Consider the following 56,784-nt stretch of genomic DNA (forward strand, 5'->3'; position numbering starts at 1 on the left):
CGGGTGGTGACAAGCGGGCCATTGCTAGGTTTCGCGCTCAGCCGCTGCCGGCGTTGGCTGGGGGAACGGTAGAGGCTCTGGTCAAGGACGGCAAAGCAGCAACTCTCGACCATACGGCTCTGGGCCGCTTTGCGCGAGGCTTGCTGGAATCGCCATCGCTCTCACGATCCCCGCTGGTTGCTCAGGCCCACTTCGGGAGGGGGTTGTGATCCTCGGGGCTCAAGTTGAAGTCTTCGAGCCACGCGGCAGGTCGCTACGCGACCGGCTGTCTTGGAGCTAAGGCATGGCCATCCGAGCAGGAACTCGTGCGCTCTTTTTTCTGGCGATCGCCCTTTCAAGCGGACTCGGCTTGGGGCGGATAACCTTTGTCGGCCCCGATGTCGCCGGGCTGTCGGCTATAGGTGTGGCATTGGTTCTGATGGGAGTGTACGGACGTCTTGCCGCATCCAGGCCCGCTGACAGGCCCAGGCCCGGGGCAATTCCACACTCAGACTGGCCTATTCACCTCGCATCGGTGGCGACCGACCGTTTCGAAGTCTTTTCCGATCGACCGGAAGGCTATGTTGGTTACACCGACTACACCGCCATGAGTGTGGATGTGAATGACGACCTCGTGGCGCGTGAGCCGCGGGAACAATATGCCCTGCTGGGTTTCGGGAATGGCTTTCTCACAGGAATTCGGAGCAAACTTGTCGATGGTGAAAGCCGCGGTCAGGTCCGGTTCCATGTCGTCAATGCCTCCAGCAAGGACAAGGAGGCGATTGGTTGGCTGGCCTATCTCCAACAATCAGGTACGGACAATGCGGGGCCGTCCACGGAAAACCTTCATTCGGTCATCCAAGCGTACTCAAACCGGATCGTCTCGAACGGCCCCATCGTCGTAAAGTTTTGGGACAACGCGCCCAGAAACCAAAACGAAAGTCCAGACGACAGCGATGTCTCCTCCGAACTGTCAGAGGAATGGACACACATCTATCAAGTAGCGTTCGAGGAAGGGCGACGAACGGCGTCGGGCGCACTTATCGATCCAGTTTGATGGGGTCCGACGCCCCTTCCTCGTATGCCGTTTCAGCGCGGTGATGAAGCGGCCAAGCAGTCAGGCCTAGTGCCGGGCGGCGGCATCCTGGCTCGGAGCGGTACCAAACTGACGGCGATATTCACGGCTGAACTGTGAAGCGCTTTCGTATCCCACCTTGAAACCGACGCCCGTTACATCGTTGGGATGGCTTGCAAGCAGCAATCTGGCTTCCTGCAATCGGATCTGTTTTTGAAACTGGATCGGGCTCATCGCGGTCACCGCCTGGAAGTTGCGGTAAAAGGCCGAGGCACTCATCCCGACCAAATCCGCGACATCCTCCACTCTGAAGGATCGCGCATAGTGTTCGCGGATCCAGCGCACCGCGCGGGAAATATGGCTGAGATGGCTGTCAGCAAGACCCAGTTGCCGTATCGCGCTGCCCTGTTCTCCGACAATCAACCGCCAGAGGATTTCTCGTTTAATCAGAGGCGCCAGAACCGGGATGTCGCGCGGGCAATCGAGCAGGCGCAATAGGCGTAACACTGCATCCATCATGGCCATTGGCGCATCGCTGACCAGCATACTGGATGGTGGGGGACCGTAACCGCGCCGCACGCCCTCGGAACCCGCCTGTAGTAGCAGCTCGGCAACCATTATGGGATCAAGTGCAAAGCCAAACCCAAGCGCTGGATGATCAGGACTGGCGTCCAAAAACTGGCCTGTCACCGGCAGGTCGATGGAGGCAACTAGGTACTGACCGGGCCCGTACTCATACACCCTGTCCCCCAGGGCAATGCGCTTGGCGCCCTGCGCAACAAGGGCCATCACCGTGCCAGACATGGTTCGCTCGTGCGCCGATACATCATGTCGCGCGATCATGATTCCCGGAATAAGTGTGCTCATATCGGGGGCCGCGTGACGGTCGATCAGCGCCCGCAATTCCTCGAGGCGTTCGTTCATGGTCGGCTCCAAATGCATCAAATGAACTTACTGCATAAGCACGGCTGCGCTACAGATTTTGCTATTCATAGGAGAATTGTGCAAAGCTTCAGATCGGGTGCTTGCGAAAACGCTGAGCATCAAGACACTCGGATGGGCGCCGCCCAACCAAGTGTCTTCCGGCAAGGACTGGCGTTAGCTTGCCGCGGCCAGTGCGACGGCGTCCGGACCCGCAGGGAAGCGAAGTTGCCCCGAAAGGTCATTGGCCGCCGCCCATACAGCTTCGGCAACGTCCGTCTCTTTTGTGGTCAGAACGGGCTTGGCGAACGCCGCAAAGATTGGCTCGGCGAAGGACTGGTAGGCCGCGGGGATCAAATCCTCGATGCTCAGTTCCGTATTCTGCGAGAAGCGCGTTGTCGGCGCGTAACCAGGCTCAACAAGTTTGACACGAACGTTGAACGGCGCCAGTTCGTGCGCAAGCGAGCCGGTAAAGCCTTCAATGGCCATCTTGCTGGCCGTGTAAGCGGCAGCCAGGGGCATCGCCGCCAGTGTTACGCTCGAGGTTACATTGACCACGACGCCTGAATTCTGCTGGCGGAACAGCGGTACGATGGCTTGCGTCATGGCCATGACCCCGAAAGTATTGGTGTCAAATACCTTGCGGATATAGCTCATCGGAGTCGCCTCGAACGCTCCCACCACGCCGATGCCGGCATTGTTGACGAGAACATCAATGGGGCCGCTCGTTTCGAGTGCCGTCGCAATACTGCTTGGATCGGTGACATCCAGCGCCACAATGCGGAGCCGATCGGAACGAGGCAAAATGTCTTCGCGCAGTGTGCGCATAGTGGCGATGACATTCCAGCCCTGGGCGTGAAAGTGGCGGGCAGTTTCGAGGCCATAGCCCGATGAACAGCCAGTGATCATGACGGTCTTCATGGTATTTCCCTTTGTTCGGTGACGGCGATCTGCATGACCGCCTTGGGACCATCTAAGCACCCGCCCAACTTCGAGTGTTATCGTCATACTCCCACTTAGTTGCACGATCCTACCGCAGTTGGGAGATTTGGCTGTTGAAGGATGCCGCCTGGAGTGTAGCTAATCCGGCTTCCGGTCTGCCACCAGGGATGCGAGATCCAGCTGACCGGATGGTTGCCTACGCAATTTCGCGAGCCAATCTGGAGCGAAGAATAGGCGCTTTGCAGTCGCCGCGACGTTTTTAGAGCAACCAAAGCGCCTGAGGCGCGAGGCTGAGGAGCGACGCCAAACGCACTTGCAGCTGCCCTTTGGCGATCTTTCTGGACGCGGCCATGAACGGGCCAGCCGTTCATGAGCGGAGCGTCCACGACGTGGGACCATCTTCGCCTCAATGGCGTTGGAAGACGGCGCCGCTAACGCGGGATCACTGCCGGGCCCGTGGTTTTGCGGATCACCAAACTTGTGTTCAGAACATAGCGCACGTCGCGGATTGCCTGATTCTGAAGAATGTCCATGAGCAGGTTTAATGCCGCCTTGCCCGCTTCCACCGACCGGTTGGACACGGTGGTCAACGAAGGGTAGGTGGCGGCACCGAGCACGTCGTCGCAACCGACTACCGCGAAATTGGCGGGTACGGCGATTCCCTGGTCAGCGAGTTCAGCCAGCATGCCTTGGGCGGTGAGATCGTCGAAGGCGATCGCGGCGGTCGCTCCGGTGGCAAGGACACTGGCGGTGATTTTGCGACCGGATTCAAAAGCGGCGAATTCGTTGGAAATAACCGTTACTTCAAGCCCTAATTCCCTGGCCGAGCGCCGCACTGCGCCGCGTCGCTGCTTGTTGGACCATGAGCCATGCGGGCCGCCCACATAGACCAGTTTCCGGTGCCCCAGCTCGGCAAGGTGGGCCACCGCTTCAGCAACGCCGGTAGCGCTATCGATGAGGACGCGCGGTATGCCTTCCACGTCACGGTTGATGAGCACCAAAGGCCGGCGCGCTGCATGTTCGATGATCTGTGCGTCGCTCAGGCGCGAAGAAACCAGCACGAAGCCCTCCACCTGACCGGCGAAGCGGCCGATAAGCTTGTCTTCCTGCTGCGGATTTTCATCGGAATTGCCCAGGAACACGCAATAGTCGGAACGGTCGGCCTCCGATTGCGCGGCCCGGATGAGGGGCGGGAAGAATGGATTGGCGACATCGGGCACGATAAGGGCAATGTTGCCGTGTCGGCCCGTGCTGAGCGCGCGGGCCGTGTGATTGGGTACATAGCCCAATTGCTCAGCCGCCGCGAAGATCTTGCGCACGGTTTCCTGGCTTAGCATCTCCGGCCGGGTAAAGGCGCGAGACACGCTGGACTTGGTAACTCCGGCTGCGGCAGCGACCTGATTGATCGTGGGTCTGTTCTGGCGAGGCGTCATCGCAAGGGTCTCTGGCTTACCCTGAACGTCATGGCATGGTCAGGGGCCATAAGGATAGTCATATGCGCTTGACATGCAACCGGTTGCATTAAATAGTTGCCTGAAAGCCGGGTGCCTCATTCCATCAAGGCCCGGCGTGTGGAGGTTTTTTTGACGCTTGATGCTTCAACCCGGGCAAACACCACCCGCAAGGCTGGCCTGATGAGCGTTCAGTCCTTTGCCACCAGAGCGCTGATGGGCGAGGCCGCAGCCCGAGATATTGCCAATGCCCTGCGTGAGGCGCTGGCGCGTCAACAGAATGTGCGCATGGTTTTCGCTGCCGCACCCAGCCAGGCCCAGATGCTGGCCTCATTGTGCGCCGCCGAGGGTATCGACTGGACGCGCGTTCACGCTTTTCACATGGATGAATATATCGGTCTTGCTCCCGACGCGCCTGAGCGCTTCGCCAAATGGCTTGATAACAATCTGTTCGATCGCGTGCCGTTTGCCCAGGTACATCACATTGTTCCTGAGCCTGACGCCTCGGCCGCGGCGGCGCGATATGCACAATTATTGGCTGCGGCGCCGATCGACTTTGTTTGCCTGGGGATCGGGGTCAACGGGCACATCGCCTTCAACGATCCACCGGTTGCCGACTTTGCCGATCCTCTGGACGTCAAGGTGGTTACCCTTGATGAACAATGCCGCCAGCAACAGGTCGACGACGATTGTTTCGCCAATTTTGATGATGTTCCTGAACAGGCGATTACCCTTACCGTGCCGCGCCTGATACGCGCCGGTCGGCTTTTTTGCGTAGTGCCTGGTCAGTTGAAGCGGGACGCGGTGCGCGCGTCTCTTTATGGTCCGATCAGCACCGAGTGCCCGGCCAGCATCCTGCGCCAGCACCCCGATTGCAGCCTTTACCTTGATGCGGAGTCCGACCCCGATGGCCAATAATTCCGTGATCGATGCCGATGCCTTGTGCGCGGGCTATCTGTCGGATGTTACCGCCTTGATGCAGTCCATTCTGGTTGAGGAGCGCGATGCCCTCGATCGAGCCGCGGCACGGGTGGCCGACCAGGTGGAGGCCGATCGGCTGGTCTACGTTTACGGCCCGGGCGGACATTCCAATCTGGCGGCGCAGGAGATCTTTTTCCGTGCCGGCGGGCTGATGCATGTCAGCGCCATTCTGGACGAAGGCACGTTGCTGTCCAACGGCGCACTGCGTTCCATGGCCGTGGAGCGTACGCCGGGCTACGGCAAGGTCGTCATCGACGATCAGCGCCTCGGCGAGGGCGATCTGCTGCTTCTCACCAATGCTTATGGCATCAACGCAGCGCTGATCGACGCTGCCATAGCCGCGCGCGGGCGTGGAGCGTTCCTGATCGGCTTCAATTCACACGCCCATGCCAATGGGAGCGCACCAACCCACCCGGCGCGGCACCCGACCCGACAGAACCTGCACGATATCGTGGATATCGCGATCGACACCAAGGTGCCGATTGGCGATGCATTGGTGACTGTCGATGGCGTCGGCGAGAGCATTGCGGCGGTTTCCACTTTCGCCAACGCTTTTGCGCTCAACTGTCTGGTTATTCGTACCGTAGCCAAGCTGGCGGAGCGGGGCGTCGAACCGCCGATCTGGCGCAGTGGCAACGCGCCGGGCGGCGATGAAGCCAATGTCAGGTTCCTAGCGCGGTTCCGCGATCGGGTGCGCTGGCTGTGAGCAAAGCTGCCCGCATTGTTGGGCGCGATCCGGCAGACGGGCAGGGGATCGCCATAGCATGCAGTGAGGGACGCATCGTCTCCATGGGTCCCACCGCAGTCGACGACGCGACGCCGTTCCTGTCCGCCGGATTCGTCGATCTGCAAGTGAATGGCTACGCCGGGCACGATCTGAACGCCGGCGTACCGGGTTTGGAAGCGCTTGAGCAATTGGCGCGTCACCTGCTTGGGGCGGGTGTCACCTGCTTTGCGCCGACGCTTATCACCGCAAGTGAGCAATCCTTGTGCGAAGCCCTGAGCGCCATCGCTGCGGCTAGACGTGAAAGCCCCCTTCTGGCCGAGATGATCGCGTTCGTGCATGTCGAAGGACCTTCGCTCGACCCGGCAGATGGTCCGCGCGGTGCGCACCCGCTCGAGCATGTGCGCCCGCCGAGCATCGATGAATTCGCCCGATGGCAGAGCGCCGCCGAGGGCATGGTCGGGCTGGTGACTTTGTCGCCGCATTATGCGGAGGCGCGAGCCTATATCGAGGCACTGACCGCCCAAGGCGTGCTGGTGTCGATTGGCCATACTGGCGCCACGCCGGAGCAGATCACGGCAGCGGTGGACGCAGGGGCGAGCCTGTCGACCCATCTCGGCAATGGCGCTGCCAGCATGCTGCCGCGTCACCCCAACTTCATCTGGACGCAACTATCGGATGACCGACTGACGGCCAGTTTCATTGCTGACGGGCATCATTTACCCGCATCAACGCTCAAGGCCATGCTGCGGGCCAAGACATTGGACAAATCGATACTGGTTTCTGACGCAGCCGCTTTGGGTGGGCAGCAGCCCGGGCGCTATCGAAGCGCCATTGGCGGGGACGTGGATGTGTCTGCGGATGGGCGGCTCAGCGTTGCCGATACGCCTTATCTGGCGGGGGCAGGGCATTTGCTGGACCGCAATATCGCCTACGCCATCAAGGTGGGGGAAATTTCCTTGGCGCAGGCGTTGAATTTGGCGACCGGCAATCCGGGACGTTTCGTGGGCGGCAGGGGTGTGCTCGCTCCGGGTCAGCGCGCCGATATCACGCTGTTTTCCTGGGCGCCGGGCGACGAAAAATTGACGATTAAAGACGTTTTCCTGGGCGGCGAGAGGGTTTCGGCATGATCCGTGCGGGGGCGGCGAGTGTCGACATAACGCCAGCAGCGGGGCTGCATCTGGCGGGCTTTGCGGCGCGGACCATGCCGGCGACGGGCACGCATGACCCGCTGACGGCGCGGGCAATCGTAGTCGAAGACACGGCCATAGTGGTCCTCGACGTGATCGGCTTGCACGAGGATATGGCGGCCCGGATCCGCCAGCGCAGTCCCCTGCCGGATGACAGGATCATCGTGGCGGCCACCCATACCCATGGTGCGCCGGTATCCATGAAGGGGCGACTGGGCCGGACCAGCGATCCTGCATTCCTGCAGCAGATCGAGGACGGTGCTGTCGAGGCGCTGCGACTGGCCTATGCGAACAGGCGATCCGCGACAATTGCCGTGGGCATGGGCGGAGATCCCGCCGTAGCCTGGAACCGGCGGCACGTTGATGGTCCCTTGGACCGATCCGTGCCGATGATCCGCATTCGCGATGCAGACGGGCGCTACATTGCAGTGATGGCGTCCTATGCCTGCCACCCCGTGGTGCTGGCCGCAGACAATCTTCTTATGACAGCCGACTATCCATTCTATGTTCGCCAGGCGCTGGAGACCGCGCATCCCGGGGCAGTTGCGCTGTTTCTCACCGGCTGCGCCGGCGATGCCAATACCGGCCACACGGCCCAGGCATCCTGGACTCTGGCGGCCAACAGCGCCCGCACCTTTGCCACAGCGCAGCGTCTGGGGGAGCGCATCGCCGCAGCGGCAATTGAAGCTGGCGAGCAAGCCGCGACCGAAATCGTCGGTGCCGCGCATCGTGAGTTGGAACTGGCATTGACGCGCCTCGAAGCAGCGCCCCTGCCGGACCTGGCTGCGCGTTGGCGCCTCGAACAACAAACGGCCGAACCGGTACGGGCCACTCTGCTCGGGCACTGGATCGAGTGGGCCGAACGCAATCGCGATGTGGTGCCAGGTAGCTGGCGCGCCCGGGTCAGCCTGCTCGACTGGGGCGGCATTCCCATCGTGGCCCTGCCAGGGGAAATCTTCAGCGAGACGGGTCTGTCGGTGCGCAGCGCCTGTGGGGGGCGGCCGGCATTCGTGCTCGCCTACGCCGAGGGCACGCCCGGCTACATCCCACCGCGCAGCGAGTTTGCGTTCGGCGGCTATGAGGTGGATGAGGCCCATCGTTTCATCGGCATGCCAGGTACTTTTGCCCCCGGTTCAGCCGAGGCGCTGGCGGAGGCCGCGCATTCGCTGCTTCGTGAACGCCACTTGACAGCGCAACCGGTTGCATAACAAACTCTCGTCATCGCCTGTGTAGGGAACGAGCGAAACAAGGGGAACTTTCATGACAAGCGTATCGAAGCTACGCCGCCATTTGCCGGCGAGTGCACTCCGGCTAGCACTGCTCGGGTCAGTGATGGGCTTTGCCGCAGTCGCTGCGGCGCCCGCCGTCAGCGCCCAGGAAATCCGCGTCTGGAGCGGCTATCCGGAATTGGCGCCGTTCTATGAGCATGTCGCCGAAGGCATGAAGGCACAACACCCCGATCTCAGCGTCAAGGTGGAAGCCATCGCGCTGCGCGAGCACGAAAAGCGCCTGGCGCTGGGACTGACATCGGGCGAGGCCGCTGAGGTCATCGAGCTCGGCACCTCCACTGCAACGCGCTATCTGGAGAATGGGCTGTTCAACGCCGCTCCCGACGATATTGCGGCTTTCGTGCAGGATTCCGCCAATTTCAACGACTTCTTCCGCGACTCCGCCAGCTATGACGGCACCGTCTATGGACTGCCGCTCTTCCGTGGTCAGAGCGCCCTCTACTACAACACCGAAATGTTCGAGGCGGCCGGTCTGACCGAACCACCGACCGACATGGCTGACTACACGAAATACGCCGAGGCGCTGACCCAACGGGACGCCAATGGTGCCCCCACCGTGTCCGGCTGGAGCCTGCGTCTGTCCGGCGGTGGTCAGGGCATTGCCGAAAAGTTCTGGATCAATATGTTCCAGTACGGCGAGAGCCTGGTCGAGCAGGATGCCGCGGGTAAGTGGAAGGCTGACTTTGCCAACGAGCAAGGCCGCGCGGCGCTCAAGCAGTATCTGGAGAATGTTCATACGCTCAAGACCGTAACGATCGAAATGCCGGCCGATGCCGAGGCATTCGAGCGTGAGCAGACCGCGATGTTCATCCGTGAATCCTGGGTCATCGGCGATATCGCTGCCAAGGCACCGGACCTCTCCTATGCCACGGCCACGCTGCCGCGCGGCTCGATCGTGGCGCCTGTATCGCTGTGGATCAGCGGCGAGGGCGCGGAGGCGGAAGCCGCATGGGCCTTTGCACAGGCCGCCAACGAGCCCGACAACCTGCTGTGGCTTCTGGACAATGTGGGCTGGCTGCCGAACCGTTCCGGCCTGGACTACAGCGCGATCCTCAAGGCCAAGCCGGCTTTGGCGGCGTTCGTAGATTATCCGGACACCTACGAGTTCTTCTCATTGCCCAATATCGGTCCGGTGGAAGAGATCCTCACCCGGACCGCAGCACGGCTGACCGAGGCATTCGCCAATCCCGCTCTGGCGACCGATGATGCGGCGATCGACGCCGTGCTGGTCGCCATGCAAGACGAGATCAACACCCTGCTGCAACGTGAAGGGCTACTGGCGGAATAAACCAGAGCTCCATGTGCCAACCTGCTTGGGATGGCCTCGGCCTCCCAGGCTCCATCAGCGGAGAATGCAATGCTGCGGCGCAAGAGATGGCTCTTTGCGATCCTCGCCATCCTGCCCACGCTGGCGCTCTTTGCCTGGCTGCGCATGTATCCCATTTTTGAGACCCTGCGGCTGAGCCTGCACAAATGGGACATTCTCTCCAAGAACAAGCCCTTCATCGGTCTGGCCAATTTCCAGGAGCTGATGAGCGACCGCCTGTTTCACGAAGCACTGCTGAACACCACCATCATTGCCTTCGGCGTGCTGATCATCACCATCCCCACCGCGATGGTACTGGCGGCGATGATCCACTACCGTACGCGTTCGCGGGCATCGGGCTTTTACGAGACGGCTATCTTCCTGCCGCATGTGGTGTCGCTGGTGCCCGCAGCCATGGCCTGGAAATGGATTTTCGACGCCCGGCTTGGGCCGCTGAACGCCGTGCTGACCTTTTTCGGTTTCGAGCCTCAGGCCTGGCTGTTTGATCCAACCCTTTCGGTGATCAGCGTCATCGTGCTGTGTTCGTGGCAGGCGCTCGGTTATGCAGTGTTGATCTATCTCGTGGGCTTCAAGAGCCTGCCGGTATCCCTGTTCGAGGCCGCCAAGCTGGATGGCGCATCAGGTCCACAATCATTCTGGTTCCTGTCCATGCCGATGCTCAAGCCCATCACGCTATACGTGTCGGTGGTGACCCTGGTGTCCGGGTTCAACGTCTATGCCCAGGCCTTCGTGCTGGCCTCGGACGCACAGGGCGCGCCGGGTCGGCAGGTGCGCGTGCTGGTGCTCGACATGCTGGAAAACAGCTTCCGCAATTACCGCGTCGGCTATGCCGCGTCCGAGGCGGTGGTCCTCCTCGTTATCGTGCTGGTGCTGACGCTCATCCAGTTCTCCCTGTTGCGGGAAAGGGGGCGCGCATGAGTGCCAATCCTTCGACCCAAAGTGGCAAGCGCCGTCGCATGCGCAAGTTGCTCGTCGATCGCAGCATCGACCTCATATTGCTGGTGTTCAGCCTGCTGATGCTGCTCCCGTTGGTGTTTCTTGTCTCCAATGGCTTCAAGACGCCCCAAGAAATGCTCGCCTGGCCGCCCACCATTATTCCGGCCAACCCCACGATCGACAATTTCGCGGCCGTCCTGCAGGACACCCCGCTATTGCGCTGGATCTTCAACAGCATCCTGTTCGCGGTGCTGTCGACCCTGGCGATCCTGGCGACCTCCTCTATCGCCGGGTACATCCTCGCCAAGTTCCGCTATCGCTCGCTCAACGTGATCTTCGCCCTGGTGCTGGCGACCGCCATCGTGCCGTTCGAAGTCTACATGATCCCGCTCTATTTCCAGGCCCAAAGCTTGGGCATCCTCAACAGCATCTGGGGATTGCTGCTCGGCTATCTGGTCATGAGTTTTGGCATCTTTCTGATCCGGCAGAACGTCATCCATTCCATTCCCGACGAACTGCTGGAAGCCGCGCGCATCGACGGTGCGGGTGAGCTCTGGATATTCTTCCGCATCGTCTTGCCGCTGCTGCGCGGTGCCCTCGGGGCGCTTGGCGTGTTGGCGTTCTTCCAGGCCTGGACCGCCTTTGCCTGGCCGATGATCGTCGCCACCAATCGCGAGGCCTATACGATCGAGGTGGGGCTGGCCCTGTTCCAGACCGGGTTCACCGTCGATCTGGGCCGCCTCAGCGCCGCATCGGCACTGGTGCTCATTCCCTCGATCAGCCTCTTCGTCATCCTGCGCCGCAACTTCGTTCAGGGCGTCGCCAGTACCGGGCTCAAGGAATGAGCGATCCGGCAAGCTTCATCGGCCAGGCAGCGCAGACTTATGCCGATACCAATGCGGCAAGCCTGCGCTGGCTGCTGGCCCGGCCCTTGCTGGGCCCGGGCTTTCTGAACAGCAAGCAGAACAGCATCACCCTGGCTGACTATGGCCCGGACGATGGTCTGCGCGGCCCTCAGTTCACTTATGGCTGGATTCAGGGCCGGGGCCTCGAAGCACTGGTGACGCATGCCGCGTTCTTCGCGGCGTCTGACCCCCAATTGGCCGCGTCCATCGATGCGGCAGCACGACCGCTCTACGGCATTCTGCAACAGCTCTGGTCAGCGCATGGCCATGCCTATTTCTGTTACGACGCCAACCTCGAGTCGGTTGTCGCCGGACCAGATGGCGCCACTGCGCCGCAGGCCCGGCCGGCAGAAATCTACACCTATTCCGATATCTTCGTTCTCAAGGGCCTGATTTCTGCCGCAGCCCGCTATGACAGGCCGAGCCTTGATCACTACCTGGCCCAGCTTCCCGCGCTCATCGACGCCATTGAAGGCGGGCGGTTCCAGATGGACGAGCGGCAGGCGATCTCGGCCGACACTGCCGGCAACCAGCCCGCCGATTTCGGCCCGCGCATGATCCTGCTCGGCGCCGCCGGCATGCTCAAGCGCATCAGCCGGCCCGACACTGCCCGCTTTGCCGATCGCTTCATCGCCCACGTCCTTGAGCACTATCTCGATCCCGCTTCGGGCCTGTTGCGCAACGTACCTGGATCGGATGCCTGCAATGTTGGGCACGGCATCGAATTTGTCGGCTTTGCCCTCGACCATCTGCCCCCCGATGCCAATCCGGCCCTGATCGAACACCTGCAGGCTATTCTCATCGCCTCATTCAAGGCCGGCTTCCATGGACCGGGCGTGGCACTCACGGTTTCTGTCGCGACAGGTGAGCCGACCAGTCGCTACTGCCCGTGGTGGTCACTGCCCGAAACCATCCGCAGTGCCGCCTTGTGCCATGAGCGCACCGGCAACGCGCTCGTGCTCGATATCTGGCGCACGGCGCATGCGGCATTTTTCGATACCTATTGGCGCGGCGAGCCGGCAATCGCCTATCAAACGATGACAGGGGAGGGCCCCGTCGACTTCGTTCCGGCCACCCCCGACCTTGACCCCGGCTACCACACCGGCCTCAGCCTTCTGGCGGCCGTGGAAGCAGCCGCTCGCATGGGCGCGAACAGGGCCCCCAAAACCAGCACAGGTGCATAAATGGCTGCCGTAGAAATCACCAACGTAGCCAAGTCCTTTGGCCCCACGGACATCATCCGCAACATCAATGTCGAAGTGCCTGATGGCGCCTTCGTGGTGTTGGTGGGTCCCTCGGGCTGCGGAAAATCGACCCTGCTGCGCATGATTGCGGGGCTCGAAGACATCGACAAGGGCGAAATTTCCATCGGCGGTCGGGTCATCAACGACGTCGAGCCCAAGCACCGTGACATCGCCATGGTGTTCCAGAATTATGCACTCTATCCGCACATGACCATCGCCGAGAATATGGGCTTCTCGCTACGCTTGGCTAAGCAGTCCAAGGCCGAAATCAACCAACGGGTCGGCGAGGCTGCGCGCATTCTGGGCCTCACTGATTATCTCCAGCGCTTCCCCAAGCAATTGTCCGGTGGCCAGCGCCAGCGCGTTGCCATGGGTCGCGCGATCGTGCGCCAGCCACAGGTGTTCCTGTTCGATGAACCCCTATCCAATCTCGATGCCAAGCTGCGGGTGCAGATGCGCGGCGAGCTCAAGGACATGCATGCTCGCTTCAAGACCACGACCATCTATGTGACCCACGACCAGATCGAAGCCATGACCATGGCGGACCTGATCGTGGTCATGCGCGACGGCGTCGTGGAGCAGATCGGCACGCCGCTCGATCTCTACGACTTCCCGGCCAATATGTTCGTGGCCAGCTTCATCGGGTCGCCCGCCATGAATTTCCTCAAAGGCACCGTCCGCCAGCACCAGGGCCAGCAGATCTTCGAAACCGGCAGCGGCTTCCGTCTGCCCGTCCAGGCTGCTGCGGGAGCGCCTGAAGGCCTGACGGCAACACTGGGCATTCGGCCGGAACATCTGACGCTATCAAACCCCGGAGAGGGGATTGGCGGCAGGATCACCACCATCGAACCGACGGGTTCGGAGACCTTTGTCGTGGTGCAATTGGGGGAGGACCGGATTTCGGCTTTGCTCCGCCAGCGGCTGACCGCGAGCGTTGGTGATGAATTGTGGCTGGCGCCACAACCAGATACGACACATTTATTCGACAGCGCCACCACCAGGCGATTGGCCAGCACTGGCACGGTAACCGGCCGTGGCTGAAAAACTCGGCATTGGCATCATTGGCCTGGGCATGGCGTCCCTGCCGCATGCACGCGCGCTATTGGCGCTACGCGATCGGATCGAAGCCCTCCACGCCTTCAGCCCTTCGCGCGAACGTCGCGACGCCTTCGCTGCGGCGCATGGTCTTCCAACAACGGACACGATTGAAGCGATTTTCAACGATCGGCGTGTCGATGCCGTGCTGGTCCTGACCCCGCCCAATACGCATCTCGAAATCGTGCAAATGGCCGCTGCAGCCGGCAAGCATGTGCTGCTGGAAAAACCGATCGAGGTCAGCGTCGATCGAGCCGAGCAATTGGTGGATGTTGCCGATGCGGCGGGAATCATCCTTGGCATGGTGCTTCAAAACCGGTTCAGGCCCGCTGCCCTGAAACTCAAGACCATCATTGAACAGGACCGCCTCGGACAATTGGTCCAGGTGAGTGCCCGTACAAACTACTGGCGTCCTCAGAGCTATTATGACGAGCCCGGGCGCGGCACCTTGGCACGCGACGGCGGTGGCGTCCTGCTAACTCAGGCCATCCATAACCTTGACCTGATGGTCTCGCTCGTCGGCATGCCTGAAACGGTAACAGGCTTTGTTTCCACCAGCCCGGTCCACATCATGGAGGGAGAAGATGTGGCAGCGGCGACAATGCGTTTTCCCAATGGCGCCCTGGGCAGCATCACCGCCACCACCTGCGCCTTTCCTGGGCAGGCAGATGCCATAGAAATCACTGGAGTCGCAGGAAGCGCCACACTGGCGGGAACACACCTCACAGTACGGTCGCATGATGGCTCCAACATCGATTTTGAAGGCGCTGATGCTGGTTCCGGATCGGGGGCCGATCCAATGGAATTTTCCAGCCAGGCTCATCAAGCCCTAATTGAGGATTTTGCGGACGCGGTCGCCCGGTGCCGGAAACCGGTGGCCTGCGGGCGCGATGTCTTGGCGGTTCACAATCTGATCGCCGCGATAATCGAGTCCCACGGCCTTCCGATCCAGCTCAAGCATGGTTTGTCGCCACGATCCTGACTATTGCGTCGCTGGCGCAAAATCGACGGCGATTGAAAAAACCGCGTTAGGTAAGATAGCGCGAGCGCGCCATAGGTTCGGGCGATACGTTTTGTTAGTCGTAACGATTTCCGCCCGTCGCTAGCCAGACCGACAACACACGGGTGTCGGGACAGTAGCTACTCTTCTCGATCAGGTGGATGGCATGGCGGTACCCGCGGATTTCCAATTCTTCACCTCTGGAAAAGTTGGCGGCTCACGGAGATCTTGCCCTTTCGTTTATGCTTTGTTCTATGGTAGGCTGGGCGGCATAATGCGAGGATAATAGTGACCAGTCGTTCCGGCAGTGCCGATCTTCCGCTTCATGGTGGCCGCGTGCCGCGCTGGCTGAGCGAGCGCATGGCCAAACTCGGAGCGTTGATCTGCGAGGCCGTCGTCATCGAATACGGACGCGACGAGTTGTTGCAGCGACTGGCTCATCCCTTCTGGTTCCAGTCGTTTGGTGCCGTGATGGGGATGGACTGGCATTCGTCAGGCATCACCACAAGCGTCATCGGTGCCTTGAAACGCGGGCTGGGACCGCTGGAAAAGGAGCTCGGCCTTCATGTCTGTGGTGGTCGGGGCAAACATTCACGTAACACGCCCAGCGAGTTGATGGCGGTCGGTGACCGGGTAGGTTTCGACGGCGCCGCGCTGGCGACAGCAAGCCGACTGGTCGCCAAGGTGGATAGCGCCGCGGTCCAGGACGGTTTCGATCTCTACCTGCACGGCTTCATCGTGGCTGACGACGGCAAGTGGGTGGTAGTGCAACAGGGTATGAAGGGCGATGCAGGCTATGCCCGCCGATACCACTGGACCTCGCAGGGCCTGGGCAGTTTTGTCGAGCATCCGCACGCTGCCATCGAGGGCAAGGCCCAAGGACAGATCATCAATCTGACCGACAAGCGCGCCGATAGGGCACGGGCGGGCAGCGTTGATTTGCTGACCTCGCTGGGCCCCGATGCAATCGTCCGCGAGGTCGGTCGCTTGCGGAGTAGTGCGAAACCGGTCGACGATGAGCCGCTGCTGCCGCACCTGGTGATGCCGGAGCACCATGACATAAGGCCACCCGACGTCCTGCTGCGGCGCCTGCACGGAAGCCTCGCCGCGGCGGCCGATCGCGGGCCGACGGATTTTGCCCAACTGCTGCTGGTGCCCGGCGTTGGGGCTCGCACGGTGGAGTCGCTGGCGATGGTCGCCGAGGTCGTTCACGGCGCGCAGCATCGTTTTTCCGATCCTGCCCGCTTCGCCATGGCACATGGCGGCAAGGACGGGCATCCTTTTCCGGTTCCGCTAACCGTCTATGACCAGACCATCCAAGTACTGAAGAATGCCGTCGGCCGATCGCGCCTCGGCCAGGACGAGCAACTCGCCGCTCTCAAGCGCCTGGACGCGCAGGCCCGGACATTGGAAAGCACGGCTCGCGGTCCGTCGCTCAAATCCTATATTACCAAAGAACGGGCGCGCGCCCGTCAGTTTGGCGGACGCACCGTGTTCGACGACGTTCAACCTGCTAGCCACCCGACCAGAGGGGTATCAGGTACACCTAACTAACGGTCTCTGAGGTTGCACAAGTTCTGAGGAGCCTCGATAAACCGACCTCCAAAAGTGAGAACCAGCTTGGCGCGGTGGCGACACCTCGTTTAGGCGCAGGGCCGCGATTTCTTTGCGATTATCTGCCCCCATTTCATAAATAGGTCGCCAACGATGTTCGCCCCTGGCCTACGGGGGGCGGGTCGGTCGACTACGACGGCTGCCGAAATTCGCGAAGCCTTAGTGGCACTGGGCGAATTGGAACACATAATGGTAACTCGACAGGTCACTTCTTCGCAGCAAACCGCCGCTAAGTCCCACGCAGTCAGACCAGGGTGGCAATAGTGGGGTTTGTCATGACCTTGGTCAGATCGATCATCTTCGCACTTGCCACCTCGCTTTCGCGCTGAAATCTCATCGCGATAGAACGATAGTCAGACCTGCATTGTCCCGGCGAGGTTATCGTATCTCTTTTTCAGTTGCTCTATGCTGAGCTTCTTCGAACTTGGTCATCCAACAGGCGCGCCCCGTCTTCCTAACTTTACTTATTGTCGGCGTGCTCCAGCACATCAGCCATAATGGGGCGCCAGTTATCGCCTAAGGCTTTAAACCGGGCGACAGTTGCAGGCGTCACGCTTAGCGTGACGGTTTCCCGATCCGCCTTTCCGGGCCGCCCGCTGTCATTCTTTGTCCAAGGTGAAAGGCCATGTGCCAGGGCGCCGCACGCCAGAGCGACATACAGTGGGATATTTGCCTTACCATCCTCGTAGCGCTGGGGAGTATTTCGCCCAAGGCCCAGCGCGTCGCAAGCCTGCTTTCGGTTGAACCCCACATGCTCGCGCCAGGCCTTAAAATCTTCCTTGGTCATGGGAACCACCTGAGTATTCAATTTGCGCTGTCTCCGCTCATGTCGCGATCATAGGGCGTTGTGGATCGAGCATTGATCAACACGTCGACAGCATAGGCTTTGTTAGGAAACCGTGTCGCGATGGCAGCCAGGATATCCTGACCTTCATCGAGCTGGCGATACAGACCATCGCTGTCGCCCTCGGCCGTTCCGGCCACCACCTTTGCCCATTGCTTTAGCAGCACGCGATAGTTGGCAATAAACAAGTCCGCCTCGCGCTCTGTCGTCATAGTCGATTTTCTCCTTACGCACCGTTCTAAAGGGGGCAAGGTTACCTGTTCTCCCGTTTCGCGGGAAGGTTCCGCGCGGAAGGGGAGGTAGGCGAAATCACTGCGTGTCATACGTTGCGGAGGCGATACCGATGAATTTGACGGCATTGGCGCCATAGGGAATACGACCTCGCCGGAATTATCTGGCTATCCTTTCTGCCATGAATCGGCCTGGAGACTTGCCGAGCGCGCTCTTGAACATGGTTATGAACGCACTGACCGATTCATAACCGAGATCGTCGGAAACATTTTGCACCGTCGCTCCGGCCGACAATCTCTGCAGGGCAATGATGATATACAATTGCTGACGCCAGCGCCCAAAACTCATGGACGTCTTCTTGCTTACGAGCCGGGCAAGCGATCGCTCGCTCATGGCAACACGTTCCGCCCATTGCGCAACAGTGCTCCGATCTCCCGGATCGCCGATCAAAGCATTCGCAATCTGGATCATCGTCGGGTCTTCTGGAATAGGCAGGTGTAGGGCGGCGACCTCCATGCGGCGAAGCTCCTCCAGGACTACATGCGCAATCATGTGTCGATGTGAATCGGTATCTGCATGGCTGTCTGCAGGAACGGCGGCCATGTGCTTGATCATCTCGATCAGCATAGGCGTCAGCGACAGCGTGCAACATTGCGCGGGCAGGGTGGTGACGGCCGGATCAACGAAGAGCAGGCAAATGCGGCCGTTCGCGCCCACGTGATTGGAGTGCGGGACGTTGCCGGGTATCCAGACGCCGCTTCCTGATGGAACCATCCAAAGACCACCCTGCGCCCGACACATGACACCGCCCTGAAGCGCGATCACCAGTTGACCCTTGCTGTGCTGGTGCATGGGAAGCTCGGCTTCATGCTCCTTTACATCCACCGAAACCGCAAAGACGGGTTCCAAGGATAGATCGGGATCGAACGATGCGAGGCACGCGTGAAGGGAGTCCATGTACGATTGGCCGCTTTTAAATACTAAATGGCATAATATCTAAATTCAGCAGCCGACAATAGCTCTATTTGAGCAGGATCTCTCATGTCGGTTTTGAGCAAAATGTCATCTCGCGCCCGTCCCCTGAATCCACTTTGGGTTATCGCCGGTATCCTCGTCTTCTCCACTACTCTGCGCGGCACCTTCACAGCCGTTGGTCCCTTACTCGGCGTGCTAAGGGACACCTTCGGTATGGGGGCGAGCGAGGCAGGCCTTCTCATCACCCTGCCGTTGCTGGTCTTCTGCGTAGTGTCACCGTTCGCCGCGCTGCTGGCCCGCGAATACGGCCTTGAGCGTGCATTGCTCCTTGCACTGCTCGTCATGATCGGCGGGATCCTGGTAAGATCGGCAGGGCCCTCATGGGGATTGTTCCTTGGCACCTGCCTTTTGGGTGCCGGCATAGCGCTGGGCAACACTCTGTTGCCCAGCCTGATCAAGCGAGATTTTCCTGATCAACTCACGAAACTCACCGCGATCTACTCCATTGCTATGGGCATTGCCTCTGCGTTCGGTTCTGCAGCGGTCGTACCGCTGGCCCACAGTTTCAACTGGCAGATTTCGCTAGCTGCCTTTGTCGTCCTACCTGCTGCCAGCGTCTTGCTCTGGCTACCTCAGCTTTACAGACACACGCCTGTGTCGCCCGGCACCGCCACGCCTCCCCATGGCGGCGCGGTATGGCGTTCCCCTCTGGCTTGGCAGGTCACATTATTCTTCGGGGTCAATTCCTTCGTCTACTACGCTATCACCGCCTGGCTTCCCTCTATTCTGGTCGCCCAGGGCTTTTCATCCACCGAGGCGGGTTCACTTCATGGGATCATGCAATTGGCTACGGCTTTCCCAGCACTCGTGATTGTCCCTATTGTGCAGCGAGCAAAGGATCAGCGCGGTCTCGCCATTGGCCTTGCGGCATCAGGTCTAATTGCATTGGTCGGACTGCTCTTGATGCCTACTTTCGCGCTCCTTTGGGTGGTGCTCTTCGGCTTCGGCATCGGCGGCGCGTTCATTCTGGCCCTTGCCTTCATCGGGCTACGCACCCGAACCGCACAGCAAACCGCAAGCCTTTCGGGCATGACCCAGTCGATCGGCTATCTAATGTCAGCCACAGCACCGGTTTTGATCGGAGCATTGCGCGACAAGCTCGGGAGCTGGCAACCTGCGCTTGTCGCGTGCATCGCCCTCTGCGCGGTGTTGGCACTGCTTGCCTTAGGTGCCGGGCGGAGCCTGCAGATTGGCACCCAGTCAGCGTCCAAATCTTGAGTTCGCGACCACGGCTCCTGGGCCCACCTCTCTGAGCTTTGGGTCGACCTCGTCATTCCGGCTAGCCCACCGAGTCGCGATGGTTGTCGGTAAGTCCGAGCAAACCCTCGATGGAGCGCATACCGCATCTGTACCTTCCCGATGAATCCGCTTAGTCGGGAAGGTGACGGCCTCGCTCGGCAGCCGAAATTGGCATGCGTATAGCAGCGGTGCGTTGCAGTTCTACGCGCGGGGGATGCCCGAGCGAGCCTGGCATCAATACAGGCGAGGCCGTGAACGACAACGACATTGCCGCTGCTGCGGTGCTCATCAACCGATATCTGCCGCAATGCGCCTTTCCAGACCGAGGAGGGGACGCACTCGTCACATCCGCGTCGAATAGTCGTAATTACTCTTGAGCAGCGGCTGGATGGCTTTCTTCGGTTCTAGTCAATGACGAGATTAATGCCCGAAGCGCTTGATTTTGTGCGGAATGGCGCTCCTCGATTAGGAAGGCTCCTAGCTCGTAGGTTTTGCGCTGTCCCCCGGAAGCGGCATTTGGAACGTGGCGCACCGACACGACGTCTTCTCCCGCAAGAAGCAGCCACCGGTCCCCGTTCTCGCTCGTATAAAAGGCTCGTTCGCCATTTTGCATCTGACTTCCTTCAAGGCGATATGCCTCTCTACCAACGCTGGAGGGTGACTTTGGAAACATCGCTGCAGCGGCATTGGCCAGAAAGGCGTCATTTCGGCGAGAATGTTGCACCGGGACGGGCCGACCGGCACTTAACGCCGGCGTTTTGAGATAATTTGGATCGTTAGCCACTTCCCCGCGTTGCTGTCACCCGTTCAGAGGCGAATTGGACCGATGTATGACCGACCGGATAGCTGTACTAGTCGTCGACGACGAAGTCCTTGTCCGGTTAGACGTGGCTGACCAGCTTCGAGACGTCGGATATGAAGTCCTCGAAGCTTCGAACGCCGATCAGGCGATCGAAATTCTCAATATTACACCCAGCATAAGGCTGCTGTTCACCGACATAGACATGCCCGGATCCATGGATGGCTTAAAGCTTGCTGCAGCAGTTCGAGATCGCTGGCCGCCCGTCAAAATCATTGTCACGTCCGGCCATCGAAACGTGGACATCGCTGAAATACCGGATGGCAGCATATTCGTCAGCAAGCCCTACGCGCATCTGGCTGTACTGCGGTCAATGCGCGAGCTGCTCTCCGCCTGATTGAGATTCAGCCTACCCGTGCCTCGCTTGGCGCGGGTGTGTCGACGCGAGCTGACGACTGCATAGCCTCTGAAGGTTGCGTTGATGGTTTGCACCTTACGCAGGGGATGGCGTGAACGTGCGTAACCTGCTCAAACGGTGGCTAGGAGGCGCATATGCCGCTGTTCGACGAAAGCCATCCACTTTGGGAAGTGAAAAATCTTAAGCGGGCGCTGCATGCCGCTGGGGTAGCGCTATGGTCGTGGACGGTTGAGACCGACGATTTCGCCATGGACGAGCGGGCCTTCGAGCTCTGGGGATTACCGGCAGAAGGCTCGGTGAGGTTTGAGGACCTCTCCTCACGAATTCACCCCGCCGATCGAGATCGGGTTCGGGCGGCATTCACAGCAACCCGCGCCCTCATTGGCGCCTATGAAATCGATTTTCGTATCCTTCTCGGTGAGGAAATTAGATGGATATCGGCCCGCGGACTGGGCAACGATGAGGGATTGCACAAGGGGCAAATGTCGGGCGTTTTTCTCGACGTCACCGGCCGCAAGCAGGCAGAGGAAGGTCACGAACTCCTTGCTGGCGAGATGAGCCATCGGGTCAAGAACCTTCTGGCGATTGCGGCAGGTCTCACCAATCTGACCTCCCGCTCGGCGACATCTGTTGCAGAGATGGCCAAGGAACTGACCAATCGGCTAACCGCGCTGGGTAGAGCACATAATCTTGTTAGGCCTCTTCCGGATGAGCAAGGACGTGCCGCACTGTTGGGCGATCTAATTTCCGTACTCCTGGCGCCTTACGACGATACCGGAGCTTTCAGCGGGCGAATTCGTGTGGCCGTTCCCCGCATGGGAATCGGTGAACAGTCCGCGACAACCCTGGCACTGGTCATCCACGAATTGGCGACCAATTCCTTGAAATATGGGGCGCTTTCCGTCGAGTCAGGCATGCTGGATATTTCCGGGACTGCCACGGACGATGAAGTGTGTCTCGTATGGACTGAGCACAGCGGTCCGATGGTGCAGCCGCAGGCAGAAGCAGGATATGGAAGCAAGCTACTCAACAGAATTATAACGGGGCAATTGCAAGGCTCCATAGAAACGGAATGGTCCGAGGGCGGCATCATCGTCTCCGTAAAAATGAGCGCCCAACGGTTGGCTGCCTAGGAACGTGTATTGTGCTCCTGAACGCTAGAACGATCCAAAACTGCTGAATGGCGGAAGGGCGTCGCAAGCGGAATGTCGGCTTCTAGTGCCCGATCAACGACAGCTGCCTTGTCTTTGTGTCAGCGATCCGGCCGGAGGCAACCGGGCGCCTCCAAGGCCTGACCCATCGCTTCTCGCGGTTCTGGTCACATTTCCCGCTGGAATCTAATGAACGAGCGGTTGGGATTGGGAGGCAATATGCTGACAGAAGGACTCGAGCTTTAATTGTTGACTATTATATTCATGTTAAAGTAGATGTCGGCCGCGTAGCCAGCCATCCGCCTGACCCGGTCAAGCCAGCAAAGCGTTATTCCTTTGGGGGCCTAAATGATCGGACATACCACGCGCGCCAGCTCGGCGGGCGACAGCAAAGCCGTGCGCAGACAGTCGTTGCGCGCGCTGCTCGGCAGCACAATCCTTGCTTCAGTGCTCATGTGCGGGGTCTCCGTGACCCTGGCTCAAGACAATATGAGCGGCACTCAGATAACCATGCTGCAGCGGCTAGTGATCACTTCAACGCGCACCTCTCAGCGACTACTTGATGTACCTGCAACGATCACCGTAATCGGTCAGGATCAGATCAACGAACGGGTCGTCCGCGACATTCAAGATCTGGTGCGCAACGAGCCCGGCGTTTCCGTTGACCGGCAGACCTCGATTACCAATCCCTGGGGCCAGCTCACCGGCTTCACCATCCGCGGCATGAGCGGCAATCGCGTACAGATGCTTGTCGATGGCAGCCGCGTGCAGGAGCGCATCACTGACGGCAGCCGCGATTTCGTCGATCCCTTCAACATGAAGGCCGTTGAAATCATGCGCGGTCCGAACTCGGTGCTGATGGGCGCCGATGCGCTTGGAGGCACGGTAGCGTTCCGGACGCGCGATCCATCCGATCTGCTCGAAGGTTCAGACAAGCCATGGGCTGTCGAGGTGCGGACATCTTTCGACAGCTTCGATAATTCCTGGCGCAAGCAGATCACTGGCGCTTATGATTTTGGTCCCATGCAAGTGCTGGGCAGCTTTGGCCATCTCTCCGCAAATGAAGCCAAGCTGACCAATGCTGATCCTGACGGTGCGCCTTGGGCCGCGTGCCCGCGTCCGACCTACTTTCGTTGCGACCAGCTGTATCCAGCCGATACCAGTGCCTATAACGGCCTGGTGAAGCTTGTGATTGCACCCAATGCCGATCACGAGATCAAGCTGACCGGCGAACTCTTCGATCGCAATACCGTTATCCAGCAGATCTGGGATTCAGGTGCGAGGACGGGCGGCTATGTGAGCAATGCCTATCCGCGCGAGCTCGACATGACCCGCTACCGGCTCGCCGTTGAGCACAATTGGCAGGTCAATGCGCCGTGGCTCGATAGCGTCAAGTGGCAAGTTTCTTACTCGCCGCAGAAGCGCGTCACCAACAGCATCTCCTATCGCACTTATCCGACCCGCACTCAGACGGTTACCCAGTTCCGCGACTACAGCGAGCGCTTCCTTGAGGCCGATCTGCAACTGGTATCCTCGTTCGGTGTCGGTCCGACCAACCATACCCTGACCTATGGCTTCGACGGTGATATCGCCAGGAGTGACTATACTGGCACCAATACGACTTGGAGATCGGATGGCGTGATCACGCCGCCGGCCATCAATCAGGGGTTCTCGTTCCCTAAAGTGGAGACCGTGCGCGCCGACTTCTTCCTACAGGATGAGATCAAAGCCTTCGATGACCGACTGACGATAACACCCGGTCTGCGTCTGGCTAATTACACCATCTCTCCCGATGCCAGCTACGCCAGCCTTCCGGGTTATAAGCCGGGCGAAGTAAAAAGCACCGAATTGATCAAGAAACTCTCAGTGCAATATGAGCTGACTGACAATTTCTCAGTCTACGCAGCCTATGGCGAAGGCTTCAAGATGCCGAGCGCCCAGCAATTGTTCCAGTCCAGCCTCGGCATCGGCACTACTGGTCTCGTCAACATCACGCCAAATCCCGAGCTGAAGCCGGAATCGGTCAGCAACTACGAAGCCGGTATTCGTGGCGAGTTTGATAAGGGCTGGTTCAGCGTGACCGGTTTCTATTCCAAATACGATAACTTCATTCGAGGCCTGCAGCCGCGGCCTGGCGCTCCCCTCGACCCCGCCGGCGATCCGACAGTCTACTGGTCCGACAACGTCGAGTTGGTCGACCTCTATGGTATCGAGTTTGGTGGGGAGTATGAGTTCTACGAGAACATCTTTGCCACTGCCAATCTGAGTTGGCAGCATGGTTCGCAACGCGTCAGTTCGGGGGCGGCGACGACACCATTCGACGGGGCCACCCCACTGACGGCCGTTCTTGGTATTCGCTACGAAATGCCGGAAAACGGTCTGAAGTTTGAACTGCTGACCACGCTCGCCTCCGGCGTCACCGAGCGCGCCGATCCCGCTGCCTTCAAGCCCGATGGCTATGCGCTGCTCGATGGCTACGTCACCTGGAAGCCCACGGAAAATGTGGAGATCAACTTCGGTGTCCAGAACATCTTGGACACTAGATATTTCCCCAACACGCTAACTGGCTACGCAGCCAACCAGACCGACATCGCCGTGCAGGGCCAGAACCCACTGGCAGCCCAGGTTGGCCCCGGCCGTACGTTCAAGATCGGGACCTCGGTCAAGTTCTGATCAGGCGATGCCCAGAGACATTCCAAACAACAGAAGGGCGCCCCGCGCCCTTCATTCTTGAAGGATTTTGTCGTGTTGCGCGCTCTCTCCCAGTTCTGGCGCCTGCTGAAACTTTGCATTTCAGGTCCCCGCGGTAAGATGGGCATTGCCTTCTTTGTTGCGATCGTCGTCCTGGATTTCGTCGGCATTGCCACCTCCATTCGCCTGGTACAGTGGAACGGCGACTTCTATGGTGCGCTTGAGGCAATGAATGGGTCCGAAGCTATTAGGCAGGTCGGCGTTTTCTTCCTCATTGTGGCGGCGAACGTCTGTATTCATCTGATCGGGCTTTACCTCCGCAAGATGTTGCAGATGCGCTGGCGCCGTACGCTCACTCAGGGCGCCCTCGATATATGGCTGAACAATCGCGCCTACTGGCATCTCGCCAACAGCGCCGATAGCATGTCCAATCCCCAGAGCCAGCCGGTCGACAATCCCGACCAGCGCATTGCCGACGACTGCAAGTTCTTCATCGAGAAAGTGCTTAGCGAGGCGCTCGATCTTATCGGTCGAGTTGCCGGTCTATTCTCATATATCGTCTTGCTTTGGAGCCTCGCCAGCTTCCCGCTGTCGCTTGCCTTCATCGGCCTGCCGTGGGAAGTCCCGAACTATATGGTCTGGGCCGCCTTTCTCTACGTCGCGCTATGCAGTCTGCTTGTTCATTTTCTGGGCTATCCGCTTAAGGGGCTGCTGGTGGAGCAGCAGCGCCGCGAGGCCAATTTTCGCTTCGCCCTGGCCCGCCTGCGCCTCAATTACGATGAAGTGGCCATGTCTGCCGGTGAACGGGCAGAGCGCGGCGTTTTCAACAACCGCTTCGACGCCATCATCGCCAACTGGCGCAGGCTGATCAACCGCGATCTGATCCTGAGCTGCTTCACCTTTCCCTATTCCAGCACCGTGTTGCGCGTGCCGCTGTTCGTTGCCCTACCCGGGTACCTTGCCGGTCATGTCGCCTTCGGTGGGCTCATGTCGCTCAGCATGGCCTTCTCCAATGTTGTGACAAGCCTTTCATGGTTCGTCTTTTCCTATCGCGATCTATCTGATCTGGTTGCGGCTTCGTCACGCCTCGATGATTTTCTCGAGGCCGCCAAGGCAGCAGGGCGAACCGGTCGGCGCATCGCCCGGCACGACTCCTCCGATGGTGTTCTCGGCCTCAAGGGTCTTGCTTTGGAAACGCCGCAGGGGACCGTCATGCTGAACATCCCCGACTTCGCAATTACCCGCGGGGAAGCCGTGTGGCTGTCTGGTGCTTCGGGTCTTGGCAAGACTACGCTCATCAAGACGCTGGCCGGGCTATGGCCGCATGGCTCGGGGGAAGTCTTTACCCCCAGCGCTTCAATGATCGTCTTGCCGCAACGTCCCTATTTTCCCATCGGCGGCATCCACGCTGCTTTGGCTTATCCGCGTGGCAAGCAGGACTTCGCCGCGGAAGACCTCGATATTGCCTTGGCCAAGGTCGGCCTTGGTGAACTGGCTGATGTGGAATTCGGCCGCTCCGATACCATGGCGGCCCACGGTCTGTCCGGTGGCGAGCAGCAGCGTCTCGCGCTGGGCCGTTTGCTGGTCCACAGACCGCAGTGGGCGCTGCTCGACGAGCCAACCTCTGGTCTCGATATTGCTGCGGAGACCGAGCTTCTCTGCGTGCTGCGGCGCGAACTACCCGACACCACTTTCATTATCGTTGCCCACCGGCCACCACAGGGGCTCGGCTCCTTGCGTCACATCACACTCGACCCTGGCGCCTCGCCCGCGTCGCTTCTCCATCCTGATCTTCAACCTGCCTGACCTGAGACCATGACTGAAAACAATCCACGCGAGCGACTTCCCGTGCCGGCCGCTTCAGTAATTCGGGCACTACCCTCCATGGGCAAGCTAATGGTCACTGCAAAGCGCGCCGGCGCTACGCACGAGCGCATCGGCACGATCGAGGCTGTAACCGTTGACGATGGCTGGCTGGTTTGTTCCGGCGTCGAGCACGACAGTCGTATGGACCCATCTGCCATTGCGACGATCATCGTTGATCGCACCAGCGTTATGGGCGAGCAGGCCTATCCGCGCATCGACTTCCTCGATGTCGATGCTGAATGCCTGTTCAGCGTCGTCGGATTTAATGGGCTAGAGCCTTTCGACGCCGCTCTAGCACAATTCGGTGCGGGGGAAGCCCTCCCCGAAAAGCCGGTCGAGCCGCGCGGAGAGCGACCGAATGTCGACCCGGAGGAGATCGGAACGCGACCCTTTAATTTGGCGAGGGACACGAAGGCGAATATTATGATCGCTTTTAGCCGTCCAGGCTTTGTACAGAAGTGGGCGGGCATGGTGGAGAAGGTCAATCCGGCCATGGGCTTCATCAACATCATGCGCGCCGATTTCCACCTGCATCTCAAGGCCGGTACCGTGTCGGACTGGCGAGCTTCCGGCGACGGCACCAATATGATTCACGAGGCATTGGACCAGGATGGCGTGCCAACTGGTCTAGTCGTGCGCGGTCTGCCTGCCGCTATAACAACATGATCTCGCGTCCCATGCATGTCGTCGGTGGCTGGGTTGAACCAGCCAGGGGCACCGCCGCGAGGCATGGCGACCTGCTGGCGCGTGCCGCGCGCCAGCAGGTCGTGTTGCTCGGTGAGACGCATGATCGTTACGATATCCATCGCTGGCAGATGCATGTCTGCGCGGGCCTTATAGCCTTTCGGCAAGATATAGCCGTGGGCTTTGAGATGTTCCCGCGGCGGGTGCAACCCGCGCTCGATCGCTGGGTGGCGGGTGAGCTGGACGTGCCAACGTTCCTGGCCGAAAGCGAATGGAACGCAGTGTGGCGCTTCGACCCGGCTCTCTATCTTCCCATCTTCGAGTTCTGCCGCCAGTTCAAGCTTCCAATGCTGGCGCTCAACTGTGAACGCCCCCTAGTCACACGGGTGGGCAAGGAGGGCTGGGACGCAATCCCCGAGGCAGAGCGCGACGGACTGACGCCGGCAAAACCTGCCACTCAGGCTTATCGCGACTACCTGTTCAGTCTCACTGGCGGACCACGCCCTGACCGGGAGGCCAAAAGTAGTGCCGACCCGGCCTTCGACCGTTTCGTGCGCGCACAGCAAACCTGGGACCGCGCATTCGCCTGCAATATTGCGCGCCACCTGGACCAGCCTAACCCGCCACTGGTCGTCGGCATTATCGGACGCGGTCACCTCGAATATCGTTACGGCACGCCGTTCCAGCTTGCGGACCTTGGCATAAAGGGCTGCGCCGTTCTGCTTCCCAGCGACGACGACCAGCCCATGGCACCCAGCCTTGCCGACGCCGTTTTCCGTCTCCCGGGACCGCCCGAACGGGCGGTGCGCCCAAATTCTCGTTGAAAGAACCCAGTATGCTCAAAAAGATCGTCCTGCCCTTCGCCTTTATGGGTGCCCTGTGTATCGGCAGTGCGCTGGCCCAGGAGGTTTCCGCACCATCGGGCCTGCCGGGAGGTGCTGCATCGCTCAATGAGGAACACGGCGACTGGACGGTATCCTGCCGGATGGTCGGCACCGAGAAACTCTGTGCCCTGTCCCAATCACTGGCCGATACCGGCAGCGGCGAACGTGTTCTGGCCGTTGAACTGGCTACACCCGCTCTAGACCAGATCGAAGGGATACTTTTATTGCCTTTCGGTCTGCGCCTCTCGGACGGCATTACGCTTAAGGTCGACGCCAATCCTCTCGGCACCGCCCGTCCTTTCCTGACCTGCATTGCCAGCGGTTGCATTGTACCGTTGGTCTTTTCTGCTAGTCAGATCAGCGCCATGCGTGCCGGCAAGGCCATGACCATATCAGGTGCAAGCGCCGACGTCGGCCAGCCAATCGAACTGACGGTGTCGCTCACCGGCTTCTTGGTCGCCTCTAACCGCTCCGTTGAGCTCAGCAACTAAGTTCTCGAGACTGCGGTAGCATAGCCGAGTGCAGGACAATACCAACTTACTCACAGAGTCCTCGCTATAGTCCTGCCGGGTGGCCGGCAGGAAAATCGGAGAAGGTGAGTAGCAGCGCGTCCAGCATATTAAGGAGCGGACATGCGTTGCGCATGTTGAGCACGCTACGTCCAACCGGAATAGCCGCTGATGCCTTTAAGCAGGGCGATCAACTGTCCCTGCTGCCCGGTGCCGGTCTTGCGAAATATTTGCGCCAGATGCGTGCGCGCCGTGGCCACGGAAATGCCGCGCCGCGCAGCAATCTCCTTGACAGTGTGTCCAGCGGACAAATCGCCGGCAATACCCGCTTCCGCCGCAGACAGATCGAATAATCCGCGCAAGACGGTGTCCGATGGCAGGTTACTGTCTACAGCGTAACCTGTGACAGCAACCACTGCGGCGCTGCGATCGAAAATATCGCGGGAAGTCCGATGAAGCGGAATCACATGGATGACGACGGCCCGGTCATTCTCCGCCAGCCGTATGGGGAATGATCGGATCTGGGGCGCTGTGGCGCGTTCCGGCGCGGCGAGGGCCGTCTGAAGCATCCTGTCGATCACGCGATCCCGTGCCGCGAGACGCCCAAATGCGGCAGGACGCAGAACATCCCCCAATCGTTCAAACAGAGCATTAGCTGAGATGACGACGCCTGAATCGCCGATCACGCAAGCCGGAATTTGCAGTGCATTCAGGGTAGCGACGCTGGCTTCGGCGCGCTCAAGCTTAAGCCGTGAGGCCATCAGGGCCGCCCGCGCAAGATGGGGGCGAAGGCCGTCGAGCAACGCCAGTTCCTGTGGACCGAAGTCCGGCAAACCACTCTGGCGCTCGAAGGTGAAGAGCGCCATCTCGCCATCGGCCATATCCACCACCGAGCCCACCTGCCAGTCGGCACCGATCTTTTCCATATTGTGGTGATACGGATTATCTCCGTTGCGCTCATGGTCATAGAAAAAATTCGCGCGCTCAAGAAAACCAGAATACTGCAGTTTACGCAGCCGATGAGCGGGCGGGTTTTCATACCAGAAAGGTGTTTCAGCAAATTCGGTGAGCGTATCCACCACGTTCGGCGTTGCCGCGAATAGCGGCGGCAATTTCTGGTCGATGATCAACATGGCGCCCGAGTTGGCGCCGCTGGCCCGGGCAATATCTTCCAGCACACCCGCCCATAGTTCGGGCACGAACGCAGCCTCGTAAATCCGGTCAAGAACAGTCATCCGATGGTGACCTCCCACCAATTTTCCATCGCGATTGCCTCTTGGCCAGAGGCAGAAAAATCGCTGTCGACCATCCGTCTCCATTGTTCGGACATCGCGGAAAATCTCCTAAGGACGGCCCCGAGTTACTGCTTTGTCGGATTATGCCCAAAAGCTGCCGGATCGCAAACGAGGTCAAAAATTGACATTGCGAGTTTTAAAGGGGGAATCGTAGCTTTCAGCCAATAGATGACGCTCTGCGGCTCAACCAGAGGCCCCGAAAACCTGGGCTTCGAAACGCCCTCCGGTCGGCCGCAACAGGTGTCTGCAAAATCTAAACCACCGGGAGCGGGGGCGGTGAATGGTAGCTCTTCCGCCCGACCAAGAGTCGGCCGTCGAGTGACCACCTCAGAACTGCCCGTCCGCAATCAGCCCTGGTCATTGACGTTAGCAGACCCCGCCCACGCATAGCGACCGAGGCGCTCACTGAGCCGGTCAATATCTTGGCCAAGTAGCAAATCTGCTGCCAGCCATTGAGGCGACGCACACTCAGCGGTCTGTCCTTAGGGACGGAAGTCACACACCAGAGCGCGCATTTGCCGGCCCTTTAGTCAGGCGCGTCGAGAACCAGGCCACCGGGGGTAAAGTTGAAAACTTCGAGGCGCATCTCGTCCTCATTCGGTTTGCTGGCAAGGATGGTCAGACTAGCCGGCCCAACAGGGACGATCCGTCTGGGTGGCAGGTCCAGGAACGTCTGCAGCAAAGCGCGGATAACACCGCCGTGGCACACGACGAGCAATCGGTTCGCAGTCTCGAAAGCGGCCTTGGTCGCCGTAGCAGTGCGCGTTGCGAAGCTTTCCCAGTCTTCTCCTCCTTCTGGCGCAAAAGTGCCGGCGCGCCAGGCACGATAGGCGTCTGGTTCATCGGCAATGATCGTTTCGATCTCACGACCCGTCCATGCGCCCACATCGACTTCACGCAGGCCTGGTTCTTTGACAGCCTCGGGAAAGCCCAGCAAGTCAGCGGTCCTGCGCGCGCGACGCAGGTCGGAGGTAATAACCCGGTCGGGGGCCAGTTTTGCGATGGTCGGCGCGAGCGATACGGCCTGTGCCTCGCCCGTTTCGGACAGCCCGATATCGGCCTGTCCTTGCAATCGGCGAGCGGCATTCCATTCGGACTCGCCATGGCGCACCAGCAGCAAGCGTTTCACGACAGTCGCTCCCCATTTTGCGCGAATAGCGCGGCAGGGATCTTCGGCACGGTGAAATGAACCTTGTCCCCGACCTGCCGACGTGGCGCGGCGTCGACCACGGCAGTGAGCCGAAGCGCTCCCTGCGTGCCAGTCAGCATAGTGCGTCCGGCCACGGGACTGGCCTCGGCAAAGTCGAAGGCCATGCTAGCCGCCGAGGGCTGGGCGCTGGCGATGAGGTCTTCGGGGCGATACATCGCCAGCGCATCCGCCGGCAGGTCCGCGGCGCGTTCGCGTGGCAGTGACGATACCGGTATCAGATTGGCCGGCGGTGTGCCGACAAAGGTAGCGACAAAGGCAGTGGCAGGGTTGCGCACCAGATCCTCCGGTGAGCCGAACTGTTCGACTTTCCCGCCGTTGAGTACCGCGACATGGGTCGCCATGGTCATGGCCTCAACCTGGTCATGGGTGACGTAGACGGAGGTTGCTCCGGTGGCGCGGTGCACGCGCAACAATTCCGTGCGCATCTCAACGCGCAGCTTGGCGTCGAGATTGGACAAAGGTTCGTCAAACAGCAGGATGGCTGGTCGTGGGGCGATCATCCGAGCGATGGCGACACGCTGCTGCTGGCCGCCCGAGATTTCGTTGGGATAACGGGCAGCCAGCGCCTCAATGCCCAGCATGCCGAGCACGTCGGCAACCCGAGCTTTGCGCTCTGGCTTGCTGATGCCGGCGATCTTGAGCGGCCAATCGACATTGCCGGCCACCGTCATATGCGGCCAGAGCGCGTAGGATTGAAACACCAGGCCCGCATTGCGTCTGGTTGGGTCGATCATCCAGCCGCGGTCACCATCGGACACAGTGTCCTCGCCGAATTGGACCCGTCCGCCACTGGGTAGCTCAAGCCCAGCCAGCATACGCAGCATGGTGGATTTGCCGCAGCCGGAGGGCCCGACTAGCACGAGGAACGAACCTTGCGGCACAGAAAGGGAAATGTGGTCGACGGCCTGAAAGGCGCCGAAGGATTTGGTGAGATTGTCGATACGGATCATGTTGGTATCTTACGATTTGAGCCAGGGCTGCGACTTGGCCTGCAACTGATTGGCCAGCAGGGTCGCCGCAATCGAGATCACGAGGATCACGACGGTTATGGCATTGGCGAATTGGGTGAACCCTTCCGAGGCGTAGCGATAGGCCAGCACGGAAAGGAGCGGTGTGGTTGGCGTAAACAGCAGGACCACCAGCGATAGGTCGCGCATGATTTTAACGAAGACAATCAATCCACCCGCCGCCAGACCGCGGCTGGCCAACGGGACAGTGATCGCCGATAGGCGCCGAAGGAAACCGGCGCCGGTCATGCGGGCGCTTTCATCGAGATCGCCGGAGACTTGCTGGATCACGGCACGACCGGTCTGCACCGAGAAGGGCAAAAGGTAGGCCGTGCCGGCAAGAAGTAGGAGCGGGAACGTGCCGTAGAGGGCGGGGAAGGGGCCCATCGGAGCACCGAATAGCGCGATATATGCCGCACCGAAGGCGATGCCAGGTACGAGCAGCGGCAGGAAGCTGATTTGGTTGATGATCCCGGCCAGCGGGCCCTTGCCATCGCGTGCCAGCACGAAAGCGACGATGAGGCCAATGATAGTGGTCGTGATCGCCACGGCTATGCCCAGCCCGATCGTTAATCCCGTTGCGGAGATGATGAACGGATTAGACCAGATGCCGGCCTGACCCTGTGCGATCGAGGGATTGGAGAGACCGGTCCAATAGTGCAGTGTCCAGTTCGAAAACAGGGCGGACGAGGCCGGCGCGAGCGACGAGGCGAAGAGGATCGCGACCGGCACGACAGTGGTCACGAGACAGATCAGTCCGGCGATTGCCAGCAGTGGCAGGCGCGCGGCGCGCAGCTCGAACCGCTTGGCCCGGCCGCCCTTGCCCGTGATGGTGGCATAGGACCGACGTCCGGAAATGACCTTATTGCCCAGCCACAGGAACAAGGCGGAGACCACGATCAGCAGGATGGCGATCACATAGCCACGCGCGGTCTGGCCAACTTCGATAAGACCGTAAAGGCGCGTCGCCATGGTCTGCATGCGCACTGGCAGGCCAAGCAAAGCCGGGGCGGCGAAATTGGACACCGCGCCGGCGAAGGTCAGGGAGGCGCCGGCTACAACCGCCGGCAGGGCGACGGGCAGCACAATACCGAGCAGGATACGGCCGCGCTTAGCCCCGGCCATTTGTGCGGCTTCGACCAGGTCGGAGTTGATTGTGGCGAGCGCCGCAGCAATGACCGTGAAAGCCAACGAATAATAGTGGGCGATCAGCACGATCAGCGTTGGCACCATGCCCCAGGCCAGCCAGTCCGGAATGGTGAGACCCAGGCCCTCCAGAAACCCAGCCTGGCCACCGACGCGGGAATTACGGAACAGGGAGCCCCAGGCCAGCGAGGTGGCGAAACTGGGGATCATGAAAGGCAAAGTGGACATCAGCCCGATGGTGCGCCGGAACGGCACGTCGGTCATCACCACAAGCCAGGCAAGAAAGCCGCCAATCAGCACACAACCACAGGCGACGCCGACGCCCAGAATGAGCGTATTGCTGAGCGGCAGCCAGAGCAGGTTGCGCGATAGCCGTCCGCTGGTGACATCGCTCCACGCCACAATAGCGTCAGGGCCGAGTGTGTCAGCCAGGATGCGCAATAGCGGCGCCGCGACCAGCACACCTAGAATGGCAAGAACGAAGAGTTTGAGCGCCAGGCGCCCATTGATCTGGAAAGGCCGCGCCATTGAGCGGACCGGAGCGATGGACATGATGGAATGACCCCGTGGGCTCCCGGCCAGGCCGGGAGCCGTTGCGATGGGACTTACTGCAGCGACAGAACCAGATCGCCAACGTCCTGGCGAATCTGAGCTGTTGCCGCCGGATTGATTGACCAAGCGGCGAAGTCTGCCAGCGGCACGGCATCGGGATGGCTGACAATGTCGCTGCGGGTGGCGTAGTCGCCGGCCACGTAGAACGGCTTGAAACCATCGCCGCCGGTTTCACTCGCGTCGCCCATCAAAAAGTCGATGGCAAGTCGGGCGGCGGCCGGGTGGGTCGCGGTCGCGGATAGGGCAAGCACCGCCGGGAAGATGATGCCATTGGCTGGCACAACTTCATTAGCCACCTGCAGGGCCCAGCCCTCGTCTTCATTGTCACGGCGGTCCGAATAAGAGGCGAAACCCACCGGGGGATTGTCCTGACCTTTTAGGCCAATGGCCGCATTTACGTCGTCGGTCGAGGAGACGAGGATAAGGTCGTTCTCGAACAGATCAACGATGAATTGCTGGCCGGCATTCTCGACGCCATCATCGAGCACGATGGGCTGGCCGAACTCTGCTTCATAGGCGTTCGCCATCTCGCCGGCGCGCAACACAATTTCGGTCATCAGGTCGAGGTAGTCGCCGCGCTGAAGGGGATCCACCATGATGACGCGGCCGGTCCAGTCCGGCGTGGTGAGTTGCCAGAGGTTGTCGACCGGGGGACCATCCGGATTGGCGTCCTCGTTATACATCAGCACCTTGGTCGACAGCCGCTGGGCCAGCAGCGGGTTCTTCTCGCTGTCGTCAAGCAGGGAGACAACGCGCGGTGGGACATATTGGGTCACAAGACCCGGTCCAAGAAGCTCCGTGAACACAACGGGCGCATCGGAAATGTAAACCACGTCGACACTGGCGATGCCGGCACTGGCTTCGGCCTTGATCCGGGTGATCTGTTCGGTCGAGGACATGTCATGGCTGATCATGTCGATGCCGGGATAGGCGGCTTCGAAAGCGGTTTCCACGGCAGCGATGCGGCTCGTGAAAGCGTAAACTGTCACCGTGCCCTCGGCCTGGGCGAGCGGCAGTAGCTCTTCGGGCGTCATCGCGTCAAGCGCGGCCAGGGGCTGAGCGGAAGCGGGAAGGGCGAGCGCCATAAAGGTGGTCGAGAGCAGTAGCGTCTTGTGGTCCATCTATTTCCTCCTCAGGAACGGACGCGTTAGGCGTCCTGTTGGATGCACATGTTGTTGCATTATGTTTGCAACATGCATGTGAACTTGCAAAAATAGGACGTGCGAAATTTCCTCGATCGCACGTCGCTAGTCGAAGGCGTCAATAAGTTGCCCTAGAGCTTCGAGGTGCTGTAGCGAGGACTTAGGGTCTTCCTTAGCCATGCTCAGCACGAGCGCGTTGCAAATGGCCATGGGCACGGTGAGCGTCTGGAACGCCTCCTGCGATCCGGTCCGGGGGGCGAACAATAGGTGATCTGCGGCCGGCACCAGGGATGGGCCAACGCTGCCGGAAATGACAATCGAGGCAGCGCCCATGGCCCGAGCATGGTTCACCAAGGCGGAATAGTGTGTAGGTTGCCGCCGAAAGGCGAATCCAACGATGGCATCGGCCGATGACATGCCCAGTACTTGCTCGGCAAGGTCGCGACCCTCGCCATGCAGCATCACGGTGTCACAGCCCATCCGACGGAGACGACGATCGATCAGCACGGCCAGTGCTTCGGCATTACCGCGCGCAAATATGTAGATGCGCCGCGCTTTGATCAGGGCTCGTGCCGCGGCCATCACCTGTGCATCATCAATATAGCGCTGCAGCCCGGCAAGCGCCTCCATCTCGCGACCGACCAGATCGCTGACCAGTCCGGCGTCGCTCGCCTGCTGCAAGGTGTTGCGGATGCGCGTCGCCGGATCGGTGCGGACGATGAACTCTTCCTGGATCGCGGCGCGGAATCCGGCATAGTTGGGATAGCCCAGTTTCTTGGCTAGCCGCGATGCCGTCGCCTCGTGGACACCGATACGTTGTGCAAGCTCACTTGCAGTACCCAGGGCAATATCGCGCGGGCTGGAAATGACCTGTTTGATCAACAATTGTTCAGCTGGCGTCAGCGCCTCTGCAACTTCCTTGACACGCTCTAATACCGACATTGCTCCTCCATGAAAGGAGGCTAGAGTAATGCAAGTTTACACGCAAGAGAAATTTTATATGCAAGTATTCTTGCGCCCGCCTTTTGAAGTGTGATCCCTCACGCCCTGCGCGCTATTTGTGTGCGCGTCGTAAATAGCTGGCACGTCCCCGTCCGGATGGGACCCTACGACTTCCACGATTCGTATGGTCAAGCGTTAGTTCGAAGGGCAAAGCGACCCTTAATTTGGGTCCTCGCACCGTCCGAATGACATTGGCCATCCGCCCGCCCGAAGGCTGCCTGCGGCCGGTAGTCGAACGCGCAAACCCCATGAAGCGACTGCCTACTTCGTTCCTACACCGGAACCGGGCCGGTAACTGTCGTCCCATTTCGGCAATCACCCAAAGCAGCGCCAAATGACCTCTGAAGCGGAGTTTTGTCTTCTAGGTGCTATGATCGGACAGTGTGGTCACTGCCTCTTGGTCACCTGCTATGAAGCCAACGCGCTGGTGCAGGCTGGTGGGGGTTGTTTGCAATGTGTCGGCGGCGCTGCCTTGGGCATTTTCGATGATAAAGCCGATCGGATTGCACTCGTAAAGCAGTCGCAGCTTGCCTTGAGGGCGGTCGGATTGGGTGGGGTAGAGGAAGACACCGCCCTGATGAAGGATGCGGTGGATGTCGGCCACCATCGAGCCGACCCAGCGCATGTTGTAGTCGCCGCTGTCGAGCCATTGTTGGATGGTCGCCGCGAGATCGGGTGGCCACCGGGATTGGTTGGAGACATTGGCGCTGATGACCCTGGCACCGGCGGGGATCGACAGACGGTCGTGGGTCAGGAGGAACTCGCCGCTTGCGGGATCGGCGGTGAATTGCACGACTTGTCCCGGCAGGGCCAAGAGGAGGCAGATCTGTGGGCCATAGACTACGTAGCCGGCAGCAACCTGGCGGTGGCCAGATTGGAGAAAGGCAGTATCGTCGATAGTAGTCGCTGGCGCGGGCAGGATGGAGAAGATGGTTCCGACGGTGACGTTGACGTCTATATTGCTTGATCCGTCGAGCGGGTCGAACGCCACGAGGTAGGCCGCGTCGGGGCGCGCGAATACGATGGCGTTATCTTCTTCTTCGGAGGCGATGGCGGCGATGGCAGGATTTGCGGCGAGATGGCGCTTGCAGATATCGTTGGCGAGGACGTCCAGCCGCTTTTGGGTTTCCCCCTGCACATTGACATTGTCCAGACTACCGAGTGCCCCGGTCAGCGCGCCCCCGCGGACGAGACCGGCGATTTCGGTGCTGGCGTGCGCCAGATCAAGCAGGACCGACGCGAGAGCAGTTTCGGTATGGAGGGCCAGCCAGTGGGCTAGGGTGATGGAATGGGTGGTCACGGCAAATTCTCTATTTGTGTGCGGGAGCCGGTTGTGGCGGACTGGATGGCCGCAAGGGCTGTCGCCAGAGCAATGGCGCCGTCGCGTCCGGATGCAGCAATCGGGGCGCCGTTGCGGGCGGCCTGTTGAAAATTGTCGATGAGGGCGGCGTAAGGATCATGGTGCGCGATCGACAGGATGTGGGGGCCGCTCTGATCGTGCAGTGTCAGGCTGCCCGCGGGCCGGCCTGAAAGGCAGTCCTCGGCAATCAGGCGGCCGGCATCGCCGATCACTTCGAGCCGTGTCTGGCCAAAAGGCGCGTCGAAATCATCGTGGAATTGGGCTGACAGAGTGGGGCCGAAGTCGAGAATGCCCATAATGGCATGCGGCGGCTCGCCATTGGGGCCGGAAAAGGCTGCGGAGACCGATCGCGGGTCGCTTGCGAGCAGGAACCGTAGCAGGTCGATATCGTGGACCGTTTTGTCGAGCACTATGCCTGCGCCGGGGCCGCTAAGACGCCAGCCGCGCAAGTGCCCAGGCAGCCAGCCGGCATTGCTGATGATCACCGCGCGAGGCGTGCCAATCTGGCCCGATACTATGCAGTCGCGGATTTTGCGATGCACCGCATTGTGCCGCAGATGGTGGTTCACCGCCAGAATGCGGCCCGCCGCGCCGGCGGCTGCGATCATGCGACGGGCGTCGGCGAGATCGATGGCAATCGGCTTTTCGCAGAGGACATGGCAGCCGGTGTCTAGTGCTTGCAGGGTTTGGGCGCAATGCTGGGCATTGGTGCTCGAGATATAGACCGCATCGGCATTGGCCACTGCCTCAGCCAGATGCTGGGTGGCCAGCGGCAGGGCGAAATCGGCCGCGAAGGCCTCGGCCCGTTCCAGATTGCCCGACTGCACCGCGACAATGTTGCCGCCTGCCGCCCTGATCGCCGCGACTATGCGCTCGCGGGCAATGGTGGAGGCGCCGATCAGCGCCCAGCGCAAGCCCGTGGTCATGGGGTGATCGTGGAGAACGAAATCTCCATGCGGTGATCATAAATTTGTCCGGGGCGCAGCACCGAGGAGGGGAAGCAGGCCTCGTTTGGCGCGTTGGGAAAGTTCTGCGTTTCAAGCGCGAAGCCGGCATAGCGCTGGTAGAGGGCGCCGTTCTTGCCTTGCGTCGGTGCGTCGGCGAAGTGGTTGGCGGTATAGAGCTGCACGCCGGGCTGGTTGGAGCGCAATTGCATGGCGCGCCCGCTGACGGGTTCAAATGCCTCGGCGGACAGATGCATGTTGCCGTCGAAATTGCTGTGACAGAGATTGTGATCATAGCCACCGCTGGGCCAAGCGGCGGCGATGTCGCGTCCTATTGGTTTGGCGGTGGTGAAGTCGAAGGGGGTGTCGGTGACACTGGCAATTTCGCCCGTTGGTATTTTGTCTGGCGTCACGGGCGTATAGGTGTCCGCGACGATGCGGAGCATCTGCTGCTCGACGCTGCCGCTCCCATGGCCTGCAAGGTTCCAATAGCCGTGATAGACGAGGTTGCAGATGGTTGGACGATCACTGGTCGCCTGCATGTGGATTTCGAGGGTTCCGTCAGGCCTCAGCCCGTAGCGGACGCTGGCATCCAGAGCGCCGGGATAGCCCTGATCGCCATCGGGACTGTGCAGGCGGAATTGCACGCTATTGCTTGTCTCATCGGGATGGGCAGTCCAGAACCTTTTGCCAAAGCCGGGTAGGCCGCCATGCAGGTGGTGCTCGCCATTATTGCGGGGGAGCCGAAAATGCTGCCCATCCAGCGAGAAGCGGCCCTGGGCGAGGCGGTTGGAGTGGCGACCGCAGATGGCGCCGGCATTGCCGGGCTTGGTGACGTAATCGGCGGGATCGTCATAGCCGAGCACGATGTCGTCGACCTGCCCATGGCGGTCCGGTCGGGTCAGGCGGGTGAGGATGGCACCGAAGGTCATCACCTCGATGCTGGTTTGCCCGGCCGAGAGGCGATAGGCCTCGACGGGCTGGCCATCGATGCTGCCCAAGGTGATTTGCTGGATTGTGTTAGCTGACAATGCTGGCTCCTGTTTCGGCGCCGCTGGCCATGGAGCGGAGCTTGGAGAAAAGTTCACGGCCGCTGCCACGCTGGCGGCGGATGGGGGATGGCGCTGGCTCGCGCGCGGCAAGTTCCGCGGGATCAACGAGTACGTCGAGCCGGCCGCTGGTCGCGTCCAGAACGAGCATGTCGCCATTGCGCAGCTTGCCGATGGCGCCACCATCCTGCGCTTCGGGGGTGACGTGAATGGCGGCTGGCACTTTGCCCGATGCGCCTGACATGCGGCCATCGGTTACCAGGGCAACTTTGAGGCCCCGGTCCTGCAGCACGCCAAGCGCAGGGGTGAGCTTGTGCAGTTCGGGCATGCCGCAGGCCTTGGGGCCCTGATAGGGCAGCACGGCGATGAAATCGCTGGTTAGCTCGCCGGCCTTGAAGGCGTCGAGCAGGGCGGATTGGGTTGCAAAAATGCGGGCAGGGGCCTTGATACGCTGGTGCTCTTCGGCAACCGCCGAGACTTTGATGACGGCCCGCCCGAGCCCACCTTCGAGCAGCTTTAGCCCGCCTTTTGGGAGGAAGGGCTTGCTGGCGTTACGCAGCACGGTTTCATCGGCGCTGGATGTGCCGGCGTCGCGCCACACCAGTTCGCCGCCATCAAGGAAAGGCTCGCGCGTATAGGCGGACAGGCCCTGGCCCAACATGGTCGTGACGTCATCATGCAGCAGGCCGGAATCGCGCAGGGTGCGGATGAGAAAGCCCATGCCGCCCGCGGCGTGGAAGTGATTGATATCGGCCGCGCCATTGGGATAGGCGCGAACGAGGAGCGGGATGATTTCGGAAAGATCCGAGAAGTCATCCCAGGTGAGGATGATGCCGGCGGCGCGCGCCATGGCGATCAAATGCATGGTGTGGTTGGTCGAGCCGCCCGTTGCCAGCAACCCGATAATGCCGTTGACGAAGGCGGGAGCGTCAAGGATGCGGGCAATAGGGGTATGATCCGGCCCCAGCTGGGCTAGTGCTACGGCGCGCAGTGCCGCAGCTTCGGTCAGGGCGTTGCGCAGCGGCGTATTGGGATTGACGAAGCTGGAGCCGGGCAGGTGCAGTCCCATAATTTCCATCAGCATCTGATTGGAATTGGCTGTGCCGTAGAAGGTGCAGGTGCCCGCCGAATGATAGGATTTTGCCTCGGCTTCGAGCAGTTCGGCGCGGTCAGCTCTGCCTTCGGCATAGAGCTGGCGCACGCGCACCTTTTCCTTGTTGGGCAGGCCGGATGGCATGGGCCCAGCGGGTACGAAGACCGCGGGCAGATGGCCGAAGGTAAGTGCGCCAATGACTAGGCCCGGTACGATCTTGTCGCAGACGCCCAGATAGAGCGCGGCATCGAAGGCATCGTGGCTGAGGGCGATGGCGGTGGACATGGCAATCACGTCGCGGGAGAACAGCGATAGCTCCATGCCGTCCTGCCCCTGGGTAATGCCGTCGCACATGGCCGGAACGCCGCCGGCCACTTGCGCTACGGCGCCGGCCTGCCGCACGGCCTTTTTGATCAGCGCGGGATAGGCCTCAAAGGGTTGGTGGGCCGAGACTATGTCATTATAGGAGGTGATGATGCCGATATTGCTGGCGCGGGCGCCGAGCAAGTCGCGTTTTTCGCCGGGCATGCAGGCGGCAGCGACGTGGGCAATGTTGCCGCAACTGAGCAGATTGCGCCGTGGCCCGGCCTCCAGACTCTCTGCGACCTGATCCAGATAGTCGTCGCGCGTGTCGGCGGATCGCTCCTCGATCCGTCTGGTTACCATGGCGATTTTTGTATGCAGCGCGGTCATCCACAGGCTCCCAGCCCGGAAAACCGGGCCATTTAGCGTCTCGTGAACTTGCTTGTAAATTTTATTGACTACATGTCAAGCCGTGACTATGGTCCGAACAAATAGCGAGCGGGCCAGCAAAGTCCCGCTGGGGATTGCACCAAAAACTACAGTGCGAACTTGCTCCGAAGGCTGGGGCGGGGGCGTACAAGGTTGCCCGATTATTGGCCGCGAGGCCGTGGAGACGTGACTATGTCGACCCGCCGTATCGTGACATTGGGAAACGCCTTTCTCGATACGATCGTGTATCTGCCCGTTCTGCCGACCGCCCCAACCAAGATCCGCGCCACCGATGTGCGCCGAACCGGCGGTGGGATTGCCGCGACGGCCGCCTATACCACCGCCGTGCTGGGTGCCCAGACGGCTTATTGGGGCCGCCTTGGCCAGGACGATACAGGTGACCAGATATTGACGCGTCTTAATGCCGTTGGCGTGCAAACCTCTGCGGTTCGGCGTGTGCAGGGTGGCGTCAGCCCCATCGGCACCATTCTGGTGTCGCCGGGTGGCGATCGCATGGCCTTTGGCTTTATCGGCCGAGACCTGGGTGATGCTGCCGACTGGCTGCCGCTGGACGAGCTTGATGGCGTGCATGGTGTGCTCGCCGATTATAGCTGGTGGGAAGGCGCTTCGGCGGTGTTCGAGGCGGCGCGTGAGCGGGGCATTGTGAGTGTGCTTGACGCCGATATCGGCGATATGGATGCAGTGCGCCGCTTGCTAGATTTGCCCGACCATGTGGTTTTTTCATCGGCCTGTCTCGCCCGGCTGGCCGATACCAGCGATATCGAGGTTGGGCTGCGCCATGCCAGTGACCTGTGCCGGGGCGTGGTCGCCGTGACCGATGGCGAACACGGCTTTTTCTGGCTCGATGGCGACGTTGTGCGCAATGTCCCGGCCTTTCCGGTCACCGCCATTGATACCAATGGCGCAGGCGATATTTTTCACGGCGCCTATACGTTGGGGCTAGCCGAAGGCCTCGATGTGGAAGGGGCCGCACGCTTTGCCGGGGCCACGGCTGCCCTCAAATGCCAACGCGGTAGCGGCTGGGAAAGCATTCCCGATCGTGCCGCCGTCAACGCCCTGCTCAATGGAAGCGCTTCATGAACATCACCCCTGGAAAACTTTGGGGCATACGTCGGCTGGCCGACGATCAGGGCCGCTTCAAGATGCTGGCGATGGACCAGACCGGTCCGATTGTAAACCCGATCAAGGCGGTGCGTGGGCTCGACCATGCGCCCTATGCCGATGTGTCGGCGGTCAAGCGTCTGCTGGGCAAGCATCTCGCGCCCAAGGCATCGGCCGTGCTCATCGATCCGCCGCTGGGCTATGCTGCCGCCGTCGATGGCCTGTCGCCGCGCAAGGGGCTGCTGGTTGCCACCGAATGGGCGACCTGGGAAGTGACCGAGACCGGCCGTAAATCGCGCAATATCCCCGGCTGGGATCCATCGGTCATCCGCCGCATCGGCGGCGATGCCGTCAAGGTGAACCTGTGGTACCGCTCCGATGTCAGCGCTGACGTGAAGGACCACCAGCTGGCCTATCTCGACAGCGTCAAGCAGGCCTGCCGCGAGAACGATATTCCGTTCGTGTTGGAATTCCTGGTCTATCCATTCCCTTCAGAAACGGCCGAGGCCTTCGCTGCCCGCCGCGTCGAACTGGTGTTGCAGGCTCTGGGTGATGTGGATGCGATGAACCCCGATGGGGTGGATGTCTATAAGCTCGAGCCGCCCACCGAGGTCATCAACGTCCCCGACCCGCATGGGCCGCAGGCAACTGCCGTGCAAGCCCGGTTTGACCAGGTGTCCGCCGGTGTCAGTCGCCCCTGGGTTCTGCTCAGTGCCGGGGCCACGCCGCAGGATTTTATCCGCTTGCTGACCTATGCCTTCCGGGCCGGCGCCAACGGCTATCTGGCGGGTCGGGCCATCTGGGCCGCCGCCTTCTCTCGCTTCCCCGACCTTGCCGCCATGGAAACAGAGCTGGCCGGACAGGCGCCCGCACTGGTGGACGAACTGAATGCCTTGACCGATGCCCATGCCACGCCGTGGATGGACCATCGCGCCTGGCAGGACGGCATTGAGATGGCGCCATCGGGCGAACATTTCGCGCCCGCCTATGGCCACTTCGCCCAGACCGGGTCAGTGGTGCCGCAATGAACCATTGGCTCGCAACGGGGCGGTTGGCATGAACCCCCTTGATTTCAGTGGCGTGCTGTCGCGCAGCGACCTTCTGCTTAAAGGCGTGTGGCTCACCGCCCAGATATCGCTGGCTGCCATGGCTTTTGCGCTGGTCATCGGCGTGCTGGCCGCGGTGATGACACTGGCCGGTAGCAAGCTGCTGCGCTGGCCCGTCATGGCCTATGTGGAAGTCATCCGCAACACGCCCTTTATCGTGCAGGTCTTCCTGATCTATTTCGGCCTGCCGGCTTTGGGCCTGCGTCTAGACCCAATCACGGCCGCTATTTTGGCGATGTCGATCTATGGCGGCGCTTATACCAGCGAGATTATTCGCGCCGGCATCCAGTCCATCAACAAGGGTCAGATCGAAGCGGGCAGGGCGCTCGGCATGTCGCCGCTGACCATCTTTCGCTACGTCGTGCTCAAGCCCGCTTTGTCCTCGGTGTTTCCGTCGCTGGTCGCCCAATTCATCCTGCTGCTGCTGTCCTCGAGCGTGGTCTCTGCCATCTCGGTGCCCGAACTCACCGGCACGGGCAATGACATCCAGGGGCTGACCCTGCGCAACATGGAAATCTACCTCGTGATCGCGGTGATCTATGTCGCTCTGGTTGCCGTGCTCAAGGGCGGGATGACCGTGTTGGAGCGCGTCTTGTTCCCTTTCAAGTTCCTGAGGCGCTGAGCGATGTTTCAACAGTTCAGCGTCAACCACGTCCTGTTCATGCTTACGGGCCTCGGCTGGACCATCGGGCTAGCCGCCATTGCCCTGGTGGGTGGGTCGATCGCGGGATCGGTGCTCACGCTGATGCGTGTGTCGAGCAATCCGTTCCTGAGCCGCCTGGCCCAGTTCTATATCTTCATCGTGCAGGGCACGCCGCTTCTGGTGACGCTGTTCATCGCCTATTTCGGGGCCACCTATCTAGGCTTCACGGTTGCGCCGCTGACGGCGATCGCGGTAGCGTTTTCCTTCTATGCCGCGGCATTCCTGGGTGATATCTGGCGCGGCGCCATCCAGTCGGTTCCGGCCGGGCAACGCGAAGGCGCCCATGCCCTGGGCCTGAGCCGTGCTCACGCCATGCGCTACATCATCGTGCCCCAGGCGATCCGCATCGCCACACCCCCCACGGTCGGGTTTTTCGTCCAGCTCATCAAGAACACCTCGCTGGCGTCGGTCGTCGGCATTGTCGAGCTGACCCGCACCTCGCAGATCGTCAGCAACGCCACGTTCAAGCCGCTCGAGGTCTATCTGACCGCCGCGCTGTTTTACTTCCTCGTTTGCTTTCCCATCACGCTCATCAGCCGCAGTCTCGAAAGACGGCTGAGCGTCTGAACCATCATCACCGGAGGAGAAACCTGATGATCCGTCTCGCTCGAAACCTCGCCTTTGCCGCTGCCGCAACGCTGGTCATGTCGACCACCGCAATGGCGCAGGCCGCCAACACGCTCGATGAGATCGTAGCCCGCGGCAAGATCATCGTCGGCATCTCGCTGTCGACCCCGCCCTATGGCATGACCGATGCCGACCTCAAGCCCGCCGGCTTTGACGTTGCCATCGCCAACCTGATCGCCCGCGATCTGGGCGTGGAACTGGAAATCCTCGATCAGGTGTCCCAATCGCGCATTCCGAACCTCACCAGCAACAAGGTCGATATCATCGTCTCCTCGCTGGGCATCACCGCCGAGCGCGCCAAGACGATCATGTATACCAATGCCATCTATGTCGATGAGCAGATGGTGATCGCGCCGGCCTCGGCCGCCATCACTTCGCTCGACGATCTGGTGGGCAAGCGCGTCGGCGTTACCCGCTCCACCACCAATGATACCATCATCACCGAAAAGGCCGTCGAAGGCACCAATATCCAGCGCTTCGACGACGACGCGGCCACCAACCAGGCCCTGTTTGCCGGCCAGGTCGATGCCATTGTGTCCGGTGTGGCGGCGGCCAATGCCATCAATGCCCAGACCGATCAGTTTCAGCGCAAATTCGCCGTTCGCCAGTCGCCCATGGGCATTGGCGTGCGTCGGGGCGATGCCGATCTGCACCAGTGGCTGAATACCGAAATCATGCTGCTGTGGAACTCGGGTGAAATCCAGGCTGCCCAGCAGCAATGGCTCGGCGTGACCAACCCCGATCTGCCGCGCTTCTAGTCCTCCCCCCGGCCCCGCATTGCTCCCCATGTCACCGATGCGGGGCCAACCTCTCCCAAAAAGGCTTTATTCCATGTCCCGCATCACCCTTCGCCAGCTTCTCGATCATGCCGCAGAGCATCAATATGGCGTGCCCGCCTTCAGCGTCACCAGCATGGAGCAGATGCTGGCCGTCATGGCCGCTGCCGATGCGGTCGATGCGCCTGTCATCTTGCAGGTTGGCACCAAGGCGCGCGCCTATGCGGGCGATGTGATGGTTGAGCATCTGTTTGCCGCGCTCGAAAAACTTTACCCCCATATTCCGATGGTGGTACACCAGGATCACGGCAATAGCGAAGAGACCTGCGCCACCGCGCTGCAGCACAAATTCAGCTCGGTGATGATGGACGGCTCGCTGCTGGCCGATGCCAAGACCCCGTCGGACTATGACTATAATGTTCGGGTCACCGCGTCAGTTTCGAACATGGCGCACTGGATGGGCGCATCGGTCGAAGGCGAAATCGGTGTTCTGGGCAAGCTCGAAAACCGCAATGACGAGCGCCTGCTGACTGATCCCAATCAGGCCGTCGCCTTCGTCAAGGCCACCAAGGTCGATGCGCTCGCCATTGCCATGGGCACCTCGCACGGCGCCTATAAATTCAGCCGCAAGCCGGATGGCGATGTGCTGGCCATGGACCGGCTGGAGGAAATCCACCGCCGCCTGCCGGACACCCATCTTGTGATGCACGGCTCCTCGTCCGTCCCACAAGAATTGCAGGACATCATGAACAAGTACGGCGCCGATATCAAACAGACCTGGGGCGTGCCGATCGAGGAAATCCAGCGCGGCATCAAACATGGCGTGCGCAAGGTCAATATCGACACCGACAACCGCATGGCGCTGATCGGGCAGATCCGCAAGGTCATGCATGAAGACCCCAAGGAATTCGACATCCGCAACATGATGAAGCCCGGCATGGATGCCATTACTAAGCTGTGCAAGCAGCGGCTGGAAGAGTTCGGCACTGCCGGACACGCTGGCAAGATCAAGGTCATCACCATGGCCGATATGGCCAAGCGCTATGCGTCGGGCCAGCTCGACCCTAAAATCCAGTAACGCGCGACGGCAGGTTGGAATTTCAAGATGAGTGCAAGCGATAGCGTTGTAAGCGCCAATAAGGTCAGCAAGTTCTTTGCCGGGTTTCAGGCCCTCAAGGATATCGATCTGAATGTCGCCAAGGGCGAGACCATCGTGGTCTGCGGCCCCTCGGGGTCAGGCAAGTCGACGCTGATCCGCTGCCTCAATGCGCTGGAACAGCACCAGTCGGGTGAATTGGTGGTGTGCGGCATCGAGCTGACCAGTTCGCGTCAGTCCATCGATGCCGTGCGCCGCCGCACCGGCATGGTGTTCCAGAACTTCAACCTGTTCCCGCATATGACGGTCATCGAAAACTGCATGATCGCCCCGATGAAGGTCAAAGGCATGTCGCACGACGAAGCGCGTGCGACAGCCGAGCGCTTCCTCAAGCGGGTGCATATTCCCGAACAGGCCGACAAATATCCCGCCCAATTGTCCGGCGGTCAGCAGCAGCGCGTGGCGATTGCCCGGGCGCTGTCAATGAGCCCCGATGTGATGCTGTTTGATGAGCCAACCTCGGCGCTCGATCCGGAAATGGTGCGCGAAGTGCTCGACACCATGGTGGAGCTGGCCAAAGAGGGTTCGACCATGATCTGCGTCACCCACGAGATGAATTTCGCCCGCCAGGTTGCCGATCGGGTCATCTTCATGGATCGCGGTGCTATCGTTGAATCAGGGGCGCCGGAAGCTTTCTTTGCAAAGCCCCAGACTGAGCGCGCCCGGGAATTTCTCGCCCAAATCCTGCATTAACGCAGCGACCGCTGGGCTGCCCCGTCGAGCGCCTGGCTGTTTTCGAGATGACGAACGTCCAGAACCGCCGCCCTGGCCTGCAGAAGGTGATATTTCATGTAGCTCGCGGCGGCGTCGCTGTCTTCGGCCGTAATGGCATCGAGGATGCGGGTATGCTCCTCGATGATGCGCAGCCGGCGGCCCGGCGAGCGCTCACGTGCCAGTTCCAGCCCGATATTCATCGTTTCGGCGACTGGTTGGCGCAGATCGTTGAGCAGGTCACAGAAATAGTCATTGCCGGCCGCCCTGGCGACAGCGTCATGGAACTCGATGTCTTGTTCCTGACCGCGCTCGCCTGATGCAATTGCGCTGCGAAGCGCCTCGATGGCCGCATGGGCGCGATCGAGATCGGCCCGAGTCCGCCGCAAGGCTGCGAGGCGCGCCGCCTCCACCTCCAAAACGATGCGTGGTTCAAACGAACGCAGGTAGCTGGAGAGTTCGGACGTATTAGCCAGCTCGGTCAAGCGACTTGAGGGCTGAGTCGAGACAAAGGTTCCAATGCCACGTTTGGATTGAATTAATCCATCAGTTGTCAGCCGGAGCAGCGCCTCACGAACAACCGGACGTGACACTGCGAAACTGAGGGAGAGTTCGGCTTCGGAGGGCAGTTTGTCGCCCGAAGCAAACCGGCCGGACGTGATCCCATCAAGAATCTGGCCGTACACCGTGTCTGCCAGACGTTCCTTGCGCGCGGGCTTGAGAGTGAGGTTCTGCATGCCCCAATTCTACCTCGTACACTGCCGCGCGACAATCAAAAGCAGGAGCTTGGTATTCATTAGCCGCCAGTCACTGTCGATCCGTCTGCTGTCGCTTGGGCCGTGCGCAGTCCCTGACCAGAAGGTCTGAGCTTTTTTGACGGAAGAGCGAAAAGGGCAAGGCCCAAACCCTGCCTATTTCTCCCGCAACAATCGATGAGCCGCGCTCACCAACTCGCGGGTGCTGGCCACCGCGTCTTTTATCTGGCGCCGCTGCCTCTTGAGAGTCGCGACGGGCCGCGGCCCGAGCAGTTTGTGCCTCCTGCGGCATCTCTTGCAGCCACTCCAGTGCGGCCAATTTCGCGTCTAGGTCATCTCCCATAGGGACCCGCCTGCGGTGACTAGGCTTAGCCAACAACAATGCGGAATTGGCCGGGAGGTCTCGTTTCCAGAACATTGGATAAGAGGAGAGGCCTCCGCTGTGGCGGCGGGTTCAGCATCATGAAGTGGGCGGGGATCACCATGACAGCCGCCAGCATTTACATTCGGAACGCGGGCAGGGACTGGATTTACGCCGCCATGCGGGGTAACCGGCGGTGCCGCTGCAGCACTGTGCAGCCGAAGGGAAACAGCTGCAGCACTGTGCAGCCGAAGGGAAACAAATGAGCAAACTGCTCCGCCTGGCCGTCATTGTCGTGCTTGTGTTTGTCGTTGTACTTGGTGGCTTTTGGTACCGCTACGTGACCAACACAGAGAGCCCCTACCAAGAAGTCGGAATTGAGCTCAACAGCCGCATGCCGGAACCCATTCGCAAATGGGGGTGTGACAAGCTGCGGTCCAATTTTGCCAGCGCCGTGCCGCCTTACGGATGCTCCACTGGAGACGGTACAAGCTGGATCTAGCGCACTTTCGGGGGCATTGGTCGGTGCATTCTTGGCCGGCACCAGCGCATCATTCTCGTTCTTCAATGAGAGGGAAATCGGGAGGACAAGGATTTTGGGGGCTCGTTGCCCTCCCTAAGTCCTCCAGTTGAGCCAGCGGACCTAAGCGATAAAGACCCCAGGATTCCGGCAACAAAAAGCCCGTCGGTTGGGCGTGGAGATTAAGCGTCGACGAGGCGGTTTGGACGCCTGTATCCCCACCGACGCTCAACGGGAGGGCCAGAGGGCTCTGGCACTCTCTAAGCCCTTGGGGAAGGGCCTTTAGGTTCAATAGCGGAAATCGGATAGCCCCACCAGCGGCAGCGGAGGCCTCAAAGCCCTGCAGCCTGAGTCAGGTCATATGGCAGATTGATCCTTCACCTTGGCCAGACGCAATGTTATGCCCCAATCCTCTCTTCAGAAAGGCGTGTCGTGAAACGAGTGCTCTCCGTGATTGCCGTTTATGTTGCCCTTGCCAGCGCCAGCTACGCGGTTGGGCCTTCTTACGAGAACAAAGCTCTGGGATTTCGGCTCAGTACTTTTCCTCAGAGTGAGAATATCACAATCTGCACCCAGGACGGTGGGGATTGCCTGACCTTCCTTCCCGTAGGTGACGGCAAAACCTATACGGAAGAAACCGGCAAGTGCACGTTGGTCATGGAGCACTTCCGCTACGATTTTGCGGACGGCCAAACCGACGATGAATTCATGCTGACACTGGCCGGTCAGGTGATCCAGGTCGTCGAGGGCGACGATGCCTGCCAGCTCACGCAAGAGTCTCCGGCGCAAATGCGCAGCCTTACGGGCATATACATTTCCTGAGCCCCTTAGTGCTCTGAAAAGGCCCATCGGCACCAGAGCGACCGCTCGTTGTCCCAAATCCGTGGGCTACCCGGCTGTCGTATTTTTGGAACAATCTGCTGCTCCTTATCTCTCACCCGAGGAGGATTACTTATGTTCGCCAAACCCATCGCCGCGCTCGTATTCGCTCTGGGCCTTGCCACCCCGGCCTTGGCAGAGGATCAGGTTGTCGATGTCCCTAGGGACGATGCGCAGATGAATGCGGCAATGGATAAGGCGCGCGCTGCGTTGCCCGAGTTCTGGGCGCGCTTTGCCGACCCTGCCGCTAATGAGGCGGATTTTTCCCTCAAGCTAGGCATTTCAGACAATGCCGGCACCGAGCATTTCTGGTGCGGCGAGATCGTGGGCGATGCCAAGGCCGCTACCTGCGTCATCGCGAACGAGCCGGTCAATGTCCATACCGTAGCCTATGGCGAGCGCGTCGCAGTTGATCCCGAGATTATTTCGGACTGGCTCTATTATCGCGATGGCAAGATCGTGGGTGGGGAAACCATCCGCGTGCTTCTGCCCCGTCTCGAAAAGAAGGAAGCTGCGGCCATGCGTGCTCTATTGGCCGAACCGTGAGCGCCCTAACGCCACAGGCCGCAAATTGGCCTTTATCTGCCGATGATGTAAGTCGCGGATAGGAGTTGTCGATGTCTTTCCGACTTCAAACATGCGCAGCGCTCGCAATCGCCACGATCCTTGCAGGATGCTCCAACACTACCCCGCCTGTCGCTCAGCTACCACCGCTAACGGACTGTGGGGCCTCCGAACTTCAGGATCAGCTCGGCCATCCTGTAAGGGGGGCCTCAGCATCCGACACCACAGTGGATGGCATTCCCGTAAGGTCGAAAGGGGACGTGCGAGTCATTGCTCCCGGTCAGGCCGTGATCCAAAACTACAGCGAAGATCGTTTGAACCTCGAAACAGATGCGTCCGGTAATTTGGTGCGTGCGAGCTGCGGTTGAACACCTTGGCAGATTGGCCAAATGGCTCGATCGCCGTGCGACAAGATTTGGCACGGACCCCGAAGCCGCTATCCGTTTGTCTTCTAAAATATATACATTCCCAATAATAAAGGGACGAGCGGTGCATGTCGCTCAGGGCCTTGCAAATAGTGCCCGTTTCCAACGTGCGGCATAATGAACCAATGATCTGTTAGAGCGCTCACGTGCCGGTGGCCGTAGTGCCGCTGCCCAGCTCTTCACGAAGGCGGACGAGCAGAAAGCACTCCAAGGTACCGCCCGGTGCCGATAGCTGCTGCGTTGCAACCTCGAGAGTCAACTGGACCTCTCATCGTCTAACGATGATTGACCTCAAAACGGATGGGCATTTCGACAGGGCGCGCAGTCGGCCCGGCGGCCATCTGAAAATGATACGTCCACCATTGATATTTGCATGCGCACCGCTGCCCCTGATCCGCTCGGTCAAAGGAGCCATCATTGAACGCTGAGTGGGACGAGAATGCATCGGTTCTGCTCGGTCGGGGCGTGACGCATTAAGATTTCTGAACCTAGCGGTTAAGAAACAGCGTAGGTTTCGCTCAGCTCCGGAGGAAAACACGATGAGCACCAGGACGAGTGAAGGACGCGGACGCCTCTACGACAGCATCTTGGATACGGTGGGCAATACGCCGGTAATCCGCATTAACAATTTGGGCGTCGACAACACCACGATTTACGTCAAGGCCGAGTTTTTCAATCCGGCAGCTTCCGTTAAGGACCGCTTGGCACTCGCCATAATCGAGCAGGCCGAGCAGTCCGGCGCGCTGCAACCCGGCCAGACCGTCATCGAAGCGACCAGCGGCAATACCGGCATCGGTCTCGCCATGGTTTGTGCTCAGAAGGGCTACCCTCTCGTCGTAACGATGGCCGACAGTTTCTCTGTCGAACGACGAAAGCTCATGCGTATGCTGGGCGCCAGGGTGGTGCTGACCCCTCGCGCTCAGAAGGGCTTCGGCATGTACAAGAAAGCTGTCGAGCTTGCGGAAGCCAATGGATGGTTTCTTGCGCACCAGTTCGAGACTTCCGCCAATGCCGACATCCATGAGGCCACGACTGGTCGTGAGATCATCGCCGACTTCATGGAGCAGCGGCTGGATTACTTCGTCACCGGGTATGGCACAGGCGGCACTGTGACTGGCGTTGCAAGAGTCCTGCGGCGCGAAAGGCCGGAAACCAGGATCATTCTGTCCGAGCCTGCGAACGCCCAGCTTATCGCCAGCGGTGACGTCCAACAGCGCCTTGAGGATGGCGCCCCGTCGATGAGCCATCCAGCGTTCCAGCCTCACCCCATTCAGGGTTGGACACCCGACTTCATTCCATTGGTCCTCCAGGAGGCCATCAACAAATCCTACTACGATGAACTGGTGCCCGTAGCGGGGCCTGATGGCATCAAGTGGGCCCAGGAACTTGCTCGCAAGGAAGGTATTTTCACCGGCATTTCCGGCGGGGCCACGTTTGCTGTTGCTCGGCAGGTCGCGGCGCGGGCGCCCGAGGGATCGGTTATCCTATGTATGCTGCCGGATACCGGCGAGCGCTACATTACTACTCCGCTTTTCGAGGGAATTGGAGAGGACATGAACGAAGAGGAAGTGGCTCTCTCAATGTCAACGTCAGGATATCAGCTCTGACTAAATTGCCAGCCAGTTCTTTCCTTGCTCTTCGGCCAAACGCCGGAGGGCAAGCTGTTGTTCAGGCAAACCTGCAGCCACACGGCGACGCACTACGTTAAGTGGGCAATGGAGATCCGTCATGAGCCGCGATCCGCAATCTTCAAGTCCTGTTTGGCCGTCCATCTGGAGGGGGATCAAATGCAGGTGTCCACGATGCGGCAGAGGTTGGCTCTTCCACCACTACATCGAGCAGGTGGACAATTGTGCGGTCTGCAATGAACCCTTAGCCGCTTATAAGGTCGGGCTCTTTTTGCCGCTCATCGTAATAACCGTCATGGTTCATATCCTGGGCTTCGTGATGTTGGAGATGGAGCTCAGTGGCCACGGCAGCCCTTTGATCTATCTGTATGTTCTTGTGCCGCTATCCGTGGTCGTACCCCTGGCCATACTCCCGTCCTCAAAGGGCGGGATCATAGGACTGCTATGGGCAAAAGGCTGGAGTGATGAGCAGGATCGATGATGCTGGCGGGTTTCCAGCGGCGTCATAGTGGTGACGAACTAGGTCGTCTCGCCGCGGACCAAAGACAGGTCGAGACATGTCCGGCTGGGCAAGTCCTCGCCTGAAATGCGAGCAAGGATCATGGCTGCCGCCCGCCGGCCGACCTCCCGCGTATCGACGCCGACCATGGAGAGGCGTGGAGATAGCGCGCCGGCAGTGGACGGGTCGCCAAATGCAAGAATGCCGACCTGCTCCGGAACGCCTTGACCTTGCGAGAGCGCCTCGATCATTGCGCCTGTGCCAAGAAGGTCGTTGGCGCAGAAGACACTATCAAACTGCGCACCGCTTTCTTGCAGGCGGCGATAAGCGATGCGACCATCCTCGACGCTTTCCACCCAATCGATCACAACATGGCCGGCTAGGTTGATGTCGCGTTCGGCAAGGCGCTGCGAAAATCCCTGTAGCCGCAGTTTGCCACGGCCGCCGCCGCGCCCAATGAAGGCTGGCCGGCGATAGCCGCGGTCGGACAGATGCGTTGCAGCCAGCCGACCGGCATCGACGTTCGAGAACGCCACCAACATGTCGATCGGGTCACGCGTGTGCGCCCAGCTCTCGACGATAGGAATGTTGAGATCGCGTAGCGTTCGCCGGTTTTCTTCCAGCTCGATGACGCCTGTGAAGAAGACGGCGGCGGGCCGAAGCGCGCGAAGGGATTGGATGGCGGTTAGTTCACGGGAATACGAGTAGGAGGTTTGCCCAACCATCATTTGCAGGCCATGTTCTTCGATGACCTGGGCGCAGGCCTGTGCTGCCTGTGTGTACTGCTGACTTTGCAGATTCGACACGAATACGGCTACGATGCTTGACCGGCCTGACCGCAGCGCGGAAGCATGCGGATTGGACCAATAACCGGTCTGCTGCACGACTTCGAGAATTCGCGCCCGGGTGGCGTCTGACACGAGATTGGGGTTGCGGAGGGCGCGCGATACCGTGATGGCGGAGACGCCCGCCAGTTGAGCTACTTGCTCGATGCGGACCGGTTTGGCACGCGTCTGTGTACCGGCCGAAACCGTCGGCTCGATACGCACCACGTCATCGAAGGAGTGGGCAGTCAGGTCATCATGCATGCTGCCCACCTCATTGGCCAATCAGATCAGAAGTCCTACCTGGACGAGGCAATCGCCCGCTTGGGAATCGGTATGGAGTCGGCGCGATAATACGATCCCCCCGCGACGGAAATGCAGGGTTTCTTCAGCCAAATCAAGGCGTTCGAAATCGTGATACCAGCCCGCCACATCGCCGGACTCAACCTTGTCCCCAACCGCGACTGCCGGTTCGAACCAGCCGCGTCGCGTCGCGTAGATCGCCTGTTCATGGCTTTCGAGCTTGAGCAGAGTCATGCTCTGGTTGGCGAGAGGCGCGCGAGACAGGATAGGCGTATCGCAGATGCCCATGGCGATCAGCACGTTGTCGATGGCCTGGGCAGTTATTGCCATGGACTGCTTGGTTGCCGTGCCACCACCGCCGAACTCGCCACTGAGGCCGATTGCGCCGGCACGGGCCGCCCCTGCCATGGAGGTCGGAGCAGCTGCTCCGTTCTCGGCAATAAATCCGTAAGGCAGGGCCATGGCTTGCATGAGCCGCTTGGCCTCTTCGAACTGCTCCGGTGGCCCCTGACGCTCAATCAGCGCGCAGAGCAGGTGCTCCATGGACGTTCCGCCGGAATGCAGGTCGAACACGACGTCATGTTTGGGGAACAGGTCCTGTTCCAGGAAATGGGCAATACGTTGGGTCGGCGTGCCGACAGCATCGCCGGGAAACGCCCGGTTGAGATTGCCCTCATCAAGTGGCGAGCGACGGCGCGCGGCCATTACAGCGGGCGCGTTGGCGAAAGGAATGATCGTGACCGACCCATGGATATTGGCTGGTTCAAGCAGACGCGACAGCCGTGCCAGGCAGATTTCACCTTCATATTCATCGCCGTGATTGCCGGCCATGAGTAACAGGCTAGGGCCTTGGCCATTGCGGATGCGAATGACGGGAACCTTCACCTGGAAATAGGGCGAGCGGTCGATGGAAAACGGAACGGACAGATAGCTGGTCGTCTTGCCGTCTGCGTTCAGGTCTAGATCGTGAAAAATGCCAGTATGCATGGACTAGGATTTCTAAAAAGAGGAAGTGGCGGCGGGTTGTCCCGCCGCCAACGGACCTTAAACCGCTGCGATAGCGGTCATTTCGACCCTCAGGTCAGGGTCGGCCAAGCGCGCTTCGTAGCAGGCGCGGGCTGGCGGATTGGTCGGGTCGATCCAGCCGTCATAGACAGCGTTGAGTGCATCGAAATCGATGATGTGCGGCAAGAGGACCGTCACAGAGAGCAGTTTGGACTTGTCGGTTCCGGCTTGAGCGAGAAGGTTCTCGATCTTGGCCAGAACTTCCTTGGTCTGCTGCTCAAGCGAAGATTTGCGGTTGTCCGCCACTTGGCCGGCGATATGAACGATGCCGTTGTGGACGACGGCCTGGCTCATGCGGGGGCCGATTTCGAAACGCTGGGTCATGATGCTGGAGCAATCCTTAGAGCATATTGGGAACGGCGCTGGCTTCGCCGAAGAATTCGACCTGAAGTGCGTCCAACTTGCCGTTGAGGCGGTTGTAAAACAGATCGGTATTGAGCCACTGCAGCAGGTTGTGCTCGCCCTGGCTTACCGCGATATGGGCCGGCGACTGGCGGATGCGGAACTTGAGCTCGAGATTTGCAGCGCCTTCGGCGTTCTTGGCGATGATGCTGTTCTCGGCAAAATACTGCGTCTGGCCCGCGGCAAAGGCAGCCAGCGCGCTGGCGGCGTCTTCGAAGCGCACAATATTGGCGCCGGGAGCGTTGTCGGTGAGCCACACGTCAAGCGTCGTGCCGCGAGCCACTGCGATCGAGGTGCCAGCCATGTCTGCCGCGCTTTGGAATCCGGGGGCATCAGCAGGGCCGAAAACACCAAGGTCGGTCGCTACATAGGGGGCTGTGAACATGACCTGCTGGGCGCGTTCGGGCGTTGCGCCGGCGGCTGCGATCAGCACGTCGATCTGATCGGACAGCAGGCTCGGTATACGGGCAGCGCCGGTGACTTCAACGATCTGCAGCTCAACGCCCAGGTCGGCAGCGATGAGCTCAGCAAGGCCAATATCGAAACCGGTCAGTTCGCCAGCTCCATCGCGGAAGCCCCAAGGCGCGGAGTCAGCAAGCACGCCGACGCGCACGGTGCCATTGTTGAGGATGTCTTCGAGCTTGTCGGCAAAGGCGCCGACTGGTGCTAGGGCCATCAGGCCGACAGCTGCGGCCGCGAAGGCGGTCTTGAAGTTCATAGTGTAGTTCCTTTTTCCCTTATT

55 protein-coding genes and 1 pseudogene (2 of these 56 cut by a window edge) are annotated in these 56,784 nt (G+C 60.3%); 34 read left to right on the forward strand and 22 right to left on the reverse strand.

Going from position 1 to position 56,784, the window contains the following annotated elements:
• Both ACI3KW_RS01665 and ACI3KW_RS01670 read left to right on the forward strand, forming a co-directional pair.
• Window positions 1-134, forward strand: a pseudogene (locus tag ACI3KW_RS01665) (XRE family transcriptional regulator) (its annotated part extends 130 nt beyond the left edge of the window); the annotation flags it as partial.
• A 149-nt stretch (window positions 135-283) separates the two neighbouring features.
• Window positions 284-1,036, forward strand: a complete 753-nt coding sequence (locus ACI3KW_RS01670) for a hypothetical protein (protein WP_404846648.1) — start codon at window positions 284-286, stop codon at window positions 1,034-1,036.
• A 66-nt stretch (window positions 1,037-1,102) separates the two neighbouring features.
• On the opposite strand, the gene ACI3KW_RS01675 is transcribed toward ACI3KW_RS01670, so the two are convergent.
• The 3 genes from ACI3KW_RS01675 to ACI3KW_RS01685 form a co-directional block, all read right to left on the reverse strand.
• Window positions 1,103-1,978, reverse strand: coding sequence for an AraC family transcriptional regulator N-terminal domain-containing protein (locus ACI3KW_RS01675; protein ID WP_404846649.1), 876 nt, complete (start codon window positions 1,976-1,978; stop codon window positions 1,103-1,105).
• Between the two features lie 174 nt (window positions 1,979-2,152).
• Window positions 2,153-2,896 carry an SDR family oxidoreductase gene (locus ACI3KW_RS01680; protein ID WP_113121589.1) on the reverse strand — a complete coding sequence of 248 codons (744 nt, stop codon included), beginning with the start codon at window positions 2,894-2,896 and terminating at the stop codon, window positions 2,153-2,155.
• Window positions 2,897-3,348: 452 nt separating this feature from the next.
• Complete coding sequence (locus ACI3KW_RS01685; protein ID WP_262165789.1) at window positions 3,349-4,350, reverse strand: LacI family DNA-binding transcriptional regulator; 1,002 nt, start codon at window positions 4,348-4,350, stop codon at window positions 3,349-3,351.
• A 150-nt stretch (window positions 4,351-4,500) separates the two neighbouring features.
• Here ACI3KW_RS01685 and ACI3KW_RS01690 point away from each other — a divergent pair, with 150 nt between their 5' ends.
• The 11 genes from ACI3KW_RS01690 to ACI3KW_RS01740 all read left to right on the forward strand — a co-directional run bounded on the left by ACI3KW_RS01690 (window position 4,501) and on the right by ACI3KW_RS01740 (window position 16,613).
• Window positions 4,501-5,286: a glucosamine-6-phosphate deaminase gene (locus tag ACI3KW_RS01690; protein ID WP_404846650.1), complete on the forward strand. Its 786-nt coding sequence runs from the start codon at window positions 4,501-4,503 to the stop codon at window positions 5,284-5,286.
• Window positions 5,276-6,055, forward strand: a complete 780-nt coding sequence (locus tag ACI3KW_RS01695; protein ID WP_404846651.1) for a sugar isomerase domain-containing protein — start codon at window positions 5,276-5,278, stop codon at window positions 6,053-6,055. Before ACI3KW_RS01690 ends, ACI3KW_RS01695 begins: the two co-directional genes overlap by 11 nt.
• On the forward strand, window positions 6,052-7,203 hold the full coding sequence (locus ACI3KW_RS01700; RefSeq protein ID WP_404846652.1) for an N-acetylglucosamine-6-phosphate deacetylase: 1,152 nt from the start codon (window positions 6,052-6,054) through the stop codon (window positions 7,201-7,203). The genes ACI3KW_RS01695 and ACI3KW_RS01700 overlap by 4 nt, the downstream gene beginning before the upstream one ends.
• Window positions 7,200-8,471 (forward strand): neutral/alkaline non-lysosomal ceramidase N-terminal domain-containing protein, encoded by a 1,272-nt coding sequence (locus ACI3KW_RS01705; protein WP_404846653.1) that lies wholly within the window; start codon window positions 7,200-7,202, stop codon window positions 8,469-8,471. The genes ACI3KW_RS01700 and ACI3KW_RS01705 overlap by 4 nt, the downstream gene beginning before the upstream one ends.
• Window positions 8,472-8,523: 52 nt before the next feature.
• Window positions 8,524-9,840 carry an ABC transporter substrate-binding protein gene (locus ACI3KW_RS01710; RefSeq protein WP_404846654.1) on the forward strand — a complete coding sequence of 439 codons (1,317 nt, stop codon included), beginning with the start codon at window positions 8,524-8,526 and terminating at the stop codon, window positions 9,838-9,840.
• A 69-nt stretch (window positions 9,841-9,909) separates the two neighbouring features.
• Entirely contained in the window at window positions 9,910-10,797 is an 888-nt protein-coding gene (locus ACI3KW_RS01715) for a carbohydrate ABC transporter permease (RefSeq protein WP_240229474.1), read from the forward strand.
• Entirely contained in the window at window positions 10,794-11,660 is an 867-nt protein-coding gene (locus ACI3KW_RS01720) for a carbohydrate ABC transporter permease (protein ID WP_404846655.1), read from the forward strand. The genes ACI3KW_RS01715 and ACI3KW_RS01720 overlap by 4 nt, the downstream gene beginning before the upstream one ends.
• Entirely contained in the window at window positions 11,657-12,904 is a 1,248-nt protein-coding gene (locus ACI3KW_RS01725) for a hypothetical protein (RefSeq protein ID WP_404846656.1), read from the forward strand. Before ACI3KW_RS01720 ends, ACI3KW_RS01725 begins: the two co-directional genes overlap by 4 nt.
• Window positions 12,905-14,005, forward strand: coding sequence for an ABC transporter ATP-binding protein (locus ACI3KW_RS01730; protein ID WP_262165825.1), 1,101 nt, complete (start codon window positions 12,905-12,907; stop codon window positions 14,003-14,005).
• Complete coding sequence (locus tag ACI3KW_RS01735) at window positions 13,998-15,041, forward strand: Gfo/Idh/MocA family protein (protein WP_262165827.1); 1,044 nt, start codon at window positions 13,998-14,000, stop codon at window positions 15,039-15,041. The genes ACI3KW_RS01730 and ACI3KW_RS01735 overlap by 8 nt, the downstream gene beginning before the upstream one ends.
• Window positions 15,042-15,347: 306 nt before the next feature.
• Window positions 15,348-16,613, forward strand: a complete 1,266-nt coding sequence (locus ACI3KW_RS01740) for a DUF763 domain-containing protein (protein WP_404846657.1) — start codon at window positions 15,348-15,350, stop codon at window positions 16,611-16,613.
• 520 nt (window positions 16,614-17,133) lie between these two features.
• On the opposite strand, the gene ACI3KW_RS01745 is transcribed toward ACI3KW_RS01740, so the two are convergent.
• From ACI3KW_RS01745 to ACI3KW_RS01755, 3 genes are all read right to left on the reverse strand, one after another.
• Window positions 17,134-17,460 (reverse strand): hypothetical protein, encoded by a 327-nt coding sequence (locus ACI3KW_RS01745; protein ID WP_404846658.1) that lies wholly within the window; start codon window positions 17,458-17,460, stop codon window positions 17,134-17,136.
• 17 nt (window positions 17,461-17,477) lie between these two features.
• Window positions 17,478-17,729 (reverse strand): hypothetical protein, encoded by a 252-nt coding sequence (locus ACI3KW_RS01750; protein WP_404846659.1) that lies wholly within the window; start codon window positions 17,727-17,729, stop codon window positions 17,478-17,480.
• Window positions 17,730-17,907: 178 nt separating this feature from the next.
• Window positions 17,908-18,657, reverse strand: a complete 750-nt coding sequence (locus ACI3KW_RS01755) for an AraC family transcriptional regulator (RefSeq protein ID WP_404846660.1) — start codon at window positions 18,655-18,657, stop codon at window positions 17,908-17,910.
• 132 nt (window positions 18,658-18,789) lie between these two features.
• Here ACI3KW_RS01755 and ACI3KW_RS01760 point away from each other — a divergent pair, with 132 nt between their 5' ends.
• The 8 genes from ACI3KW_RS01760 (at window position 18,790) to ACI3KW_RS01795 (ending at window position 29,006) form a co-directional block, all read left to right on the forward strand.
• On the forward strand, window positions 18,790-20,001 hold the full coding sequence (locus ACI3KW_RS01760) for an MFS transporter (RefSeq protein WP_404846661.1): 1,212 nt from the start codon (window positions 18,790-18,792) through the stop codon (window positions 19,999-20,001).
• A gap of 851 nt (window positions 20,002-20,852) precedes the next feature.
• Window positions 20,853-21,218 carry a response regulator gene (locus ACI3KW_RS01765; protein ID WP_113121586.1) on the forward strand — a complete coding sequence of 122 codons (366 nt, stop codon included), beginning with the start codon at window positions 20,853-20,855 and terminating at the stop codon, window positions 21,216-21,218.
• A gap of 155 nt (window positions 21,219-21,373) precedes the next feature.
• Window positions 21,374-22,372 (forward strand): sensor histidine kinase, encoded by a 999-nt coding sequence (locus ACI3KW_RS01770; protein ID WP_404846662.1) that lies wholly within the window; start codon window positions 21,374-21,376, stop codon window positions 22,370-22,372.
• A 366-nt stretch (window positions 22,373-22,738) separates the two neighbouring features.
• Window positions 22,739-25,063, forward strand: a complete 2,325-nt coding sequence (locus tag ACI3KW_RS01775) for a TonB-dependent hemoglobin/transferrin/lactoferrin family receptor (RefSeq protein ID WP_404846663.1) — start codon at window positions 22,739-22,741, stop codon at window positions 25,061-25,063.
• A 72-nt stretch (window positions 25,064-25,135) separates the two neighbouring features.
• Window positions 25,136-26,887, forward strand: a complete 1,752-nt coding sequence (locus ACI3KW_RS01780; protein WP_404846664.1) for an ABC transporter ATP-binding protein/permease — start codon at window positions 25,136-25,138, stop codon at window positions 26,885-26,887.
• A gap of 9 nt (window positions 26,888-26,896) precedes the next feature.
• A complete protein-coding gene (locus tag ACI3KW_RS01785) occupies window positions 26,897-27,613 on the forward strand; it encodes a hypothetical protein (RefSeq protein WP_404846665.1) in 717 nt (238 codons plus the stop codon).
• Window positions 27,614-27,624: 11 nt separating this feature from the next.
• Entirely contained in the window at window positions 27,625-28,455 is an 831-nt protein-coding gene (locus ACI3KW_RS01790; RefSeq protein WP_404846666.1) for a ChaN family lipoprotein, read from the forward strand.
• An 11-nt stretch (window positions 28,456-28,466) separates the two neighbouring features.
• Entirely contained in the window at window positions 28,467-29,006 is a 540-nt protein-coding gene (locus ACI3KW_RS01795) for an invasion associated locus B family protein (protein ID WP_404846667.1), read from the forward strand.
• 164 nt (window positions 29,007-29,170) lie between these two features.
• Here the strand turns inward: ACI3KW_RS01795 and ACI3KW_RS01800 are convergent, their stop codons facing one another.
• The 10 genes from ACI3KW_RS01800 to edd form a co-directional block, all read right to left on the reverse strand.
• Entirely contained in the window at window positions 29,171-30,259 is a 1,089-nt protein-coding gene (locus ACI3KW_RS01800; RefSeq protein WP_404846668.1) for a LuxR C-terminal-related transcriptional regulator, read from the reverse strand.
• A gap of 586 nt (window positions 30,260-30,845) precedes the next feature.
• Window positions 30,846-31,448, reverse strand: a complete 603-nt coding sequence (locus tag ACI3KW_RS01805; RefSeq protein ID WP_404846669.1) for a histidine phosphatase family protein — start codon at window positions 31,446-31,448, stop codon at window positions 30,846-30,848.
• A complete protein-coding gene (locus ACI3KW_RS01810; protein ID WP_404846670.1) occupies window positions 31,445-32,479 on the reverse strand; it encodes an ABC transporter ATP-binding protein in 1,035 nt (344 codons plus the stop codon). Before ACI3KW_RS01810 ends, ACI3KW_RS01805 begins: the two co-directional genes overlap by 4 nt.
• A gap of 9 nt (window positions 32,480-32,488) precedes the next feature.
• Complete coding sequence (locus ACI3KW_RS01815) at window positions 32,489-34,234, reverse strand: ABC transporter permease (protein ID WP_404846671.1); 1,746 nt, start codon at window positions 34,232-34,234, stop codon at window positions 32,489-32,491.
• A 53-nt stretch (window positions 34,235-34,287) separates the two neighbouring features.
• Window positions 34,288-35,415, reverse strand: a complete 1,128-nt coding sequence (locus ACI3KW_RS01820; protein ID WP_404846672.1) for an ABC transporter substrate-binding protein — start codon at window positions 35,413-35,415, stop codon at window positions 34,288-34,290.
• 126 nt (window positions 35,416-35,541) lie between these two features.
• A complete protein-coding gene (locus tag ACI3KW_RS01825) occupies window positions 35,542-36,378 on the reverse strand; it encodes a MurR/RpiR family transcriptional regulator (RefSeq protein WP_113121574.1) in 837 nt (278 codons plus the stop codon).
• Window positions 36,379-36,799: 421 nt separating this feature from the next.
• A complete protein-coding gene (locus tag ACI3KW_RS01830; protein ID WP_404846673.1) occupies window positions 36,800-37,738 on the reverse strand; it encodes a class 1 fructose-1,6-bisphosphatase in 939 nt (312 codons plus the stop codon).
• Entirely contained in the window at window positions 37,735-38,724 is a 990-nt protein-coding gene (locus tag ACI3KW_RS01835; RefSeq protein WP_404846674.1) for a Gfo/Idh/MocA family protein, read from the reverse strand. The genes ACI3KW_RS01830 and ACI3KW_RS01835 overlap by 4 nt, the downstream gene beginning before the upstream one ends.
• On the reverse strand, window positions 38,721-39,773 hold the full coding sequence (locus ACI3KW_RS01840) for an aldose epimerase family protein (protein WP_404846675.1): 1,053 nt from the start codon (window positions 39,771-39,773) through the stop codon (window positions 38,721-38,723). The genes ACI3KW_RS01835 and ACI3KW_RS01840 overlap by 4 nt, the downstream gene beginning before the upstream one ends.
• Entirely contained in the window at window positions 39,763-41,577 is a 1,815-nt protein-coding gene (edd, locus tag ACI3KW_RS01845) for a phosphogluconate dehydratase (RefSeq protein ID WP_404846676.1), read from the reverse strand. The genes ACI3KW_RS01840 and edd overlap by 11 nt, the downstream gene beginning before the upstream one ends.
• A 231-nt stretch (window positions 41,578-41,808) precedes the next feature.
• Here edd and ACI3KW_RS01850 point away from each other — a divergent pair, with 231 nt between their 5' ends.
• The 7 genes from ACI3KW_RS01850 to ACI3KW_RS01880 all read left to right on the forward strand — a co-directional run bounded on the left by ACI3KW_RS01850 (window position 41,809) and on the right by ACI3KW_RS01880 (window position 47,799).
• Window positions 41,809-42,717, forward strand: a complete 909-nt coding sequence (locus ACI3KW_RS01850; protein ID WP_404846677.1) for a PfkB family carbohydrate kinase — start codon at window positions 41,809-41,811, stop codon at window positions 42,715-42,717.
• Window positions 42,714-43,766 (forward strand): tagatose 1,6-diphosphate aldolase, encoded by a 1,053-nt coding sequence (locus ACI3KW_RS01855; protein ID WP_404846678.1) that lies wholly within the window; start codon window positions 42,714-42,716, stop codon window positions 43,764-43,766. Before ACI3KW_RS01850 ends, ACI3KW_RS01855 begins: the two co-directional genes overlap by 4 nt.
• A 28-nt stretch (window positions 43,767-43,794) precedes the next feature.
• Window positions 43,795-44,466, forward strand: coding sequence for an amino acid ABC transporter permease (locus ACI3KW_RS01860; RefSeq protein WP_404846679.1), 672 nt, complete (start codon window positions 43,795-43,797; stop codon window positions 44,464-44,466).
• Window positions 44,467-44,469: 3 nt separating this feature from the next.
• Window positions 44,470-45,114: an amino acid ABC transporter permease gene (locus ACI3KW_RS01865; protein WP_404846680.1), complete on the forward strand. Its 645-nt coding sequence runs from the start codon at window positions 44,470-44,472 to the stop codon at window positions 45,112-45,114.
• Window positions 45,115-45,140: 26 nt separating this feature from the next.
• Window positions 45,141-45,932 carry a transporter substrate-binding domain-containing protein gene (locus tag ACI3KW_RS01870; protein ID WP_262165872.1) on the forward strand — a complete coding sequence of 264 codons (792 nt, stop codon included), beginning with the start codon at window positions 45,141-45,143 and terminating at the stop codon, window positions 45,930-45,932.
• A 73-nt stretch (window positions 45,933-46,005) separates the two neighbouring features.
• Entirely contained in the window at window positions 46,006-47,028 is a 1,023-nt protein-coding gene (fba, locus tag ACI3KW_RS01875; protein ID WP_404846681.1) for a class II fructose-bisphosphate aldolase, read from the forward strand.
• Window positions 47,029-47,055: 27 nt separating this feature from the next.
• On the forward strand, window positions 47,056-47,799 hold the full coding sequence (locus ACI3KW_RS01880; RefSeq protein ID WP_404846682.1) for an amino acid ABC transporter ATP-binding protein: 744 nt from the start codon (window positions 47,056-47,058) through the stop codon (window positions 47,797-47,799).
• Here the strand turns inward: ACI3KW_RS01880 and ACI3KW_RS01885 are convergent.
• Window positions 47,796-48,554, reverse strand: coding sequence for a FadR/GntR family transcriptional regulator (locus ACI3KW_RS01885; RefSeq protein ID WP_404846683.1), 759 nt, complete (start codon window positions 48,552-48,554; stop codon window positions 47,796-47,798). The genes ACI3KW_RS01880 and ACI3KW_RS01885 overlap by 4 nt on opposite strands.
• Window positions 48,555-49,195: 641 nt before the next feature.
• Between ACI3KW_RS01885 and ACI3KW_RS01890 the strand changes: the two genes are divergently transcribed.
• The 6 genes from ACI3KW_RS01890 to ACI3KW_RS01915 all read left to right on the forward strand — a co-directional run bounded on the left by ACI3KW_RS01890 (window position 49,196) and on the right by ACI3KW_RS01915 (window position 53,430).
• Window positions 49,196-49,435: a hypothetical protein gene (locus ACI3KW_RS01890; protein WP_262165879.1), complete on the forward strand. Its 240-nt coding sequence runs from the start codon at window positions 49,196-49,198 to the stop codon at window positions 49,433-49,435.
• A gap of 450 nt (window positions 49,436-49,885) precedes the next feature.
• The gene (locus ACI3KW_RS01895; protein ID WP_404846684.1) at window positions 49,886-50,275 is read left to right on the forward strand and encodes a hypothetical protein; all 390 of its coding nucleotides are present in this window, start codon (window positions 49,886-49,888) and stop codon (window positions 50,273-50,275) included.
• A gap of 132 nt (window positions 50,276-50,407) precedes the next feature.
• Entirely contained in the window at window positions 50,408-50,878 is a 471-nt protein-coding gene (locus ACI3KW_RS01900) for a YegJ family protein (protein WP_404846685.1), read from the forward strand.
• Between the two features lie 71 nt (window positions 50,879-50,949).
• Complete coding sequence (locus ACI3KW_RS01905) at window positions 50,950-51,264, forward strand: I78 family peptidase inhibitor (RefSeq protein WP_404846686.1); 315 nt, start codon at window positions 50,950-50,952, stop codon at window positions 51,262-51,264.
• 596 nt (window positions 51,265-51,860) lie between these two features.
• The gene (locus tag ACI3KW_RS01910) at window positions 51,861-52,928 is read left to right on the forward strand and encodes a PLP-dependent cysteine synthase family protein (protein ID WP_404846687.1); all 1,068 of its coding nucleotides are present in this window, start codon (window positions 51,861-51,863) and stop codon (window positions 52,926-52,928) included.
• A gap of 121 nt (window positions 52,929-53,049) precedes the next feature.
• Window positions 53,050-53,430: a DUF983 domain-containing protein gene (locus tag ACI3KW_RS01915; RefSeq protein WP_404846688.1), complete on the forward strand. Its 381-nt coding sequence runs from the start codon at window positions 53,050-53,052 to the stop codon at window positions 53,428-53,430.
• A 38-nt stretch (window positions 53,431-53,468) separates the two neighbouring features.
• Here the strand turns inward: ACI3KW_RS01915 and ACI3KW_RS01920 are convergent, their stop codons facing one another.
• The 5 genes in view from ACI3KW_RS01920 to ACI3KW_RS01940 are tightly spaced (at most 57 nt apart) and all read right to left on the reverse strand, a layout consistent with a single transcriptional unit that may run on beyond the window.
• A complete protein-coding gene (locus ACI3KW_RS01920) occupies window positions 53,469-54,536 on the reverse strand; it encodes a LacI family DNA-binding transcriptional regulator (RefSeq protein WP_404846689.1) in 1,068 nt (355 codons plus the stop codon).
• A gap of 21 nt (window positions 54,537-54,557) precedes the next feature.
• Entirely contained in the window at window positions 54,558-55,562 is a 1,005-nt protein-coding gene (locus ACI3KW_RS01925) for a succinylglutamate desuccinylase/aspartoacylase family protein (RefSeq protein WP_404846690.1), read from the reverse strand.
• Between the two features lie 57 nt (window positions 55,563-55,619).
• Complete coding sequence (locus ACI3KW_RS01930; protein WP_404846691.1) at window positions 55,620-55,964, reverse strand: RidA family protein; 345 nt, start codon at window positions 55,962-55,964, stop codon at window positions 55,620-55,622.
• Window positions 55,965-55,980: 16 nt separating this feature from the next.
• Window positions 55,981-56,760 carry a transporter substrate-binding domain-containing protein gene (locus tag ACI3KW_RS01935; protein WP_113121566.1) on the reverse strand — a complete coding sequence of 260 codons (780 nt, stop codon included), beginning with the start codon at window positions 56,758-56,760 and terminating at the stop codon, window positions 55,981-55,983.
• Window positions 56,761-56,783: 23 nt separating this feature from the next.
• On the reverse strand, window position 56,784 holds a 1-nt sliver of the coding sequence (locus tag ACI3KW_RS01940) for an amino acid ABC transporter ATP-binding protein (protein ID WP_404846692.1). It continues 731 nt past the right edge of the window; just 1 of its 732 coding nucleotides falls inside the window; its start codon lies off the right edge, out of view; the stop codon is cut by the window's right edge — 1 of its three bases falls inside, at window position 56,784.

Origin of the sequence: Devosia sp. ZW T5_3, from assembly GCF_044987315.1 — a bacterium.
GTDB lineage: Bacteria > Pseudomonadota > Alphaproteobacteria > Rhizobiales > Devosiaceae > Devosia.

Bases quoted from the DNA above. Each gene is read 5' to 3' on its own strand.
- edd (WP_404846676.1), bottom strand. From the start codon at position 41,577: ATGACCGCGCTGCATACAAAAATCGCCATGGTAACCAGACGGATCGAG.
- ACI3KW_RS01890 (WP_262165879.1), top strand. From the start codon at position 49,196: ATGAGCAAACTGCTCCGCCTGGCCGTCATTGTCGTGCTTGTGTTTGTC.
- ACI3KW_RS01855 (WP_404846678.1), top strand. From the start codon at position 42,714: ATGAACATCACCCCTGGAAAACTTTGGGGCATACGTCGGCTGGCCGAC.
- ACI3KW_RS01760 (WP_404846661.1), top strand. From the start codon at position 18,790: ATGTCGGTTTTGAGCAAAATGTCATCTCGCGCCCGTCCCCTGAATCCA.
- ACI3KW_RS01670 (WP_404846648.1), top strand. From the start codon at position 284: ATGGCCATCCGAGCAGGAACTCGTGCGCTCTTTTTTCTGGCGATCGCC.
- ACI3KW_RS01745 (WP_404846658.1), bottom strand. From the start codon at position 17,460: ATGACCAAGGAAGATTTTAAGGCCTGGCGCGAGCATGTGGGGTTCAAC.
- ACI3KW_RS01820 (WP_404846672.1), bottom strand. From the start codon at position 35,415: ATGGACCACAAGACGCTACTGCTCTCGACCACCTTTATGGCGCTCGCC.
- ACI3KW_RS01795 (WP_404846667.1), top strand. From the start codon at position 28,467: ATGCTCAAAAAGATCGTCCTGCCCTTCGCCTTTATGGGTGCCCTGTGT.
- ACI3KW_RS01920 (WP_404846689.1), bottom strand. From the start codon at position 54,536: ATGCATGATGACCTGACTGCCCACTCCTTCGATGACGTGGTGCGTATC.
- ACI3KW_RS01695 (WP_404846651.1), top strand. From the start codon at position 5,276: ATGGCCAATAATTCCGTGATCGATGCCGATGCCTTGTGCGCGGGCTAT.
- ACI3KW_RS01765 (WP_113121586.1), top strand. From the start codon at position 20,853: ATGACCGACCGGATAGCTGTACTAGTCGTCGACGACGAAGTCCTTGTC.
- ACI3KW_RS01725 (WP_404846656.1), top strand. From the start codon at position 11,657: ATGAGCGATCCGGCAAGCTTCATCGGCCAGGCAGCGCAGACTTATGCC.
- ACI3KW_RS01680 (WP_113121589.1), bottom strand. From the start codon at position 2,896: ATGAAGACCGTCATGATCACTGGCTGTTCATCGGGCTATGGCCTCGAA.
- ACI3KW_RS01925 (WP_404846690.1), bottom strand. From the start codon at position 55,562: ATGCATACTGGCATTTTTCACGATCTAGACCTGAACGCAGACGGCAAG.
- ACI3KW_RS01810 (WP_404846670.1), bottom strand. From the start codon at position 32,479: ATGATCCGTATCGACAATCTCACCAAATCCTTCGGCGCCTTTCAGGCC.
- ACI3KW_RS01685 (WP_262165789.1), bottom strand. From the start codon at position 4,350: ATGACGCCTCGCCAGAACAGACCCACGATCAATCAGGTCGCTGCCGCA.
- ACI3KW_RS01770 (WP_404846662.1), top strand. From the start codon at position 21,374: ATGCCGCTGTTCGACGAAAGCCATCCACTTTGGGAAGTGAAAAATCTT.
- ACI3KW_RS01675 (WP_404846649.1), bottom strand. From the start codon at position 1,978: ATGAACGAACGCCTCGAGGAATTGCGGGCGCTGATCGACCGTCACGCG.
- fba (WP_404846681.1), top strand. From the start codon at position 46,006: ATGTCCCGCATCACCCTTCGCCAGCTTCTCGATCATGCCGCAGAGCAT.
- ACI3KW_RS01715 (WP_240229474.1), top strand. From the start codon at position 9,910: ATGCTGCGGCGCAAGAGATGGCTCTTTGCGATCCTCGCCATCCTGCCC.
- ACI3KW_RS01915 (WP_404846688.1), top strand. From the start codon at position 53,050: ATGAGCCGCGATCCGCAATCTTCAAGTCCTGTTTGGCCGTCCATCTGG.
- ACI3KW_RS01880 (WP_404846682.1), top strand. From the start codon at position 47,056: ATGAGTGCAAGCGATAGCGTTGTAAGCGCCAATAAGGTCAGCAAGTTC.
- ACI3KW_RS01910 (WP_404846687.1), top strand. From the start codon at position 51,861: ATGAGCACCAGGACGAGTGAAGGACGCGGACGCCTCTACGACAGCATC.
- ACI3KW_RS01825 (WP_113121574.1), bottom strand. From the start codon at position 36,378: ATGTCGGTATTAGAGCGTGTCAAGGAAGTTGCAGAGGCGCTGACGCCA.
- ACI3KW_RS01870 (WP_262165872.1), top strand. From the start codon at position 45,141: ATGATCCGTCTCGCTCGAAACCTCGCCTTTGCCGCTGCCGCAACGCTG.
- ACI3KW_RS01710 (WP_404846654.1), top strand. From the start codon at position 8,524: ATGACAAGCGTATCGAAGCTACGCCGCCATTTGCCGGCGAGTGCACTC.
- ACI3KW_RS01865 (WP_404846680.1), top strand. From the start codon at position 44,470: ATGTTTCAACAGTTCAGCGTCAACCACGTCCTGTTCATGCTTACGGGC.
- ACI3KW_RS01930 (WP_404846691.1), bottom strand. From the start codon at position 55,964: ATGACCCAGCGTTTCGAAATCGGCCCCCGCATGAGCCAGGCCGTCGTC.
- ACI3KW_RS01935 (WP_113121566.1), bottom strand. From the start codon at position 56,760: ATGAACTTCAAGACCGCCTTCGCGGCCGCAGCTGTCGGCCTGATGGCC.
- ACI3KW_RS01730 (WP_262165825.1), top strand. From the start codon at position 12,905: ATGGCTGCCGTAGAAATCACCAACGTAGCCAAGTCCTTTGGCCCCACG.
- ACI3KW_RS01850 (WP_404846677.1), top strand. From the start codon at position 41,809: ATGTCGACCCGCCGTATCGTGACATTGGGAAACGCCTTTCTCGATACG.
- ACI3KW_RS01885 (WP_404846683.1), bottom strand. From the start codon at position 48,554: ATGCAGAACCTCACTCTCAAGCCCGCGCGCAAGGAACGTCTGGCAGAC.
- ACI3KW_RS01720 (WP_404846655.1), top strand. From the start codon at position 10,794: ATGAGTGCCAATCCTTCGACCCAAAGTGGCAAGCGCCGTCGCATGCGC.
- ACI3KW_RS01705 (WP_404846653.1), top strand. From the start codon at position 7,200: ATGATCCGTGCGGGGGCGGCGAGTGTCGACATAACGCCAGCAGCGGGG.
- ACI3KW_RS01775 (WP_404846663.1), top strand. From the start codon at position 22,739: ATGATCGGACATACCACGCGCGCCAGCTCGGCGGGCGACAGCAAAGCC.
- ACI3KW_RS01900 (WP_404846685.1), top strand. From the start codon at position 50,408: ATGTTCGCCAAACCCATCGCCGCGCTCGTATTCGCTCTGGGCCTTGCC.
- ACI3KW_RS01815 (WP_404846671.1), bottom strand. From the start codon at position 34,234: ATGTCCATCGCTCCGGTCCGCTCAATGGCGCGGCCTTTCCAGATCAAT.
- ACI3KW_RS01860 (WP_404846679.1), top strand. From the start codon at position 43,795: ATGAACCCCCTTGATTTCAGTGGCGTGCTGTCGCGCAGCGACCTTCTG.
- ACI3KW_RS01800 (WP_404846668.1), bottom strand. From the start codon at position 30,259: ATGACTGTTCTTGACCGGATTTACGAGGCTGCGTTCGTGCCCGAACTA.
- ACI3KW_RS01750 (WP_404846659.1), bottom strand. From the start codon at position 17,729: ATGACGACAGAGCGCGAGGCGGACTTGTTTATTGCCAACTATCGCGTG.
- ACI3KW_RS01785 (WP_404846665.1), top strand. From the start codon at position 26,897: ATGACTGAAAACAATCCACGCGAGCGACTTCCCGTGCCGGCCGCTTCA.
- ACI3KW_RS01790 (WP_404846666.1), top strand. From the start codon at position 27,625: ATGCATGTCGTCGGTGGCTGGGTTGAACCAGCCAGGGGCACCGCCGCG.
- ACI3KW_RS01835 (WP_404846674.1), bottom strand. From the start codon at position 38,724: ATGACCACGGGCTTGCGCTGGGCGCTGATCGGCGCCTCCACCATTGCC.
- ACI3KW_RS01905 (WP_404846686.1), top strand. From the start codon at position 50,950: ATGTCTTTCCGACTTCAAACATGCGCAGCGCTCGCAATCGCCACGATC.